Origin of the sequence: Bacillus sp. CCB-MMP212 (assembly GCF_022748145.1) — a bacterium.
GTDB lineage: Bacteria > Bacillota > Bacilli > Bacillales > Bacillaceae_G > Bacillus_A > Bacillus_A cereus.
Genome location: NZ_JALDQE010000011.1, coordinates 1 through 57,671 on the forward strand (window position 1 = coordinate 1; position 57,671 = coordinate 57,671).

Below are 57,671 nucleotides of genomic sequence, written 5' to 3' on the forward strand. Positions count from 1 at the left end.
CTCGGTAGCTCAGTCGGTAGAGCAGAGGACTGAAAATCCTCGTGTCGGCGGTTCGATTCCGTCCCGAGCCACCATTTATTTCAATAAAATACGCCGGCTTAGCTCAATTGGTAGAGCAACTGACTTGTAATCAGTAGGTTGGGGGTTCAAGTCCTCTAGCCGGCACCATGTAAGTTTCGGAGGGGTAGCGAAGTGGCTAAACGCGGCGGACTGTAAATCCGCTCCTTCGGGTTCGGCAGTTCGAATCTGCCCCCCTCCACCATTTACATAGGGGCATAGTTTAAAGGTAGAACTGAGGTCTCCAAAACCTCCAGTGTGGGTTCGATTCCTACTGCCCCTGCCAAATATATTTACACAACATGGCGGTTGTGGCGAAGTGGTTAACGCACCGGATTGTGGCTCCGGCATTCGTGGGTTCGATTCCCATCAGTCGCCCCATTTTTATTTTAAAAATTACAAATAATTTAATTGATACTTACATATAATTAAGTAAGAATTCGATGGGCTATAGCCAAGCGGTAAGGCAACGGACTTTGACTCCGTCATGCGCTGGTTCGAATCCAGCTAGCCCAGCCATTTTTGCGGAAGTAGTTCAGTGGTAGAATACAACCTTGCCAAGGTTGGGGTCGCGGGTTCGAATCCCGTCTTCCGCTCCAATAAAATTTAATATGGCGGCATAGCCAAGTGGTAAGGCAGAGGTCTGCAAAACCTTTATCACCGGTTCAAATCCGGTTGCCGCCTTTTCTTTTGTGCCGATGTGGCGGAATTGGCAGACGCGCACGACTCAAAATCGTGTTCCTTCGGGAGTGTCGGTTCGACCCCGACCATCGGTATCATGAACGTCGTAAAAAAACTCTATACAATTAGTATAGAGTTTTTTTGTTTTCTTTTCATTACATGACAAAATAAGCACAAAAAGTGTACGGTGAGTAAACTGCGAAACATTAAAAGGATAAAAACAAACATTCAATTTCATCCTTTTAATTGCGGTATTTAGAGAGAATTTCTCCACCCGGTGACATGAAGTTAAATCCGACACCACCAGTAGATATTAGTACATTATCAACGGTTAAGTTTATAATTTCTAAAAACTTCTTTTTAAACTCTTCTCTGTTGTACTTATACATTGTTGAGTGGCACGCCCACATTTGCGTTGAAGTACTTAACCAGTCCCCTAATTCCTTCAATTCAGGAAACGCCTCAAATTGGATTGGTTCATCTCATTTCATGAATCTTACTTGATAGATAGTTGGGTTTAACTTTTCTCCTATTCCTTTAAGAGTATGTGTGTTTTTTTCGTTTGAATGTGTCATAATTCTCCCTTCATCTTTTCTTTAAATTTTTTCCTATTTTTATTATACAACAGCAGAAAGTAATTATAGGGATATTATGGAAATAAGTATCAGCAATATAAAAAGACTCTAATAGAAATCTTAGAGTCTTTTTTGTTAAATTATATTATGTGATGCTAAAATTCGTAATAAACTTAGGAATTCATGTATAATATAACTTGTCGAAAGAACAAAATGATAGTGATTTATATTATGTCTGTAATATGAATCAAAAATGAACTTTTTATATTTCTTTTAAAAATGTGTTGAACACACATTATATTTCATATTAATATTTTTATGTAGATTTAAAACGAGAAAGAGAGTGGAAAGTATGGGCCGTAAATGGAACAATATTAAAGACAAAAAAGCATCAAAAGATGCAAATACAAGCCGTATATACGCGAAATTTGGACGTGAAATTTATGTGGCGGCAAAACAAGGCGAGCCAGATCCAGAATCAAACCAAGCGCTTAGAGTCGTATTAGAACGTGCGAAAACATACAATGTACCAAGAACAATTATTGATCGTGCAGTTGAAAAAGCAAAAGGCGGTTCAGAGGAAAATTATGACGAGCTTCGTTATGAAGGATTTGGACCAAATGGAGCTATGGTTATTGTAGATACACTTACAAATAACGTAAACCGTACTGCAGCAGATGTACGAGCTGCATTTAGCAAAAACAGTGGTAACATGGGTGTAAACGGTTCTGTAGCTTACATGTTTGATGCGACAGCTGTTATCGGCCTTGAAGGTAAAACATCAGATGAAGTTCTTGAAATTTTAATGGAAGCAGATGTAGATGCACGTGACATTCTAGAAGAAGAAGATGCTGTTATCGTGTATGCTGAACCAGATCAATTCCATTCAGTACAATCTGCACTTAAAGGTGCTGGTGTTGAAGAATTTACAGTTGCAGAATTAACAATGCTTGCACAAAGTGATGTTACACTTCCTGAAGATGCTCAAGTACAATTTGAGAAAATGGTGGATGCATTAGAAGATTTAGAAGATGTACAACAAGTTTACCACAACGTAGACTTAGGAGAGTAATACGATGAAAGCCCCTGTTCGCTTAACGAATAGGGGCTTTTTTTTTATGAAGTTAATTAAGGTGATGAATTATTAAAGGTATTTTGGTGTAGATAGGGAATATGCTTATAGGGATATATGAAATAACCATTATTTCTAGGAGGCTCAGTATGGAACATAAGACACCAAAGCATATAGTTGCCGTAGCAGGTTATTTAACAAATGAGAAAAATGAAGTGTTATTAACAAAGGTACACTGGCGAGCTGATACGTGGGAAATGCCAGGAGGACAGGTAGAAGAAGGAGAAGCACTCGATCAAGCTGTCTGTAGGGAAATAAAAGAGGAAACAGGGTTAACGGTGAAGCCTATCGGAATTACCGGGGTTTATTATAATGCCTCTATGCACATTCTAGCTGTTGTTTTTAAAGTAGCATATGTGAGTGGCGAAATAAAAATTCAACCTGAAGAAATACAAGAGGCTAAATTTGTTGATTTAAATGAAGAGAACATAGATGAGTATATAACGCGTCCTCATATGAAATCCAGAACGCTTGATGCAATGAGAGCAACACATTGTATTCCGTATGAAACGTGGGAAGTACAGCCATATAATTTAATAGGAAGATTGTAAAGAAAAGAGTAGCTGATTTGAGATACATTCAAATCACTACTCTTTTTTGTATACTGTTTAAGAAAAAGGTCAAAATAATAATAGTGTTAGTATTGATTTGCAGAACGTTTGTTCTGTATAATGTATATGTTATATACATTAAGATTACTAGATAGTCAAAAGTATATATATTTGTAGATGATATAATTAAAGTGTAAAGTGAAAATATAATAGCCTTAAGGCTTACTCTGTTATTGGTTATTCGTGATTGAATATAATCTATATTCAATATTTCAGATGAATAGTAGATAAAAAAGGTCTGTGATACAATACTTTTTTACCCCGCTATTTGCCGGGAACGTGATTGGTGAGGGTTGATTAAAGTTTCACTTTATACCTTACAATGATGTAAGGTACGTGTAAGAGAAATCGATGGGATATTTTTTTACAACAATGTATTCTTAAAGTAAGAGTTATATGCTGTGTGGAAAAGAGGTGTTCAAGATGAAAGAACGAGTATTATCTAGGGTGAACTATCATCAAAAAGTTGCATTAAATCCACTGACTAAACTTTTTTATAAAGCCATTATATTATTATTATTGTTAAGTTGTACGTTATTATTCATTGGAAATGTAATGATTGAGAAAAGTGACATTAGTAAATTACATGTACCGGCTAATTTAGAGGTGCCAGAATCATTAACACATGCATTTATTGCGACAGAAGATAAAAGATTTTATCATCATAACGGTTTAGATTATATAGCAATTATTAGGGCCTCTGTTGAGAATATAAAGGCTGGTGGTGTCGTGCAAGGAGGAAGCACGATTACACAGCAGCTATCTAAAAATGCTTTTTTAACGAATGAGCGTACATTTTCTCGTAAGTGGAAAGAGATTTTTTATACGAAAAAAATTGAACGCACATTTACGAAGGATGAAATTTTAAAATTATATGTAAGTAACATTTATTATGGTGAAGGAGCATGGGGAATTGAAAAAGCAGCAAACCTTTACTTCGGTAAAAAGGTGAACCAATTAACGTTGGCTGAAAGTGCAATGATGGCTGCTGTAGTAAAAGCACCTGCTTATTACTCACCTGCCCAAAATTATGATAAAGCAGTAGAGAGACGAAATGTCGTTTTGAGACTAATGGAGAAAGAAGGCTATATAAGCCATGATGAGTATGTTCAAGCAGTTAGTGAGAAATTAGTAATTCGTCATGATATAAAAATAGAGCAGTCGATGTTAAATAGTGCGCGTAAAAAAGCAGTAAGTTAAGAGAAGTTCCTAAAGAGGAGCTTCTTTTTTTGAATAAATTGTGACAAATTGTGACACAATATCGTCACAATTATTGTGTTTTTGTAATTTATGTGAGCGTGTTCATTGCGTGACGTATATAAGTGTTGATATTATGTGTATTGTGTACAATGCTGTATACAGAATATGAAATTAAAGAGGAATGTATATGAAATCAAATAAACTCATGGCTCTTGGTATAGTTTTTTCTATCGCAGTATTGATTGTAATTGGAACAATTGCGTATAGCATCATAAATGACAAAAAAGATAAAGGGAATGAGATGTTTGCTTATTCTACGCAACAATCTTTAGGGAAAGATGATGCTCCAGTTAAGGTAGTTGAATTTGGAGACTTTAAATGTCCTGCTTGTCGTACTTGGGATGTAACAGTATTACCTCGATTAAAAGAAGAGTATATTGATAAAGGCAAAGTGCAGTTATATTTTATTAACTTCCCATTTATCGGAAAAGACTCGGATTTAGGTGCAGCAGCTGGTGAAGCAATTTATAAACAAGATAAAGATTCATTCTGGATTTTCTATGATGAGATTTATCAAAATCAAAAGAAAGATACGGAAGAATGGATTACAGAAGATTTGCTTCTTAGCATTGTGAAAGAGAAACTTCCAAAAGTTGATGTAGAGCAATTTAAGAAAGATTTACACAGTAAAGAAATTACAGAAAAAGTACGTAAAGATTCAGATCGTGCTCAAAAATTAAAAGTTCAAGGTGCTCCTTCAGTATATGTAAACGGAAATCTTGCAAACCCTGATTTCGATAGTATGAAGAAGGCCATTGATAAAGAATTGAAAAAGTGATGAGGTCTCTCATCACTTTTTCGACTTTTTTCGATAAAATTCTTGCCTCTATTTTTTTAACATGCTATACTACTTTACATAAGTTATTCTAATATCTTATATGTAATTCATATTTGCGGGTGTAGTTTAGTGGTAAAACAAGAGCCTTCCAAGCTCTGGTCGAGAGTTCGATTCTCTTCACCCGCTCCAAATTTTATTAAATGTTTTTCTATAAATTGTGATCAACGCAGTGTTTCGTTTCCGAGATAAACGAGGCATTGCGTTTTTTAATGTTTGAAAAATATAATTACATGCGAAAATAGAAGTAAATAATAGTATTCCAAAAGTGAATTACTAACCAATAAAGTCGTTACATAAGGGATGATGGATTCATCTGAGGAGGCGATTAAGAGTGGATTTTGAACAATTAAAGCAAGATGTAATTGCGTATAGTAAAACAATTGGTATAGATAAAATAGGCTTTGCAAGTGCTTCTCCTTTTGAGGAATTAAAGCAGCGCTTAATCCAGCAACAACAATTAAATTATCAATCTGGATTTGAAGAGCCTGATATAGAGAAGAGAACGAATCCGCAACTTTTATTACCGGGTGCTAAATCAATTATTGCGATTGCTTTAGCATATCCTTCAAAATTAAAAAATGCACCATTAAGTAAGCGTGGAGAACGCCGTGGAATTTTTTGCCGTGCTTCTTGGGGACAAGATTATCATCTTGTTTTACGAGATCGTTTGCAAAAATTAGAAGCATATTTAATTGAAAAACTTCCAGATATAGAAGTGAAGTCCATGGTTGATACAGGTGAATTAAGTGATCGAGCTGTATCAGAGCGTGCAGGCATTGGCTGGAGTGGGAAAAACTGTGCTATTATTACACCTAAATTTGGTTCTTACGTATACTTAGGGGAAATGATTACAAATGTTCCATTCCCGCCAGATAAGCCGATAGAAGATCAATGCGGGGGCTGTACGAAATGTATCGATATTTGTCCTACAGGTGCTTTAATACAGGGGGGACAGTTAGATTCGAAGAAGTGCATTGCGTTTTTAACACAGACGAAAGGATTCCTACCTGAAGAATATCGCGATAAAATAGGAAATCGTATATATGGATGTGATACGTGTCAGACTGTTTGTCCGAAAAATAAAGGAATGGATTTTCATAATCATCCTGAGATGGAGCCGGATCCTGAGCTAGTTAAACCATTATTAACGCCACTTTTAACAATTAGTAATCGTGATTTTAAAGAGAAATATGGGATTATGTCAGGGTCATGGAGAGGGAAAAAGCCACTGCAAAGAAATGCGATTTTAGCATTAGCACATTTTAAAGAAGCATCGGCAATTCCTGATTTAATTGGTGTTATGAAAGATGACCCAAGACCGGTATTGCGTGGAACGGCAGCATGGGCACTTGGGAAAATTGGCGGAGATGGAGTAGGCGAAGCGATTGAGAAAGCGATGGAACGTGAGAAAGATGAAGAAGTGCTTCATGAAATGGATCGCGGGCTTGAATTGTTAGCACAGAAAAAAGAGTAGATAATATTTCCCTTTTTCATATTGTAATATGGGAGGGAAACGAAATGGCTGTAAAAATGAATATTGAAAAGCAAGTACAACAGTTTTTAGCATATATCACAGAGAAACGAACAGACATGGATGGTATTGCTGAGGATTTACTACAAATGGCACAGAGAAAGAAACAATTGTTTCAAAGGCGTAGTGCACATATAGTGAAAGCAACTGCGGATGTTTCTTTCATTAGGCAATTAAATAGTAATGACCATCAAGAAATTGATTATCAAATACATTTTAAATATTTAATTAAGCATAAAGAATTATTTTATATTGAAGAGGAACAATTAAAACGAAGAGTTTGTTTAAATAATAGTCGGATTATAAGCGATTATGATATTGAAGTGTCAGAAGAAATTAGAATGGGTGAGACATTAGAAAGGGAAATTACGAAAGAGAAGTACGGTTCTTATCAATATAATCGTTTAGAGGCAGTGAAATATGCAGAGCGTTGGTGGGATGACCGAAATCCTATGTATCGTAATTTCCCTGATAATTGTACGAATTTCATTTCTCAATGTCTTCATACTGGAGAAGTACCTATGAACGGATATCCTAATATTCGTAAAGGATGGTGGCAAAGGGAGAATCAGTGGAGTTGGAGCTGGGCTGTTGCACATTCTTTTTATTGGTATTTGTCAGGTGCTACAACAGGACTTCGAGCAGAGGCGGTAGAGAGGCCAGAAGAACTTATTCTTGGAGATGTTATTGCTTATGATTTCGAGGATGACGGAAGATGGAATCATACGACGATTGTAGTAGCAAAAGATGCAGATGGTATGCCGCTTGTAAATGCACATTCAGCGAATAGCCGTCGACGTTATTGGAACTATGAAGACTCTAGTAAATATACACCACAAATGAAATATAAATTCTTTCATATTATTAATGGGTAGAGATTTTTCGCTCAAGTGGTATAATACGTAGTAGACAAAAAACAGAGGTGAATATCGCGTGGGAGTACATGTTGTTTTATATCAGCCAGAAATTCCAGCAAATACAGGGAATATTGCTCGTACTTGTGCAGCAACTGGAACAGAATTACATTTGATTAGACCGCTTGGATTTTCAACGGATGATAAAATGTTAAAGCGTGCCGGATTAGATTATTGGCAGCACGTGAAAATTACGTATTATGATTCAATTGAAGAATTTTATGAAAAAAATAAAGATGGTGAATTCTTCTATTTAACGAAGTATGGCGAGAAAGCTCATACAGCGTTTGACTATAGCAAGCGCGAGAAGGATTACTATTTTGTATTTGGAAGAGAAACAAACGGCTTACCAGCTAATGTAATCGAAGAAAACTTTGATCATTGTTTACGTATTCCAATGACAGATAAAGTACGTTCATTAAATTTATCTAATACAGCAGCAATTTTAATTTATGAAGCATTCCGTCAACAAAATTACCCTGGATTAGATTTAGAAATCGTTTATTAAAAGTCGCCATATGGCGACTTTTTTTTATAAAATAAAAATAATATGTGATCATACGTTTAAAAGAGAGGACATAATCATATAGAATGGGATATATGATTAAAAATAGATAAGACGGGTTGAGATAAATATGAAGGAAGAATATAGTAATCAAAATACCTTTTTAAGTATGATAGATATGGATTTAATTAGACAAGGGTTATTACATGCTATTCAAGATTTAGTATTTATATTGAAAGTTATTGATGATGAAACGTTTAAATATATGTATGTGAATAAAATAGGAATGGATTATGCTAGGTTAAGCGAAGAGTGCTATGGAAAAACTTTTGCAGAAGTATTACCAAAAGATATAGCGGGGATATTGCAAAGGCAATATGAAAAAGTAGTGAGAGAAGCGAAAGCACACACTTTTTGTGATGTAGTCAAATTACCAAAAGGTGAGATACATTATGAATCTTCACTTAATCCTGTCTGCGATGAAGAAGGAATATGTCAATTTGTTATTTGTATTACAAGAGATATTACAGCTCAAATTGAGGAGAAGACAGAGATAGAGGAAAAACAAATGTTATTTAAGTCGTTACTGGAATATAATAATGACTCAATTATATCTATAGATTCTATAGGGAGAGTTACATATGCAAACCCGGCAACGTATGAAATATTTGGATACCGGTATGAGGAATTAAATAATAAATTTATTTTTGAATTCATTAATAAAGAATATGAAAAAGATTTTCAAATTATATTTAAGGGATCAATGCAAGGAAAAGCAAAACAAATTGTTTCAAAGAAATATATTCATAAAGAAGGGTACGAGCTATATATTTCTTTGAGAACTATCCCGATTATTGTGAACGGTGAAATTGTTGGAGTTTATATTGTTACGAGAGATGTTACAAGGCAAGTATTAAACGAAATGCGAACAGAATATTTAGCTTACTATGACCAGTTAACGGGATTAATGAATAGAATTTCATGTGCAAATAAGTTAAATACTTTTTTAAATGAGAGTATAAATTTTGCGCTTGTATTTATAGATTTAGATGAGTTTCATCGTATTAATGATACATTTGGTCATAAAGAGGGAGATAAAGTATTACAAAAAGTTACAGAATGTTTAAGCAATCTAAAAATAGAAGATATGCACTTATTTAGAGAACACGATGATCAATTTGTTATGTTAATAGAAAATATAACGAAAGAATGTGTAGAGGAAGTTGCAAAAAGCATACTGAAAAATATTAGTGAATATTTTGTAATCGAAGAAGAAGATGTATATTTAAGTGCGTCAATTGGAATTGTAATGGCTCCAGCAGATGGAGAAGATGAAAAAATACTATTTCAGAGGGTCGATGCTGCTTTAGAAAAAGCAAAAGAAAAAGGAAAAGGACATTATCATTTTTATTGTAGTGGATTAGACTGTGAGCGTGAACAAAGGTTTATAATAGAAAACCAGTTACATCGTGCTATAGAAAAAAACGAGTTTTTCTTATATTATCAGCCACAAATTAATATTGAAACGAAAAAAATAGCTAGTATGGAAGCTTTAATAAGGTGGGAGAATAAGGAATTAGGATTTGTTTCTCCAAACCAATTTATTCCGTTGGCAGAAAGAACAGGATTTATTATTAAGCTCGATGAATGGGTAGTAAATCAAGTGTGTCAGCAACTGCGCGAATGGTTAAATAAAGGATATGAAGTGGTCCCAATTGCAGTTAATATTTCAGCTAGACACTTTCGCTCTATTACATTAATAGAGATGATTACACGGGCTTTAAATAAGTACAATGTACCAGCTCATTTATTAGCGATAGAGGTTACAGAAGGAGCTCTTATACATAAAGATATATCGAAGAGAGTGTTACTACAATTAAAAGAACAAAATTTAAAGATTCATTTAGATGATTTTGGAACAGGCTATTCATCTTTAAGTTACTTAAAAACATATCCAATTGATACTTTAAAGATTGATCGTTCTTTTATGGAAGGTATACATATAGATGAACGTGATACGAATATTACAGCTGCAATTATCCATTTAGCTCATACCTTAGAATTGAATGTAATTGCAGAGGGAGTAGAAAAAAAGGAGCAAATACAGTTTTTGAAAGAAAAGAATGTGAAGCTTGTACAAGGTTATTATTATAGCCGACCACTATCCAAATATGATATGGAAAATATGTATTATAAATAATGCATAAAAAAATGATGTGCTAAAAGCACATCATTTTTTATGTGTACCTGGTTTGTCATTGTAACCGGATGTAAAAATAGCTGTAAGAAATGTGAGTGATACACCTAAAATTAATAATAATTTCATACTAATATCCTCCTTACTTTTTTCGGTTCACGAGTTTTATTTATTACCCAAAATGTATGTAAGGTTCTTAGAAGAAAAGAATTTATTTATAATGAATAGCAGTGTAAAAACGTTAATACCTATATTATACAGAATTTTCTTTGAATTTTGGAGAGAATTTTAGCGTGCTATTATATATTTCGTTTTGATTTAAAGAATGTTTAAGGACATCCTAGCATACCTTTTATAATAATCCGATTGAACAAGGAGATGGGGGAGGAGCTATAATGGATATTCTAAAAAAGATTGAACAGCATCGAGCAGCAGAAGAACGTTTACAATGGGAAGGTACGTTTGCGGAGTATTTGGAGCTTGTGAAAGAAAGACCATGGGTGGCTCAAACAGCACACTCTCGCATTTACAATATGATAAAAGATGCCGGAATTGAAGAAGTTGATGGTAGAAGAAAGTATAACTTCTTTAGTAATCAGCTCTTTGGATTAGAGGATGCTCTAGAACGTCTTGTAGAAGAATATTTTCATCCATCTGCAAAACGATTAGATGTTAGAAAAAGAATTTTATTATTAATGGGTCCTGTTAGTGGAGGGAAATCAACGTTAGTTACGATGTTGAAACGAGGATTAGAAACATATTCAAGAACAGATCGCGGAGCAATTTTTGCAATTAAAGGATGCCCAATGCATGAGGATCCACTGCATTTAATTCCACATCATTTACGAGATGATTTCTTTGATGAGTATGGAGTTAGAATTGAAGGGAATTTATCACCACTAAATGTCATGCGTTTAGAGCAAGAATACGGATCAAGAATTGAGGATGTAGTTGTAGAGCGTATTTTCTTCTCTGAAGATCGCCGTACAGGGATTGGTACATTTAGCCCGTCTGATCCAAAATCACAGGATATTGCAGATTTAACAGGTAGTCTGGACTTTTCTACGATTGCAGAATATGGTTCAGAATCAGATCCGCGTGCGTATCGATTTGATGGAGAATTAAATAAGGCAAACCGAGGAATGATGGAGTTCCAAGAGATGTTAAAATGCGATGAGAAGTTTTTATGGCACTTATTATCGCTTACGCAAGAAGGGAATTTCAAAGCGGGAAGATTTGCGCTTATTTCAGCAGATGAATTAATTGTAGCGCATACAAATGAAACAGAGTATCGCTCATTTATAGCAAATAAGAAAAATGAAGCATTGCACTCAAGAATTATTGTAATGCCAGTTCCTTATAATTTACGAGTAAGTGAAGAAGAACATATTTATGAAAAAATGATTCGTGAAAGTGATGTGTCGAATGTTCACATTGCACCACACACACTTCGCGTTGCAGCAATGTTCACTATTTTAACTCGTTTAAAAGATCCGAAGCGTCCGGATATTGATTTAATTAAAAAGATGCGTTTGTATGATGGAGAAACTGTAGAAGGTTATAATGCGATTGATGTAGAAGAATTACAACGCGAATATCAAGATGAAGGTATGAAGGGTATTGATCCTCGTTATGTCATTAACCGAATTTCGTCTACAATCATTCGAAAAGAGGTACCATCTATTAACGCTTTAGATGTACTGAGATCTTTAAAAGATGGGCTGGATCAGCATCCGTCGATTAGTAATGAAGACCGTGAACGTTATATGAATTTCATCTCATTAGCGAGAAAAGAATACGATGAAATTGCGAAGAAAGAAGTACAAAAAGCGTTTGTTTATTCATATGAAGAATCAGCTAAGACGCTTATGGATAATTACTTAGATAACGTCGAGGCGTACTGCAATAAATCGAAATTACGTGATCCGTTAACAGGGGAAGAAATGAGTCCAGATGAAAAATTAATGCGCTCAATTGAAGAGCAAATTGGAATTTCAGAAAATGCTAAGAAAGCATTCCGTGAAGAGATTTTAATTCGCATTTCTGCTTATGCCCGTAAAGGAAAACGCTTTGATTATAATTCACATGAACGTCTTCGTGAAGCGATTCAGAAAAAACTATTTGCTGATTTAAAAGATATAGTAAAAATTACAACATCAACGAAAACACCGGACGAAAATCAGCTTAAGAAAATCAATGATGTTGTTGCGCGTTTAATTGATGAGCATGGCTATAATTCTTCTTCAGCAAATGAATTACTACGCTATGTAGGTAGCTTGTTAAACCGATAGTTTGATAACAAAACGCTGTCTCTTGTATTTTGCGGGACAGCGTTTTATTATCCGTTCATATGTGTGTAAAGTGTCATACCTTGTCCAAATGTAATAAATTAAGATGCAATTTCATGAATTTATTGTCAATTATTTTTACAATATGCATATGATAGAGTAACCAACCATTCATACGAAAAAAGCCAACACAATACAATATGTTGCAAAGTAAAAATGTGTGCAACAATGCATTGTGTTTCTTTCTTATCAGTGGCTGAATATTTCTTTCTATTATGTGAGTGGCAAAATTTTGTTTAGGATGCTCGGGGTATTGTATGAAAAACGTTATAAATGTTTATGGGATGATTTTCTATGGGCAGTTACCTTTCAAATATTCTAGCTTGCACATTACAGAACAAAATTTGTAGCTTGCTGTTCATACAGGAAGACAATTACAGTAAGGAGGGAAAGGAATGGGCGAAGAAAATCAACCAAATTATACGATTTCACAGGAAAACTGGTCCCTCCATCGCAAAGGATATGACGACCAACAACGCCATCAAGAAAAAGTACAAGAGGCAATTAAGAATAATTTACCCGATCTTGTAACAGAAGAAAGTATAGTTATGTCTAATGGCAAGGATGTTGTAAAAATACCAATTCGTTCTCTAGATGAATATAAGATTAGATACAATTATGATAAAAATAAACATGTTGGGCAAGGAAATGGTGACAGCAAAGTTGGTGATGTCGTTGCGAGAGATGGATCAGGTGGTCAAAAACAAAAAGGGCCAGGAAAAGGGCAAGGAGCAGGAGATGCAGCTGGGGAAGATTACTATGAAGCTGAAGTCTCTATTTTAGAATTAGAGCAGGCGTTTTTCAGAGAGTTAGAGCTGCCTAATTTAAAGAGAAAAGAAATAGATGAAAACCGGATTGAACATGTTGAATTTAATGACATTAGAAAAACAGGATTGTGGGGAAATATCGATAAGAAACGAACAATGATATCTGCATATAAACGAAATGCGATGCGTGGTAAAGCATCTTTCCATCCAATTCATCAAGAAGATTTAAAGTTCCGCACTTGGAATGAAGTATTAAAGCCAGATTCAAAGGCTGTTGTGTTAGCGATGATGGATACGAGTGGATCGATGGGAATGTGGGAGAAGTATATGGCACGTAGCTTCTTTTTCTGGATGACAAGATTTTTACGCACAAAGTATGAAACAGTTGATATTGAATTTATTGCTCATCATACAGAAGCGAAAGTCGTTACAGAAGAAGAATTCTTTTCAAAAGGAGAAAGTGGTGGAACAATCTGCTCCTCCGTATACAAAAAAGCACTCGAGCTAATCGATAATAAATATTCACCAGATCGCTATAATATTTATCCATTCCATTTTTCGGATGGTGATAATTTAACATCAGATAATGCTAGATGTGTAAAGCTTGTGGAAGAATTAATGAAGAAGTGTAATATGTTTGGGTATGGGGAAGTGAACCAGTATAATCGCCATAGTACACTTATGTCAGCCTATAAAAATATTAAAGATGAAAACTTTAGATACTATATTTTAAAGCAAAAAGCAGACGTATTTCATGCGATGAAAAGCTTTTTTAGAGAAGAATCAGGTGAGAAAATGGCATAACCTCTTTTAAAGAGGTTCTTTTTTTGTAAACTTTTTATTTTCCCAGTTGACAATGATAATGAAAATCATTGTCATTTATTCGAGAAATGATTACATTTCGAATTATATATTTTGGAGGAGATGTAAAGTTGAAACAAAATAAAAGAAAACGTATAAATGCAATGGTTATAGCGGCGGCGTTATCACTTCCGTTTGCTGTTTATTCAACACCTTCTTTAGCGGCAGTGGCAATTGAGGCGAATAAAACTGGACATGTTTTAGAAGATGGTACATATGACGCTGTTATTAAGGCGTATAAAGATAAAACGAATGAAGAGTCTATGGCAGCTGTGTATATAAAAAACCCTACATTAACAATTGAGAATGGAAAGAAAATTGTAACAGCAACGTTAAGTGATAGTGATTTCTTTCAATACTTGAAAACAGAGGATATTCATACTCCAGGTGTGTTTCATGATGTGAAAGTAATATCAGAAGATAAAAAGAAAAATGGGACGAAAGTAATTCAGTTTGAAGTAGGGGAATTAGGAAAAAGGTATAATATGCGAATGCATATTTATATTCCAACAATGGCCTATGATAATAAGTACCAAGTACAGTTTGAAGTAAATACATTGAATTTAGAGAACAATGTTCCAGAAAAACAAAAGGAAAATAAAGAGGAGCAACAAGATGAAAACGGAAATGTAATATTAGATAAGCAATTACAAAAATATATTAATAAATATAACTTAAATAGAGATAATGTAGATGCGCCAATCACAAAGAAAGATTTATTACAAATTAAAACATTATCCATTTATTCAGGCAAAGGAATAACTGAAATAACTGGTTTAGAGTATATGACAAACTTAGAGAAGTTGACGTTACGAGAGTCTAATGTAAAAGACATATCAGCCATCTCGAAATTGAGAGGTTTGAAGTACGTTGATTTAACGTCTAATTCAATTGAAAGTATTCACCCAATTGAGCAGTTAGAGAATATTAATATGCTTTTTTTAAGAGATAATAAAATTTCTGATCTTACACCATTAAGTAAAATGAAAAAAATTAAAACATTAGATTTAATCGGTAATAACATTAAAGATATCCAACCATTATTTACATTATCAACTATGAAACAATTATACTTAGCAAATAATCAAATTAGTGATCTTACGGGAATTGATCGATTAAATAATGTGGAACTATTATGGATAGGGAACAATAAAATTAATAATGTTGAATCTATTAGTAAAATGAGTAATCTTATTGAACTAGAAATTTCTGATAGTGAAATAAAAGATATATCATCACTATCTCAATTAGGAAATTTACAAGTGCTGAATTTAGAAGAGAATTATATCTCTGATATATCGCCGTTGAGCACTTTAACAAATTTACATGAGATAAATCTTGGAGCAAATGAAATTTTTGACGTAAGGCCTGTTGAGGAATTAGGTAAGCGAATTTCAATTGACATTCAAAGACAAAAAATCTTTTTAAATGAAGCAAGTGTAGATGAAGAAATAAAAATCCCAGTATACAACCTTAAAGGAGAGCTACTTCAAAATATTAATCTACAAAGTGAGGGGGCTACTCTGAATAACGGATTTATAAAATGGAATAGTCCTGGAGAAAAAATATATGAATTTAAACTAGATACTAATTCTACTGAAAGTAAAATAAGATTTAATGGCACGGTTATACAGAATATAGTTGAAAAACAAAAAGAAAGTCAAAATGTAATTCTCGATAAAACTTTACAACAACATATTAATAAAGAGAATTTAGGTAGAGAGAATGTAAACGCTCCTATCACAAAAGAAGATTTATTACAGATTAAAAAATTAGAGATACTTAAAGAAAAAGGAAATGAGATAAAAGATATAACAGGTTTAGAATACATGACGAACTTAGAAAAACTCACTTTAGAAGGAGTAGGCCTGAAAAATATTGAGTTTATCTCAAACTTGAAACAATTGAATAATGTGAATGTATCTCATAATCAAATTGAAGATATAACACCACTATCTTCATTGGAAAATTTACAGTGGTTAAATCTTGCGGACAATCATATTAAAGATGTAACGGTTATTGGTTCCATGCTAAACTTATTTAGCTTAAATTTAGCTGGAAATGAGATTCGTGATGTAAGGCCGTTAATACAATTAGGTCAGTGGTTTACAATTGATGTTGGAAGACAAAATATCATTTTAAATGATGCAAAAATAAACGAAGAAATTCAAGTTCCTGTATATGATTTAGAAGGAGAAAGTATTGAAAATATTCAATTGGTAAGTGAGGGAGGGACGTTTAATAACGGAGTAATAAAATGGAGTACCCTAGGTGAAAAGGTGTATCAATTTGATTTAGATTCTGATGAAATTAGTATAAGATTTAACGGAACAGTTATACAGAATATAGTGGGAAAAGAAGATGAGCAAGAGCCAACAAAAGAAGAAGTAAAAGAGCCAACAAAAGAAGTTGAAGAGGTAAAAGAAGAAGTAAAAGAACCAACGAAAGAAGTTGAAGAAACGAAAGAAGAAGTAAAAGAACCGGTAAAAGAAGTTGAAGAAACAAAAGAAGAAGTAAAAGAACCGGTAAAAGAAGTTGAAGAAGCGAAAGAAGAAATAAAAGAGCCAATAAAAGAGGTTGAAGAAGCAAAAGAAGAAGTAAAAGAATCAACGAAAGAAATTGAAGAAGCGAAAGAAGAAATAAAAGAGCCAATAAAAGAGGTTGAAGAAGCAAAAGAAGAAGTAAAAGAACCAACGAAAGAAATTGAAGAAGCGAAAGAAGAAGTAAAAGAGCCAACGAAAGAAGTTGAAGAGGTAAAAGAATCAGCAACAGGATTGGATCAAGAGCCAAAAGAGAATAATCAAGTTGTTGAAAAAGAGGGAAGAAAAGCAGATACTTTAAATAAACAACATGCTAATAAGTCTGAGGAAGATAAGAAATTTTTACCATCAACAGGCGGTGAAGCTAACACATCGACTTTATTTTCTGGAATAACACTTGTTCTTTCCGCACTAAGTATGTTCGTATTTAGAAAGAGATTATTTAAGAAATAAATAACGTTTAATCTTATTATTATGTATAATTAATATTATTTTTTTTGAGAAGACATTATCATGGCAGTTTCATTAGAAACATGCATATGATGATGTCTTTTTGTATGAGAAATAGAGTGAAAAACCCATTCGTATGAAAATAATATTTCATATGAATGGGTTTTATTAATTTACTTTTTTCCTCAGTCATCACGGATTCAGAAGTAATTTGAGGTGCCAATTGTTACATAACTTTTTTTATTTTTTGAGATACTTCTTTCGTTTGCGAATTAACATCTTCTTTTCGCAGCTCTTTAAAGAGCGAAGTAACCATAAGAACGACTACGATAGAAAATGGTAGTGCTGCGATTATAGCTGCAATTTGTAGTGCATTTAATCCTCCAGCTTGTAATAAAAGAGCTGCAATGATCGCGATTGTTAATCCCCATATAAGTTTTAAACTATTTTTCGGTGATAAGCTTCCGTTACTCGTTTGCATGGAAACAACAAATGTTGCTGAATCAGCAGAAGTAACGAAAAATGTGGCTACTAAAATTAACCCGATAATCGTTAAAAATGTAGAGAATGGTAGATGTGAAATAACAGCAAATAATCCAATCTCTGTACCATTTTTTGCAATTTCATCAGCTATTCCAAGCGATTGGAACATTTCCATATGAATTGCGGTACCACCAAATACTGCAAACCAAAATGTACAGATAAGAGTTGGGACTAATACAACTCCAAAAATAAATTCTTTTATTGTACGCCCTTTAGAAATACGTGCGATAAATGTGCCGACGAATGGAGACCAAGAAATCCACCATCCCCAATAGAAAATAGTCCAGTTTTCAATCCAAGAAGAAGATTTTTCATTAAATGCTCCTAAATTTAATCCCATACTAGGCAAAGCTCCAATATAAGAACCGAGTGTAGATGTGAAATATTTCATAATAAATACGGTTGGCCCTAAAAGTAAGAAAGAGATGAGTAAAATACCTGCAAGAGAGAAATTCAAGTTACTCAAATATTTAATCCCACGATCTAAGCCAGTTTGTGCACTTGTTAAATATAAAACAGCGAAGATAGCTATAAGTACGAGCTGGGTAAGTAAAGTGTTATGAATGGAAGGGAATATATAGCTTAATCCTCCAGCAATTTGTTGAGCACCAATCCCAACAGATGGTACAATGCCAAACACTGTGGCTAAAACAGCTAAAATATCAACTGTTTTTCCGATACGAGAATTTTTCGATCGATTAAATAATGGAGTAACTGTAGCCCCGATAGTGCTACCTTTTTGTTTGCGGAATGTGAAATATGCAATTGTTAAAGCGACCATTGCGTATAGTGACCACGGAAAGAGTCCCCAGTGGAAAAATGAATATTGCATAGCGAGTTTGGCGCTTTCTTCTGTACCTGCTTTTCCTGTTAATGGATCTGTAAAATGTGAAATCGGTTCAGCGATTCCATAAAAGAGGAGTCCAATTCCCATTCCTGCCCCAAACAACATGGATAGCCAAGATGGATAATTATATTTTGGCTTTTCTCCATCTTTACCAAGACGAATAGAACCGTACTTAGAAAATGCTAAATAAGCAGCCAAAATAATCATTGTAGTCATAAGTAGAGAGTAAAACCACCCAAATTTATTGAGGATAAATGAGTTTAAAGAAGATGTAACACTTTGTAAATCGTAGCCTTGTATCCAACTTGCTGGGGTAATTCCCCATATAATGAATAATGTTGTTAGCAAGAAGGAGATATAAAATACACTGTTTTCTTTTTTTATCATAGAATCCCACCCTTATTTAATAAAGTTAACAATTATAATAATCATAACAATTAAGTTTTTAATTGTCAAAAAATTCCCTTTATGTAACATGAAAGGATGTAATTTGTTTTAGGGAGGTAAAGAGAAATGCGTTCACGATATGTACAAATTATAGGAAGAAATAATATGAAATATTGCATTTTATATTGTTACATCCAGATTTTATGTTAAATTCTTGAGTGGAATATTAAAATAGGGGGCAAGGATATGAACAAGAAATCAAAGATCAATAAAGTGATGCTTAGCATTAGTACAATGGCTTTATCGTTAGGGGCACTTCAAACTCATGCAGCAGCGGAAGAAAAAGTACCGTATAACGTGTTGAAAACGAAACCGGTTGGAATTGAAAAGTCGGTAGATGAAGTTGGACATATTTCAAAAGTTGATGAAACTTTATCATTTCAAGAACGTTTAAAAGTAGGAGATTTTTCACAGCGACCAGCATCTATTACGAAGAAAACTGCAGTAAAGCAAGTTAAAGAAAGCTATTCAATGGCTGATTTAAACAAAATGAATGATCAAAAATTAGTTGAAACGTTAGGCAGTATTAAGTGGCACCAAATTACAGACTTATTCCAGTTTAATGAAGATGCAAAGGCTTTTTATAAAGATAAAGGAAAAATGCAAGTCATTATAGATGAATTAGCTCATAGAGGTAGTTCATTTACGAAAGATGATTCAAAAGGAATTCAAACGTTTACTGAAGTGTTGCGTTCAGCTTTTTATCTTGCATTTTATAATAGTGAATTAAGCGACTTAAATGAAAGAAGCTTCCAGGATAAATGTTTACCTGCTTTAAAAGCAATCGCAAAAAATCCAAACTTTAAGCTTGGTACAGTTGAACAAGATACAGTCGTATCTGCATACGGTAAATTAATTAGTAATGCTTCAAGCGATGTTGAAACGGTTCAATACGCATCGAATATTTTAAAGCAATACAATGATAATTATACTACTTATGTAAATGATCGAATGAAGGGACAAGCAATATACGATATTATGCAAGGTATTGACTATGATATACAGTCGTACTTAACTGAGGCTCGTAAAGAAGCGAATGAAACGATGTGGTATGGAAAAGTAGATGGGTTTATTAATGAAATAAATCGTATTGCTCTTCTAAATGAAGTAACGCCAGAAAATAAATGGCTCGTTAATAATGGCATTTATTTTGCTAGCCGTTTAGGGAAATTTCATAGCAATCCGAATAAAGGATTAGAGGTTGTTACACAAGCAATGCATATGTACCCGCGCTTAAGTGAACCGTATTTTGTTGCAGTAGAACAAATTACAACAAATTATAATGGTAAAGATTATAGCGGGAATACAGTAGATTTAGAGAAAATACGTAAAGAAGGAAAAGAGCAATACTTACCAAAAACGTACACATTCGACGATGGATCAATTGTGTTCAAAACAGGAGATAAAGTATCAGAAGAAAAAATTAAGAGACTATATTGGGCTGCGAAGGAAGTAAAGGCACAGTATCACCGTGTAATTGGAAATGACAAAGCGTTAGAGCCAGGAAATGCGGATGATGTATTAACGATCGTAATTTATAATAGTCCAGATGAATATCAGTTAAATAGACAATTGTATGGATATGAAACAAACAACGGTGGAATTTATATTGAAGAGACAGGTACATTCTTTACATATGAGCGTACACCAGAGCAAAGTATTTATAGTTTAGAAGAGTTATTCCGTCATGAATTTACTCATTATCTGCAAGGGAGATATGAAGTTCCTGGTTTATTTGGAAGAGGAGATATGTATCAAAATGAAAGGCTAACTTGGTTCCAAGAAGGAAATGCAGAGTTTTTCGCAGGATCTACTCGTACGAATAACGTTGTACCAAGAAAGAGTATAATTAGCGGATTATCATCTGATCCTGCAAGCCGTTATACAGCAGAGCGTACACTATTTGCTAAATACGGTTCTTGGGATTTCTATAATTACTCGTTCGCATTGCAGTCTTACTTATATACGCATCAGTTTGAAACATTTGATAAAATTCAAGATTTGATTCGTGCGAATGACGTAAAAAATTATGATGCATATCGTGAAAATCTAAGTAAAGATCCTAAGTTAAATAAAGAGTATCAAGAGTATATGCAGCAGTTAATTGATAAGCAAGATACATACACTGTACCAAAAGTAGCTGATGATTATTTAGCTGAACATGCAACGAAGTCGTTAGCAGCGGTGAAGAAAGAAATTAGTGATACGTTGCCTATGAAAGATACAAAAATGACAAAACATAATTCTCAATTCTTTAATACATTTACATTAGAAGGTACGTATACAGGTAGTGTCACAAAAGGTGAATCAGAAGATTGGAAAGCGATGAGTAAAAGAGTAAATGAATCTTTAGAACAATTGGCGCAAAAAGAATGGAGTGGCTACAAAACTGTTACAGCATACTTCGTCAATTATCGTGTGAATAGCTCAAATGAATTTGAATATGATGTAGTCTTCCATGGAATCGCAAAAGATGATGGAGAAAATAAAGCTCCAACGGTTAATATAAATGGCCCTTATAGTGGTCTTGTAAAAGAGGGAATTCAATTTAAAAGTGATGGCTCAAACGATGAAGATGGAAAAATTGCTTCTTATTTATGGGAATTTGGAGATGGAAGCACAAGTGCAGAAGTGAATCCAGTACATGTATATGAAAGAGAAGGTTCTTATAAAGTATCGTTAAGAGTAAAAGATGATAAGGGAAAAGAGAGCAGAAGCGAAACAACTGTTACGATTAAAGATGGAAGTTTAACAGAATCAGAACCAAATAATCGTCCAGAGGAAGCAAATCGTATCGGGCTAAATAGTACTATAAAAGGTAGTCTTATTGGCGGGGACCACACTGATGTTTATACATTTAATGTAGCATCAGCGAAAGATATCGACATTTCTGTTTTAAATGAGTATGGAATTGGGATGACATGGGTACTTCACCATGAATCAGATATGCAAAATTATGCGGCTTACGGTCAAGCTAATGGGAATCATATAGAAGCAAAATTTAATGCAAAACCAGGTAAGTATTACTTGTATGTATATAAATATGATAATGGCGATGGAACATACGAATTGTCAGTAAAATAAGTGCTTTTCCAATGTATGTTTAACTTTACTTTTTGTGGAAAATAGTATATTATATAGATATATAATATATCGGTTATTTTCTAGGAGGAGCCTGTCACAATAGGTTTCTCCTGTTCTTTTTTAGAGGCCTGTCTTACAGGCTTTTATTTAAAAGGTAAATGACTGAAAATTAAGAACAATAATCTTTGAAAGAGGTGGGGCATACACATAACAAAAAAGGGATTGTTTAAGAGAGGGGGATAAGAAATGGCTTTGTTTGGTTATCCACTTGAAACAATTTATTTATATGGATTTATTATTGCTACTATACTCACTGTTATTTATATCTTCTTTGGAGATATATTTGAATCGATATTTAGTTTTGGGGGCGGATCTGTATCCGTTGTTACTTTATTACTTAGTTTTTTCGCCATGTTATGTGGACTTAGTTATATAGGAGAATATTTATTTTCCTTTAATAGCATTCTTATTTTCGGGGCTGCATGTGCTATATCCTTTATTGGTGTATTTATAATGAAAATATTAATTTTAAAGCCGATTGCAGAAGCAGAACAAAATACCGTACAACGTATGGATGAATTTATCGGTTGCAAAGGAGAAGTCATTACGACAATTCCTACAGAAGGATTTGGTGAAGTATTAATTTCATCCCAATTTGGAAGTAATGCAATCCCAGCTAAAACAGTTGGAAAAAAAGATATTTCGCAAGGAACAGAGGTTATTATCGAGGGAGTCCAAGATGGTGTTTTACTTGTACAAAACATCGCTTATTCTTTAAAGAAACCAAAATTATAAGGGGGAATTTACATGACGATTCCATTAATTATCGGTGGAGTTTTACTCGCAATTTTAATTCTACTCATTTTAGTATTTATTACGAAGTATCGTACGGTTGGTCCGGATGAAGCGTTAATTGTTACAGGGAACTGGCTTGGTGGAGGAAAGAATGTAGTTACCACTGATGATGGAAAGAAGATTAAGATTATTCGTGGGGGCGGTACTTTTGTAGTTCCAATTATGCAAAGAGCAGAGCCTTTAAGCTTATTAAACTATAAATTAGAAGTTGGTACACGTGATACGTATACGAAACAAGGTGTACCGATCACAGTAAACGGTGTTTCTATTATTAAAGTGGGATCAACAATTGAAGAAGTTTCCACGGCAGCTGAACAATATTTAGGAAAAGAAACAGAAGAGTTAAAAATAGAAGCAAAAGAAGTTTTAGAAGGGCATCTCCGTGCTATCTTATCTTCTATGACAGTAGAAGATGCGTATAGTAATAGAGAGCAATTTGCTCAAAAGGTACATGAAGTAGCTTCTACAGATTTAAAGAAGATGGGACTTCGCATTGTTTCCTTCACAATTAAAGAAATAATGGATAAAAACGGATACTTAGATGCGCTTGGTCAGCCACAAATTGCGACAGTTAAGCGTGATGCAACAATTGCGAACGCAGAGCGTGAAAAAGAGGCACGTATTGAAAAAGCACGTGCAGAAAAAGAAGCAAAAGAAGCAGAATATCAACGTGATGCACAGATCGCTGAAGCTGAAAAACATAAAGAATTAAAAGTACAGTCCTATAAGAGGGAACAAGAGCAAGCACGTGCAGATGCGGATCTTTCTTACGAATTACAACAAGCGAAAGCACAACAAGGTGTTACAGAAGAGCAAATGCGCGTTAAAATCATTGAGCGTGAGAAACAAATTGAATTAGAAGAAAAAGAGATTGCGCGTCGTGAAAAGCAATATGATGCAGAAGTTAAGAAAAAAGCCGATGCAGATCGCTATGCTGTTGAGCAATCAGCGGAAGCAGAAAAAGTAAAACAAATTAAAAAAGCCGATGCGGATCAATATAAGATTGAAGCAGAAGCGAGAGCACGTGCAGAAGAAGTACGTGTAGAAGGTTTAGCGAAGGCGGAAATTGAAAAAGCACAAGGTCAAGCGAAAGCGGAAGTACAAAAAGCACAAGGTACAGCAGAGGCAGATGTTATTAGATTAAAAGGTTTAGCAGAAGCAGAAGCAAAACAAAAAATCGCAGAAGCATTTGAATTATATGGTCAAGCGGCAATTATGGATATGGTTCTTAAAATGCTTCCAAGTTATGCGAAGGAACTTGCAAGTCCGCTTAGTAATATTGATAAAATCACAGTTGTCGATACAGGCGGCGGTGGTAAAAATAGCGGGGCCGGAAAAGTTGCGGGTTATGCGACTGATTTAATGGCAACGATGCAAGAAACGTTAAAAGCTTCTTCTGGCATTGACTTAAAAGAGCTATTAGAAGGATTTGCAGGAAAAGGAGCGGTACAACAATTATCAAGCGATAAACCTGTTGTATCTGTAGTAGAAGATGAGAAAAAAGAAGTAGATAAAGAATAGTAAGGTGGAAAGAACCTCTAGTAAGTGAAATACTAGAGGTTCTCCTATGAATTATAATATTTCGAATAATATACATTTTTATACATTGTTTTAATTATTTAATTTATATAGAATGAAAAAGATATGTATCAATTCTTTAGATGTATAAAAAGATAGAGAGTCTCATTGATACATTTAAATCGTATTATTTTTATAGAAAGATTAAATGTTAATTAATTACATTTAAAACGGTATGGAGGGGTAGAAGTATGTTTCAAGGGAAATTAAGGAGTAGTAGTTTAAAAACAAAGTTACTTGTATCATTTATTATTATTTTAATTCTTCCAAGTATTGTAATTGGTTGGACGTCTTATCAACAGGCGAAGACGAATTTTAATGAAACAATTTTAAACTCGGCGAAAGATAATATAAAAATTTTGGATAATGTAATTAATAAGGAATTGGATAGTAAAAAAATAGATGCAACTTATTTTACGAAATTATTTACACAATCAAGTTACCAAGCAGATCAAATTCAAAACATACAAAATAAACTAGAAGAATACAATAAACTGCATCCAGAAATGGAAGCAATCTATACAGGATCTAGTAATGGACAGTTCATTCAATCACCAGCTATTCAGATGCCAGATGGATATAATCCTACAGAAAGAGATTGGTATAAAGAGGCAGTGAAGAAAAGCGGAGAAGTAATTGTAACTGCTCCATATAAGTCAAAAACGACAGGAAATATTGTTATTACACTAGCAAAACAAAACGAGGATAAAAGTGGAGTTCTTGGGATTGACTTAATCATTAATGATATCGTTACTACTTCCAAGATGGTTAATATCGGTAAGGAAGGATATGTAGCGATATTTGATCAAGATAAAAATGTAGTAGCGCACCCGAAAATGAAGCCAGGAGAGAAATTAGAAGAGAAACTTAGTAAAGAATTGTATAAACAGGAAGCTGGGGATTTTCATTATTCATTAGATGGTGAAGATCGCAATATCACTTTTAAAACGAATAAGAAAACTGGATGGAAAATAGCAGGAATTATGCCTTCCAAAGAAATTATCGAAGCGGCTGAACCTATTTTCTATAAAACAATAACTGTTCTTGGAATTTCACTAATAATCGGTGGGATTGTAATTTACTTCATAATTGCGTCTATTATTAAACCGTTAAAACAACTTGTCATATCATCGAAGAAGATTAGTGAAGGTGATTTAACAGAATCAATTACAGTTCATTCTAAAGATGAAATTGGACAGCTAGGAGAAAGTTTTAACGAGATGGCTGCATCGTTACAAAGTGTCATTTCCAATATAAACACTTCAGCAAGTCATGTAGCGGCATCTTCAGAAGAATTAACAGCTAGTATGAAGCAGACAAGCGAAGCAACGGAACAAATTACACAGGCTATAGAGCAAGTATCAAGTGGTGCAGAAATACAAACGAAAGAAGTTGAAGAAGGAGCAACATTGTTAGAAGAAGTTACAGAAGGAATTCAGCGTGTTGCAGATAGTTCTTCATTAGTATCTACAGCCTCTATGTATACGAAGAAAAAAGCTGAAAATGGTGGGAAGTTAGTTGAACAAACTGTGAATCAAATGCAATTAATTCATGAGTCTGTTTCACAATCAGACAAAATCATTGGTTTGTTAGACGATAAGTCGAAACAAATTGGAGCAATCCTTGAAGTAATTCAACATATTGCAGAACAGACAAATTTATTAGCGTTAAATGCGGCAATTGAGGCTGCGAGAGCTGGAGAACAAGGAAGAGGATTTGCAATTGTAGCAGATGAAGTGCGAAAGCTAGCAGAACAATCAGGACAGTCTTCTACGGAAATTGGGAAACTAGTGAAAGAGATTCAATTTGATATAAAAGAAACAGTAAGCTCTATGAATCAAGTTGGAGCAGAAGTACAATCAGGACTTGTAGTTGCAAATGAAACGAAGCAAAGCTTTGTCGAAATATTGAAGTCTACAAATGATACAGTTGTACAAATTGATAGCATGGTAGATGTAGCAAAACAAATGACGGTAGATGCAAAACAAGTAAGTGCATCTATTAATGAAATTGCAGCTACGATTGAAGAAAATGCCGCAAGTGTTCAAAATATTGCTGGTTCCTCTGAGGAACAATTAGCTTCAGTAGATGAAATAAATGCAGCAGCAGTCCATTTATCACAAATGGCAGAAGAATTACAAGAAATGATTGGTAAGTTTAAAATATAATAATAATAATAAACTGTTAAGAAACGAAGTAGTACTTATGCTTCGTTTCTTTTTTTATGAAGATAAAAAAGAAAGAAATATATAGTAACCGTGTTATGATAATAAAAAACTGTATTTTCTTTAAATTCTATCTTTAATCATGTTAGGGGAATGGTTTTGAAATTTAAAAAATTAAAACTCCAACCGAGAATTACATTAACTATTAGTACACTTATTTTAGTGGTACTTCTGCTAACGAGTTATTTATTTTATTACATATTATCTGAAACGGTAGAAGAGCAAATTGGGAAACGGGCTTTGCATGTTGCGAAAACAGTTGCCGCGATACCAGAAATTCAGGAAGCTTTTCAAAAAGAAAATCCAGCTTCTATTATTCAGCCAATCGCAGAAAAAATTCGAATGGATACAGAGGCTGACTTCATTGTAGTTGGAAACAAAGAGGGGATTCGTTATGCGCATCCTGAGCGAGATAAAATAGGAGAAAAAATGGTTGGCGGAGATAATAAAGGCGTTTTACTAGAAGGAAAATCATATGTTTCGAAAGCAACTGGATCATTAGGCCCTTCATTACGCGGAAAAGTTCCAATCCGTAATCAGGAAAATGAAATCATTGGTGTGGTGTCTGTTGGATTTTCAATGGCTGATATTCATGGAGCGGTAGAAGTGTATGGAAAGCGTGTATTTTGGATTACAATAATAGGGCTATTAATTGGAGTAATCGGCTCTATATATTTAGCGGCAAGTATAAAAAGAATGATGTTCGGGATGGAACCAGAAGAAATTTCATCTTTATATGAAGAGCATAGTACAGTGATTCAATCTGTACGTGAAGGGATTATTGTAATCGATAAAAATGGCATGATTAGTTTAGTCAATCAAGCAGCTTATGATATTCTTTCGCTAGATAAACAACAAAATATTATTGGAGAATTTATTTTAAATGTAATTCCTAATTCAACGATACTAGATGTACTTCAAACTGGTGAAGAACAGTTTGATCGCCAATTAAATATAAAAGGACAGGCTGTTATTGCGAACCGTCTACCTATTAAAGTAAAGAATAAAGTAACTGGCGTTGTATCGAGCTTACGTTTGAAATCTGAAATGGATCAGTTAACAGCAGAATTATCTCAGACGAAGCAATATACAGAGGCATTACGAGCGCAAGCGCACGAATATAACAATTTATTGTATACGCTTTCAGGTCTTATTCAATTAGAATCATACGAAGATGCTTTAGAGCTTATTCATAAGGAAACAGCGGTATATCAAGATTTTGTTCAATTTATTATGAAGCGGATTCAAAATCCATGGTTAGGTGGAATTTTAATTGGATTTTATAATAGAGCACGAGAGTTGAAGATTGATTTTATGCTAGATAGAGAAAGTGGTTTAGAAAAATTAAGTCCACATATTGAGAGTAATTATGTCGTTTCTATTTTAGGAAATTTAATTACGAATGCATTTGAAGCAATTGAAAAAAATGAAGAGAATGATAAGAAAGTAAGGATGTTTGTAACTGATATTGGAGAAGAAATATTAATTGAAGTGGAAGATTCAGGGCAAGGGATTCATGATGAAATAATTATTAGCATATTCTATAAAGGCTTTTCGACGAAAGAAGGAGGAGAGCGAGGATATGGATTAGCAAAAGTGAAAGAGTTAGTAGAAGATTTAAATGGAAGTATTGCAATTGAAAAAGGGGATTTAGGTGGTGCGTTATTTATTATTGCACTACCGAAAGAGAGAGGCGAATAGTAATGGGTGAGGAGATTGAAGTATTAATTGTAGAAGATGATATTCGGATTGCTGACATTTATCGTCGTTTTACTGAGAAAATTGAGGGATTTAAAGTAATTGGAACGGCAACGACTGGAGAACAAGCGAAAGAATGGCTAGAGCTTGTGAAGCCACAGCTTGTTTTATTAGATGTGTACTTACCTGATATGCAAGGAACGGAACTTGTCACATATATTAGGCATCATTTGCACGATACAGATATTATTATGATTACAGCGGCATCGGAAACAGATGTAGTGAGGCACGCCCTGCGGGGCGGAGTAACAGATTATATCGTAAAGCCACTAATGTTTGACCGATTTAAAGCAAGTCTGGAAGGCTATCAAAAAAAGATTATACAGTTAAAGAAAAATAATCAATTATCTACGGAGCAAATTGAATATTTATGGTCTCAAAGAGGCGTGAAGGGAGATCAAATAGAATATGCCCCGAAAGGGATAGATCCTTTAACTTTAGCGAAAATAAAAAAGCATATGTTAACAGTTAATGAAGAAGGGATTACAGCAGAGGTGCTAAGTTCAATGGTAGGCGTAAGCCGATCAACTGCAAGGCGTTATTTAGAGTATTTGATATCTGGGAAGAAAGTCCACGCAGAGCTAATATATGGAAGTGTTGGGAGACCCGAGAGACGTTATTTTCTTGTTTCTTCATAATAAAAAACAGTAGAGGATTTTATTCCTTCTACTGTTTTTTTTGCATCTTATATTGGAATAATCCCAATTACAATTCCGGTAATTAACATAACCATTGTCGTTCCAACGGCCCACAATAAAGTGAAGCGTTGATGTTCACCGAAATCAACTTTTGCCATTCCGACCAATAAATAAGTGGAAGCGACAAGAGGACTTAATAAGTGAACGGGTTGCCCAAGTAAGGAAGCACGTCCCATTTCAGCTGCACTAATTCCGTAAGTAGCAGCAGCTTTCGTCAAAATAGGTAATACCCCGAAGTAAAATGCATCATTAGACATGAAAAATGTGAATGGCATACTGAGAAGTGCTGTAATAATTGGCAATTGTGGTCCAAGTGCATCTGGTATAAGAGTTACTACACTGTTAGCCATTGCATCTACCATTTTTGTTCCAGATAAAATACCAGTGAAAATACCGGCAGCAAATACGAGAGAAACAACTGCTAATACATTCCCAGCATGAGAAGCAATACGTTCTTTCTGTTGCTCTAAGTTTGGATAGTTAATCATAACAGCGATAGCAAAAGCGACTGTAAATAAAACAGGTAATGGCATAACTTCTAGTATGAGACAGACAAGTAATGCAGCGGTTAATAAAAAGTTAATCCATAGAAGTTTAGGGCGTTTATGCACTGCTGCTTCGACAGTTGCAGCTTGCTCATCCATTGTTTGCATTTGTTTTAAATACTGTACATCCATAATTCCTAAACGTTTTCTTTCTTTTTTTCCAAGATAGTAGGCAACGAAAACAACCCAAATTGCACCAGCAATCATTCCTGGAATAAGAGGTGTAAATAATTCGGAAGCCTCAAGTCCAAGTGCGCTCATAACACGAGCTGTGGGTCCACCCCAAGGTGTAAGATTTGTTACCCCCGCCCCTAACATAACAACTCCAGCTAATATGAGGGGGTTCATTCCAAGGCGCTTATATAGTGGATACATTGCGGAAACTGTAATCATGTATGTTGTTGTACCATCACCATCTAGAGAAACGATAATAGTCAATATAGCCGTTCCGACAACGATTTTTAAAGGATCTCCTTTTACAAATTTTAAAATCTTACTAATGACAGGATCAAATAAACCGCTATCAATCATAATCCCAAAATATAAAATAGCGAACATAAGCATAATACCAGTAGGTGCTAATTTTTGAATCCCCTCTAACATCATAGGCCCCATATTGGCATAGAATCCGCCAATTACTGCAAAAACACTCGGAATTAATATTAAGGCTACTAGTGCTGACATACGTTTCGTCATAATTAAAAACATAAAGACAAATACCATCGCAAATCCAAGTAGTGCTAACATGTAATTTCCCCCTCAAAAGAATGATTGCGCTTTCAAAATAGAATAAAAATTCAGAAAAAAGGTTTTTTATTTATAATAAAAGCATCTATTCAAATGGTAAATAATTTGAAAAATAACATCATTAGAAGCATAATTTTTATTTTGTTCATTTTGTTCACGGTAGTTAATTTGAATTTTTAAAAAGTAAGCCACTCCTCGTAAGAATGGTAGAATAAGATGAAAATAGTGAAGTGTGAAATAGGGAGTAGATGTTATATGAAAACGAGAATAGAAGAGATTTATAGCTCTTATGAAGGAAAAGTAGAGGAGATTTTTATTAATGAATCTTCTTACGTATATGAATGGGAAAAATTACTGATGATCCGAAAAAATGACGGTGAGCTAAAAAAAATTGCAGTCGGGATTAGTGGAAATATAAGATTGGTAAATGTAGAAGTTGGACAGGAAATTAGTGCGGATACATTATTAGTTAAATTAGAAGATGATTTATTAATTACAGGTTGTGAGTGATGAGAGATGTGTAGAAATAACTACACATCTTTTTTTGTTTCCTATATTACAAAAAGCACATTGTTTTTTCACAAATCTCACACAACCTTTTGGTATTCTTTTCGTGGAGTATACGGTTTCTAGGGAGGAATATTGATGAAAGTAAAATATGTCGTACTTGCTATATGTTTATGTTTCGTATTTACAGTAGTCGGGTGTGGGAAAAAGGAAACAGCAGCTGTTGCCATTGATGAGAAACATGATAAATGTGATATTTGCCAAATTGGGGTAACAGATAATCAATTTGCAACAGAAATTATTTTAGAAAATGGAAAAGCGTTAAAGTTTGATGATATCGGTTGTATGTATAAATGGATGGAGATCAACTCAGATGAAAAGACGAAAGAGAAATTTGTCCGAGATTATGATTCGAAAGATTGGATTTCGTTAGAAGACGCTACTTACGTATATGATAAAACAATAACGACACCGATGGCTTATAATGTCATTTCATTTAAAAATAAAAAAGATGCAGAGAGCTTTGTATCTAACTATAAGGGGAAAGTTCTTTCGTATAAAGAGCTAGCAGAGCATAAATGGGAAATGAATAAAGAGATGATGGGGAAACCGAAAGCAGGAAATCATGGTGGACATCATTAATAGAAAAAGACAACTATGTAGTTGTCTTTTTCTATTATTACTCAGGTGCAAATATAGAAAAGGTGTAAAATTTTTAGCAGAACGGTTACAATGGAATATAGTAACCTAAAGCAATCATTTATGTACTTTTTAGAAATGTATACAAATGCGGTAAAAACGTGCTAAACTAATTGCTTCATAATGTTAATGATGGGGCCATCAGGCGTATCATTTCAATAGGTTGAGAAACATAGTATAAGCTTAAGATAATCCGATTAAAGAAGGAATCTAAAGGGCTTATGGATAAATGTACTCAAGAAGAGTTATTGTATGTGATGGAGGAATGGTTAAGAAAACATTATCTTTCATAGGAGCTGTAGTTGTGAGAAAACAAAAAATTTTATTATGTATTTTATTAGGACTTTTAATGACGGTAGTGGCTTGCGATAAGCAAGAAGAACCAGAATCGAAACCGGTTCATGTGAAAAATGAAAAGAAAAAAGAGAAGCATAAAGAACAGGAAGAATCTAAAGAAGAGAAAAGTATAAATTTAATGGACAAACAGTTGTTACTTTCAGCTACTCTTGGAGACACAGAGACAGCTATGAAGTTGATTCAGGATGGAGCGAATATAAACGTAGAAGGTGACAACGGAGAAACGCCTGTCCTTGCAGCGACGTACCAAAATCATGTAGAGACAGTTAAAGCATTAATTGGTGCAGGTGCTAATATTGAAATTAAAGATGAGAAAAAAAGTAATCCACTTCTTTATGCAAGTAGAGAAGGATATACGGATATTGTAAAAGTATTAATTAATGCAGGAGTTAATACGAAAGAAACGACTAGGTCAGGTGGGACAGCACTTATTTCTGCATCTGAACGTGGCCATGTAGAGGTTGTTAAAGAATTATTAGAGCATACAGATATTGATGTGAATTATAAAAATGAACGTGGTGGAACAGCGCTATTAGAAGCAATTGTATTAGGAAATGGTAGTGAAAACCATAAGAAAGTAATTCAATTGCTTATTGATCACGGTGCAGATGTAAACATGGCTAACAAGGAACATCTGACGCCACTGCAATACGCTGAAAAAAGAGGTTTTAAAGATATTGTAAATATGTTGAGGTTAGCTGGAGCGAATGAAGTAGTACAGCCACAACAACCAGTAGAGTAAAAAACGAAAAATAATCCCATTTGGATAGACAGAATGAAGAAATCAGTTAGTATGATGGATTCAGTAATGTGTATTTAAATGGGATTTTTATTTTGAACATGAAAAATAGATTATGAATGGATGGTAAATGGAGTAAATAAGGAGGATAAAAATGAGGCTCTCAAAACTTGATTTAATAGTAATTCAGGCAGAGGTTTTATTTGTTCATAATCAAGTAGGAAAAATGAAATATGTAAATGAACAAGGAAATCCGAAAGCACCACGTTTTTTTCTTGGCAGAACTCGTGAAGGGAGTATAACGAGATATCATTGTAATGTGGATGATGAAACGGTAAGTAAGATTGAGAAGTTAATTCGAGAACCTTCAAAGCATATAGAGATAGCAAAGATTATTAATATATTAAATGAAGAAAGAACAGTGGAAAATATTTGGATGGGTCCTGCTTTCATGTTTCATAGTAATTTACATAAGCCGACTAGAACAATACAAATAACTGAGAAGAATAGAGAGCTTTTGCGAGAAAATTTTCCTAATCTAATAGAACAGATGGAATGGAGGAAACCTTATTTTGCAATTGTAAAAAATGAAAAGGTAGTTTCTGTTTGTTGCAGTGCCAGAAGTACGCCCGTAGCTGCTGAGGCAAGTGTGGAAACTTTAGCGGAATTTCAAGGGAATGGATATGGTACTGATGTTGTTACAGCCTGGGCCTTATCAATACAAGAGGAAAAGCGCATTCCACTTTATAGTACTGCTTGGGATAACTTTGCTTCGCAAGCAGTGGCAAGCAAACTAAAACTTATTAACTATGGAATTAATTTACATATTGATTGAATTTTAAGTATTGTTTCGTTCTATTTGTTTGTATTTAAATATATAGATTAATGTAAATGGTGATATGGTGAATATTAACATTCGGTTAACACCTAATTAACAATCTATCAAAACTGACTTAATAAATGCGTAATATAGTAAAGGTAACAAAATAACTAGGGTAGAGAACATTTGAGAACACCCACTTACATATAATGTGCCACTTTCTTAGGTGTGCTCTATTCCCTAGAGTTCAAATAAGGAGAAAGGCGTTCTATGTAAGTAGGTGTTTTTAGTTTGGATAAAAATAGAACAGTTAGGTGGAATGAATGTTTAAAGAACCTTATATTGCGATGATAAAGGATTGGAAAGGATACAAAGCATACAAAAAATTGCCGAAAACAGTTTTTCTTATGACTGGTTCAATGCTGGAATTACCAGAGCGTGTATATGAATTGCAGAAACATGGACATGATGTATTTCTTCATTGTGATTTTATACAAGGTTTAAATACGAATACAGAGGAAGCGCTTTTGTATATTCAAGATGTTATCGGGGCACAAGGTATTATTTCAACAAAGGGTTCGACAATTCGAAATGCTAATAAAATTGGATTGAAAACAATTCAACGTATTTTTATTGTAGATACTTTATCTCTTACTAAATCAATTGAAAATTGTAAAACGACTAGACCAAATGCAGTAGAGATTATGCCGGGGATTATGCCTTCTATAATTAAACAGCTAGTAGAGGAAATAGAGTTTCCTATTATTGCAGGCGGGTTGATTCAAACGCGAGAAGATGCGGAAATTGCAATTCGTGCAGGAGCAAGTGCGATTTCAACAAGTCATTATGAAGTATGGATACATGAAGAAAAAAGGAGTGCAACTTTGTGATTGAATTGAAAAATGTTTCAAAGGTATATAAAAATGCAGAAGAGACAGCGGTTAAAGGCGTATCGGTTCATATTAAGAAGGGCGAATTTTTTGTTTTAGTTGGACCTTCGGGATGCGGGAAAAGCACATTATTACGAATGATCGCTGGCTTAGAAGAGATTTCTTCGGGAGATTTAATTATTAATGAACGTGTTGCAAATGATCTAGAGCCGAAAGACCGTAATCTATCAATGGTATTTCAAAATTATGCATTATATCCACACTTATCTGTAGAAGAAAATATTTTATTTGGACTTAAGGTAAGAAAAGTACAAAAAGAAGAGCGACAAAAGCGACTAATGGAAGCTATTGAAATGGTAGGACTGAAAGAGTATGTGAAAATGAAACCAGGTCAATTATCAGGCGGACAAAGACAGCGTGTTGCGCTTGCTAGGGCGATCGTGAGTCAAGCACCAATCTGTTTAATGGATGAACCACTTTCGAATTTAGATGCGAAATTACGTGCGCAAATGAGAATTGAAATTAGAGAAATTCAGCAGCGATTAGGAATTACGATGATTTACGTTACCCACGATCAAATAGAAGCGATGACTATGGGAGATCGTATCATGGTTTTAAATAAAGGAAGTATACAGCAAGTTGGAACACCACTTGACATATATAACGAACCAGCAAACGAATTTGTTGCAAGCTTTATAGGTTCTCCTTCTATGAATATAAATGATGGAGAAGTGGATAAAGAAAAAGGTGTATTACATATAGGGAAATTGCAAATTCCATTATCTATTGGACAGTTAAAGCAATTACCAGAAGGAATAATTCGTATAGGCATGCGTCCTGAGCATATTGCATTGTCTGAGGAAGGACAAGAAGTGACGCTGCAATCTGTAGAAGTATTAGGGAATGAATCTATATTAAACTTTGCGGTAAATGGAACAACTTGGAGTGCGAAAGTCATCGGACAGTTACTCTTGAACAAAGGTGACAAAGTAAAATTATTATTCTCACAAGAAAAGTTATGCTTCTTTAACGAAAACACGAATGAACGCTTAAAAGTGGTAGCTGAAGAAGAGTTGAAAGTGGTGGCGAAATAATGATCGAAGTAAGTAAGTTACCAGTTCAAACAAAGGTGTCAAAAAAGAAAAAAATATGGGGGAGAACGAAAGATTTAAGAATAGGATTATTGTTTTTGGCGCCATCTATTTTGCTATTTTCGATTTTTCTGTTCTATCCATTGTTTAGGACGATTTATTATAGTTTTTATTTAACCGATATACATGGAGAAGCTAATCTTTTCGTTGGCTTAGAAAATTATCAATATTTATTCTCTGATCCAGCCTTCTACAAAAGTATAAAATCAACTTTATTATTTGTTTTATATACAGTTCCTACGAGTATTATATCTGCTTTGTTTCTTGCATTGATTGCAAATGGAAAGGTAAGAGGTATTGGGTTATTCCGAGTTCTGTTTTCTTCGACGATGGGAATATCAGTAGCTGCTAGTGCAGTGATTTGGCTATTTTTATTTCATCCAAGTGTAGGATTATTTAATAATATATTAGCCTCTATGAACCTTCCTGCAATCGCATGGTTAACGAGTCCGGACTGGGCACTATTCTCTGTATCAGTTACAACAGTTTGGGTGAATACAGGTTTTGCATTTTTAGTTATATTAGGTGGTTTACAAAATATTGATACGTCTTTATATGAGAGTGCATCTATAGATGGTGCTAGTTATTTATATAAGCTTCGCCGTGTTACATTACCGATGTTATCACCAACTTTATTCTTTATTGTAACAGTAACATTAATTAGTGCGTTCCAAAGCTTTGGACAAATTGATATTTTAACGCACGGTGGACCAAATGATGCAACGAATTTAATTGTGTACTCGATTTACAAAGAGGCGTTTGTGAATCATCAATTTGGAACAGCAAGCGCACAAGCGATGTTATTATTTGTTTTCATTTTCATTGCTACATTACTTCAATTTAAGTTTGCTGAGAGAAAGGTGCATTATAAATGATTGTTAAACAGTGGAAGCAAAATTTCCTATTATACATGCTGCTCATAATTAGTGCAGTAATGGTATTTTTTCCTGTACTGTATGCGTTTTTAATAAGCTTTATGACACCAGACGATATTCAAATGAGAAGGTTATTTCCAACTCAATTTACTTTTGATAATTTCATTAATATTTTTCAAAAAGTACCACTTTTTACATACTTATATAACAGTTTAATTGTATCGACAGTCGTTATGATTGGACAACTTATCGTATCAAGCTTAGCGGCGTATGCTTTTGTTTTTCTTCAATTTAAAGGGAGAAACTTAATTTTCTTCCTGTTTATTTCAACGATGCTTATTCCGTGGGAAGCAACGATGGTACCTAACTTTTTAACGATTCAAAACTTTGGCTGGATCAATAGTTTCGCTGGGATGACAGTGCCGTTTTTTGCAACAGCTTTCGGTATTTTCTTACTACGTCAACATTTTATGACACTTCCGAATGAATTGAAAGAAGCTGCTTTTATTGAAGGAATTGGAAATGTAAGGTTTTTATTCAGCGTTGTAATTCCGTATTGTAAAACGAGTTTTATTACGCTTGGAGTATATAGCTTTTTAACAACATGGAATATGTATTTATGGCCACTTTTAGTGACCACTGATGAAAAAGTAAGAACAGTGCAAATTGGTGTGAAGCAGCTTCAGTCACAAGAAGTTGCAACTGATTGGGGAAGCGTAATGGCCGGTGTTACGGTTATCGTTATTCCAACATTGATTTTACTATTTTTAGGACAAAAACAATTACAACAAGGATTAACAAAAGGTGCAATTAAATAACTAAGAGAAGGTGAGCTTAAAATGAGTTTAGTAAAAAAAGGTGCTGCTCTATTAATGGCAGCAACAATGGCATTATCTAGTGCCGCTTGTTCAAATAGTAAAACAGAGGGAAAACCTGAAGCGCAGGCAAAAGTAGCACCAGTTGAAAAAAATGGTGATAAAACTGTAATTCGCTTCTGGCATGCGATGGGTGGAAAAACACAAGGGGTACTAGATGGTCTTGTTGCAGACTATAATAAGTCACAAAATAAATACGAGATAAAGGCAGAGTTCCAAGGAACATATGAAGAGTCTTTAACAAAATTTAGAACGATGTCTGCAACGAAAGAAGCGCCAGCGCTTGTTCAATCGAGTGAAATTACAACGAAATATATGATTGATAGCAAAAAAATCACACCAATTGATAGCTGGATAAAAAAAGATAAGTACGATACGTCAAAATTAGAAAAAGCAATTACAAATTATTATTCAGTTGATGGAAAAATGTATTCTATGCCATTTAATTCATCTACACCAGTATTAATTTATAATAAAGATGCTTTTGCAAAGGCGGGCTTAGATCCAGAGAAAGCTCCGAAAACATATGCGGAATTACAAGAAGCGGCGAAAAAGTTAACGATTAAAGAAGGCGGAAATGTAAAACAATATGGATTCTCCATGCTTAACTACGGTTGGTTCTTTGAAGAATTGTTAGCGACACAAGGTGCTTTATATGTAGATAACGAAAACGGCCGTAAAGATGCTGCAAAGAAGGCGGTATTTAACGGTAAAGAAGGACAGAAAGTATTTGGAATGTTAGATGATTTAAATAAAGCTGGCGCACTGGGAAAGTATGGAGCAAGTTGGGATGATATTCGTGCTGCGTTCCAGTCTGGACAAGTTGCTATGTATTTAGATTCTTCAGCAGGTGTTCGTGATTTAATTGATGCATCTAAGTTTAATGTAGGTGTTTCATATATTCCATATCCAGAGGATTCGAAACAAAATGGTGTTGTCATTGGAGGCGCATCATTATGGATGACGAATATGGTTTCAGAAGAAACGCAACAAGGTGCTTGGGACTTTATGAAATATTTAACGAAGCCAGACGTACAAGCAAAATGGCATACGGCAACAGGTTATTTCTCAATTAATCCAGATGCATATAATGAGCCATTAGTAAAAGAGCAATATGAAAAATATCCACAGTTAAAAGTAACAGTAGATCAACTGCAAGCGACAAAGCAATCTCCAGCAACACAAGGGGCTTTAATTAGTGTATTCTCAGAATCACGAGATGCAGTTGTAAAAGCATTAGAAGCAATGTATGACGGGAAGAATAGTAAAGAAGCGTTAGATGAAGCTGCCAAAGCAACAGATAGAGCAATTAGCATTTCAGCTCGTACGAGTCAAAAATAAGAGAAAGCCGTATCCTTAAAAGGGATACGGCTTTCTCTATAGGGAGATAAGGGATCAAAGAAGTGATGAAGTCTTATCTCTTTTATATGAGTAAAGGGTCTAGAGTGAATGTTGTCCTTTTCATTATTTATTTAACTCCATTGCGACTTGTTTACCATTTACGAAAACCTCTACTACCGCTACTATAACTTCCATTACTTTTTTCATCTCTCATCTCTCCTTGTTTTTGTTTCATTTCTTACTCTCAGTATAAGGAAATACAGTAATTACAACTATCGAATTGGATGACAAGAGACTTACATTGTTGTAAGGATAATAGTTTAGTTTGTAATAAAGTGAAACTGTAATCAGTGGGGGGGGGTTACTGCTCGTTAATGCGGGATAAATTTGATTCAAGATTAAGATTCGGAATTTTCCGTTGTTTTGAACTATAATTAGAAAGAGGGGGGATAATATGAAAAGAATTCTTGTTATTAGTGATATTCATGGAGAGATAGAAAAGTTCGAACAGTTATTGGAAGAAGCTCAATATGATGCGAAACAGGATCAATTGATCTTACTGGGAGATTATGTAGATCGTGGTCCAAATGCGCGTGCTGTAATTGAAAAGGTAAGAGAATTGAAAGAAGAGGGAGCACTCATTTTAAAAGGAAATCATGAAGATATGATGATTAAGGCGTTAACGACAAATGAGGAACGTTCATGGAACCATTGGGTAAAAAGAAATGGTGGAGATAAGACATTATATAGCTATGGATTTGTAGAAGAGGATATTGCGGTTAATGAGAAAGACTTCCAAAAACCGATGTTACAATCTCGTGTATTAGAGGAACATATAAAGTTTATTCAAGAATTAGATCATTATATTGAAACAGAAGAGTATATATTTGTACATGCTGGGGTTGAACCGATGAAACGAATTTCTGAATCTGAACCATATACGTTAATGTGGATCCGTAATGAATTTCATAATGGATATAGTGGTGAAAAGGTTGTTGTATTTGGGCATACGGAAACAAAAATGCTTCATGGTAGTGAGGATTGCGGAGTGTATTTTGGTAGTAATCGTATTATTGGAATTGATGGCGGGGCTGTGTATGGCGGTCAGCTAAATTGTTTGGAGTTGCCGAGTAAAAAGGTATATGTAATAAAAAATTGAAAGAGATAAGAGGAATCTTATTTCTTTCAATTTTTTATTAAGGTAAATTTAAGACAAAGCTTTTATAATAAAACTTCAAAATTTTATATAAAGCAAAACTTCAGAAGAAAATAGTTGAAAATGAAATTACGTAATGTAACTACATTCTTTTGCTATGAAGAGAAGAAATGTAATAATAAATAGAAGTGAACTATATGATGGAAGGTGAGAGCATGCGCTTACTTGTAGTAGAAGATAATGCCTCGTTATTAGAGTCTATCGTACAAATTTTGCGTGATGAATTTGAAGTAGATACGGCAATAAATGGAGAAGATGGATTGTTTTTAGCGCTTCAAAATATATATGATGCAATTTTGCTGGATGTGATGATGCCAGGGATGGACGGATTTGAAGTAATTCAAAAAATACGTGATGAAAAGATTGAAACACCAGTCCTGTTTTTGACAGCGAGAGATTCTTTAGAAGATCGGGTGAAGGGATTGGATTTTGGTGGAGATGACTATATCGTTAAGCCATTTCAGGCCCCTGAATTAAAAGCGAGAATTCGCGCTTTACTACGCAGAAGTGGTAGTTTAACAACGCAGCAAACGATTCGCTATAAAGGGATTGAATTGTTCGGAAAAGATAAAGATGTTCAAGTAGATGGACAAAGTATTAAGTTGACATTGAAACAATATGAGCTACTAGAGTATCTTATTCAAAATAGCGAGAAGATTTTAATGCGTGAACAAATTTTTGATCGTGTTTGGGGATTTGATTCAGATACGACAGTAGCGATTGTGGAAGTGTATGTGCATCATTTGCGTAAAAAATTAGAGCCATTCGGTTATCAGAAAGATATTCAAACCGTTCGAGGTATTGGATATATATTAAAAGAACAATGAAAAAGGGAAGTATGTTTCAAAAGACACGCATTCGTTTGACTATAGTGAATTCATTAGTATTTATCCTATTAATAGGTATATTAGGTAGTATTATTTATTCGTACACATATAAGCGTATTTATAATGAAGTGGATCAATCTATAAAAATGCTGGCTCAGTATAGAGAAAAATTAGATGTTAAAATACCACCAAGAAAACGCATGGAGAATATCCAAATTGGAGATCCGCGAATAGTTAGAATAACTTGGAATGGAAAAACAGTGAAAATAGAGGGAGATAACCGTAAACTTTGTTCTATTTTTGAAGAGAATTTGGAGAAGTTTTCTCCAAAAAAATTAGAGGATTTACAAGATATTAAAGTACAAGAACGATATTTTAGATCATTTTCGCTTCAAAAAGATGGAGAAATAGTTCAAATCGTGCGAGATATAACAGCGGAAGAAAGAATGTTAAATACTTTATTTTTAATCCTCGTTATAGGTTGCAGCATAGGAAGCCTCTGTGCGATAGGTATCGGTTTTTTCCTAGCTGGTAGAGCACTCGTACCTATTCAAAATTCATGGGAGAAACAGCAGCAATTCGTTTCTGATGCATCACATGAACTAAGGACACCACTTGCAGTTATTCAATCAAAAACGGATGTTTTATTCCAGTCACCATCGGCTACGATAGAAGAAAAAGCGATGGATATTTCTACAATTTCAAAAGAATGTAGGCGGTTATCGAAACTCGTTAGTAATTTATTATTGCTAGCACGTTCTGATTCTAATCAAATTGAGATGGATAAGAAAACATTTGAACTTGATAAATTGTTAGAAGAAATAGTAGCTCCATATAAAGAGATTGCTTCTTATCAAGAAAAAGAAATGATGCTAAAAGTAGAACGTGGTGTATCTTTTATGGGGGATAGAGAGCGGATTCATCAAATGATGGTCATACTGTTAGATAATGCGATGAAGTATACAAACGAAGGTGGGCATATTCAAATCGATTGCACGCAAACGAGTAGTTCAATTCGTATACAGGTGAAAGATGACGGGATAGGAGTGAAAGAAGAAGATATTCCGAAATTATTTGATCGTTTTTATCAAGGGGATAAAGCAAGAAGTACGTCAGAAGGAGCTGGATTAGGTCTTTCAATTGCAAATTGGATTGTAGAAAAGCATTATGGAAAAATATCAGTAGAGAGCAAATGGGGAGATGGAACTTGCTTTGAAGTGATTTTCCCTAAAAATCAAAAAATATAAGTAAGAAGACGATCTTGTTTTTACAAGGTCGTCTTTTTTTAAGGGAAAGTTAAGAAACTATTTATATTATGTATGGCATAAAGAAAGTTCGTTACATGAAGAAGAGACTAGGTGTATGTGAGTGGATTTTATCAATCATAATGTTATTTTAAGCAGCGATGAGATGTATGTATAGTATTAAAAAAACTAGGGGAATGATGGGAAAGAAAGTATAAGAGGGAGGAATTGATTTTGAAAAAGAAAATGATGACGGTATTCATTATTGGAGTAATGAGTTTCAGTATCTTAGAGGGTGCCTCTCCTTCCGAAACACAAAAAGGAAAGACAGATTACACGCAGCGCAGTAAAGAACAATTGAACAATGGAAAGATACATGCAGTGCATACAGAAGAAAAAGCAGAGAAATTAGGTATTGAAACGGAAGGAAAAGAACAAATTACACTAGAAAAAGAAATTCATGAAACAGAAGTAGGAAGGGAAGCAGAGCAGTTAGGTATTTCGATTGAAGGAAAAGATGTTGGGACGCTGTCAGAAGAAATCTATGAAACAAAAGTAAAGCAAGAAGCGTTAAAGCTAGGTATATCTACAGAGAATACATCAATTGTCGATTTAATTACTCAAATTAATGCGATTAAAATTAAAGATGAAGCAGATAAATTAGGTATTTCGACAGATGAAAAAGAAATTGAAGATATTGCGGAAGAAATCTATGGAACGAAAGTACGGGAAGAAGCAGGGAAGTTAGGCATCTCTCAAAAAGGAAAAGAAATTGAAGAGTTAGCACAAGAAGTGTACGAACAAAAAGTACAGGAAGAAGCGAAAAAATATCATATTGATTTGTACGGTAAATATTTATATCAAGTATTAAGAGAAATTAATGAACAAAAGGTGCTACAAATGGCAGATGAGCTCAATATGAATAAAATGAATATGAATATTCAAGAGTTAGCGGAAAAGATAAAAAAAGATCAGCCTGAAAAAGGAAAAGAACTAAATTTTGTACCGATGATACGAACGGATGCTGACGCATTTTATTCTTATTTAACGAATTAATAAGGGCGTGAAAGCGATAAGAAAATTGAAGTGGTATATATGTACAGCTTTACTAGGTGCAGCAATATGGAGTGTATATACAAATGGAATTCCAAAGTATGTAGAGAAGTTAACACTCTCAAATATACAAAGAGGAAAAGAAACGGAGTTTAGTAATAACGATGAAAAAGTCATCTTATCAAATGTTCCATTAATTCAGCAGTTACCAGAATTGGATAGAGGCTGTGAAGTGACAAGCTTAGCGATGATGTTACAATACGCTGGTGTTTCAGTGGATAAGATGACATTAGCAAATGAAATAAAAAAAGTTGATTTTATAGACGATGGTGTGCGCGGGAATCCAAATGAAGGATTTGTAGGTAATATTTATACATTCTCTGAATCAGGATACGGTGTATATCATGGGCCACTTTTTCAGTTAGCGGAAAAATATTTACCTAATAAAGCTGTAGACTTAACAGGGAAGAATATAGAAGAAATTTATAAGAGTGTAAAAGCAGGGAAACCTGTAGTCATGATCACGAATGCAACATTTGCACCATTAGATGAAGATGAATTTACTACATGGGAAACAAATAGTGGAGATGTTTCTATTACGTATAATGAACATTGTGTTGTACTTATTGGATATGATCAGGAATCTGTATATATTCGAGATCCACTTGAGGATAGCTTAGATGTAAAAGTACCGAGAGAAACCTTTGAACAGGCATGGGTACAAATGGGAAGTCAGGCAATTAGTTATGTAAAGAGCGCCAAATAAATTAGGACGAAGAGTTTTAGTAATATGACTATAAGGCGAAGGGTAAAGATTTGAGGATTATAAGAGAAGTTTTGTAGAGTAGAAGCTGTTAAGAAATGAGAGAACTTTAGTATATATAATGCTAAAGTTCTCTTATTTTTATGATTAAAATACGTATAAGGAGTGAATATGCAAAAATGCATAATTGACGAAAAATTTACATGTTATCATTATATATTGTTTTATACATGTTAATTGTATAAAATGACACAAGTATCCACATTACATAAAGGAGGCTTATTATGCAAAAAATATTTAACTGGGTTAAATGTATGAGTATCAATAAAAAATTAATCATTTCATTTTTTATTATTTTAACTATACCAGGAATTATTATCGGTGGTGTTTCATATCAAACTGCCAAAACAAATTTTGAACATCAAATGACAGATAAAGCAAAGGAGAATATTTCGATTTTAAATACTGTTATTTCTCAAAATATAGAAGAGAAATTTGTTGATGCGACGTACTTTGCAGACATCTTAACAGAGGATACATATCCAAATGGACAAGAAGAAATAGTAAGAACGAAGTTAGCACAATATATAAAGCTTCATCCAGAAGTAGAAGGTATTTATATTGGAACAGAGACGGGAAAGTTTATAAGAGAACCATTTATTCAAATGGCTGATGGGTATAATCCAACAGATAGATCTTGGTATAAAGAAGCACATGAAAATAAAGGGAAAGTAATTGTTACTGCGCCATATCAGTCAGCATCTACAAAAAATATGGTAGTGACGATTGCGAAAGAAGTAAAAGATGGTAAAGGTGTTATAGGAATTAATTTAAACTTAGATAACATCTTAAAAATTTCCAAAATGATTAACATTGGTGAAAAAGGTTATGCAGTTATTTTAGATCAAAATAAGCAAATTGTTAGTCATCCATCTAGAAAACCAGGTGCAAAAGTTACTGATCCTTGGATTAAACCAATTTATGAAGATAAACAAGGAAATGTGTCTTATACAGAACAAGATGATAAAAAGAATTTAATCTTTGCAACAAATGAGAAAACGGGCTGGAAAGTAGTTGGCGTTATGTTCGATGAAGAAATTACCCAAGCTGCCAGTCCAGTGTTTTATAAGACTTTGATTGTCATTGCTATTGCTATTGCATTTGGTAGTGTATTAATTTATTTCATTACAAAGTCTATTACAAGGCCATTACGAAAAATAGCTGAATCGGCATATAAAATTAGTAAGGGAGATTTAACAGAGAAAATTACAATCCATTCCAAGGATGACATAGGAAAATTAGGGAATTCATTTAATGAAATGTCTACGTCTTTACAAGATGTTATTACCCAAATTAGCTTTTCAGCAGAACATGTTGCAGCATCGGCAGAAGAGTTAACAGCAAGCGTACAGCAAGCAAATGATGCGACAGACCAAATTACAATTGCAATGGAACAAGTATCAGGTGGGGCCGAATCACAAAGTCAAGGTGTTGAAGAAGGTGCGGCTACATTGCAACAAGTAAATACAGCAATTCAAGATGTAACTGGAAGCGCAGAGTCAATTTCTATTTCCTCATTACATGCGCGAGAAAGAGCTGAAGAGGGAGAAGATTTAGTTGAACAAACCGCAAAACAAATGCAGTCTATTTCTAGATCGGTATCCGAGTCAGATGCTATTATTAAACTTCTTGATGAGAAATCAAAGCAGGTAGGAGCTATTTCTGAAGCAATTCAAAATATCGCTACTCAAACAAACTTGTTAGCTTTGAATGCGGCTATTGAAGCAGCAAGAGCAGGTGAACAGGGACGAGGATTTGCTATTGTAGCAGATGAGGTTAGAAAATTAGCAGAGCAATCAGGAGAGTCATCTGGAGAGATTGCAAATTTAATCGCAGAAATTAAGGCGGATATTGAACATACTGTTAAGGCAATGGATAATGTGAATGGAGAAGTTCAACAAGGCCTTGATGTTGTAACAAAAACGAAAGTAAGTTTTACGGAAATTTTAAGTTCTACTACACATATTGTTTCTCAAGTTAATCAAATGGTAGAAACAACGAAGAGAATTGCTGGAGATGCAAATGAAGTGACAAATGCTATTGATGAAATTGCAGCTGCTGCAGAAGAAAATACAGCTAGTATGCAAAGTGTTGCAGCTTCAACAGAAGAACAGGTTAATTCCATGGAAGAAATTAGTTCAGCTTCGCAAAACTTAGCTGAGATGGCCGAAGAACTACAAGCGATGACTAGTAAATTTAAAGTATAATAATAGCAGATAAGTAAGGTGAAAATAATATCACCTTACTTATTTTTCTATTCAGCAATTAGGGGAGTCATTAACGGGATGAACAAAAGAAAAAGACTATGGAATTTGTGGAAAACGATTACATTGTTAGTTTGTACAGTTGTAATTTTTTCTTTACTTGTGACAGATATATTAATTAGTCATAATGTAGAACGGACGACGGAGGATAGCCAAGCAGAGAAAGCAAAAACAATTGCACACATTGTGGCGAATGATTCGATTGTAATCGATGGCTTGGTTGGAAAAGCAGATACCTCTGCAATCCAAACGTATACAAATAGGATATTAAAAAACACAGGTGTTCAATTTATTGTAGTTATGGACATGGATGGAATAAGAAAATCTCATCCAGATCCTCAAAAAATAGGTCATCATTTTATTGGCGGGGATGAAGGGCCTGTATTGAAAGGAAAAGAACATGTATCGTTAGCAGAAGGAACTTTAGGTATTTCCATGCGAGTGTTTGTACCAATATTTTCTGAAACAGGTGAACAACTTGGAGCAGTGGCTGTTGGTATTTCAGCAGATAATGTAAAAGAGAGAGTTAAGGAAAGTAGACATATCATTTATATTGGTGTCGGAGTTGGTGTATTAGTCGGAATTATAGGAGCAATATTGCTAGCTAGACATATAAAGAAAAGCTTATTCGGTCTTGAGCCGCACAGGATAGCAAAAATTCTTGAAGAAAGAAATACGATGCTACAATCTGTAAAGGAAGGTATTATTGCTGTAGATAGAGAGGCTAGAGTAACGTTAATTAATAATGAAGCGAAACGTCTATTTAAAAAAAGCGGACTTGAAGAAGATTTTATCGGTAAAGATGTTGAGTTGTATATGCCAAATTCACGTATAAAAGAAGTATTGCAAACGGGAGAAGTACAATTAAACGAAGAACAAAATATTTACGGAATTACGATTGTGACGAATCGAGTTCCTTTATATGTAAAAGGAGAAATAGTTGGTGCAATTGCAACATTTCGTGATAAAACAGAGATTAGAAAACTAGCAGAGGAACTAACTGGTATTAGACTATATGCAGAAGCATTACGGGCACAATCTCATGAGTTTATGAATAAGATGCATGTCGTATTAGGGCTTACACATATGAAACAGTATGAAGAATTACAGAAGTATATAAGCGGCATGGTATCAGAGCATCAATATGAAATTGGTGGAGTTATGAAAAGAATAAAAAGTCCAGTATTTGCTGGTTTTTTACTCGGTAAGCTCAGCTATGCTAGAGAGAAAAATATAAAATTAATTATAAGTGAAGATTCTTATATGCCGGAAATAGATGATGAAAGTATTATCCATGAACTTATTACGATTGTTGGAAATTTAATTGATAATGCATTAGAGGCAGTTACGAATTGTGAACAGAAACAAGTTGAAGTTAAGATACAACACGGGGATATATTAATTATTACAGTGCAAGATACGGGAAAAGGTATACAAGAAAAAGAAATAGAGGAATTATTTACGAAAGGTTATTCCACAAAGGGAGATAACCGCGGTTATGGTTTGTATCTTGTAAAAGAAAGTATACAGCGAATAAATGGGGAAATTCATATGCATTCATTAGTAGGAAAGGGAACAACGATAACAATTGAAATACCTAAAGGTAGGGATGAGAGGCAAATATGATTAAAGTTTTAATTGTAGAAGATGACCCGATGGTAGCGATGTTAAATACGCATTATTTAGAGCAAGTAGGAGGGTTTGAACTTGTTCAAGCAGTTAACTCGGTAAAGTCGGCGATAGAAATATTAGAGAAATCACGAGTAGATTTAGTATTACTTGATATTTTTATGCCTGAAGAGACTGGTTTTGAGCTTTTAATGTATATTCGGAATCAAGAAAAAGAAATCGATATTATAATGATTTCAGCTGTACATGATATGGGAAGTATTAAAAAAGCATTACAATATGGTGTAGTAGATTATTTAATTAAACCATTTACATTTGAACGATTTAAAGAGGCATTAACTATATATCGAGAAAAACTTACTTTCATGAAAGAACAACAAAAAATTAGTCAATCGGAATTAGATTCGTTAATTTTACAAAAAGAAAAAAGGGAGCCTACTGTTACGAAAGAGCTTCCGAAAGGGTTAACGAAGCAAACGTTGCAATTAATTTGGCAGAAGATCGAGTCGCTGAATGGAAGAGTGTTTACAACAGATGAAATGGCACAATTAGTTGGAATTTCAAGAGTTTCTATTCGAAAATATGTAATATTTTTGACTGACATTGGGGTGTTAGAAAACGAAATGATGTACCAACATGTGGGAAGACCTGTAAGTAAATTAAGATGTGTTGATCAAAAGAAAATAGAGTTTTACGTATAAGCGACTTAATATAAGTCGCTTATACTTTTTTTAATTACAAAATCAATTACAAAACTTACAAAAACTATTTTTACTATTGAAAGCGTTTTAATATTGTTATTAAGAAAACGAGGGGGTGCCATATGGGAATTCAAAAGAATGTGGAAGCGGTATCATTTTCTGGAGGAAATGAAGTACAAAGAGAATCTTTCGCTTCTAAAATTATGAATGTAAAAATCGGTGTTATACCTTTACCGTTATATGTAGTATTGGCTGCTATTATTTATGGGGCATCTGTATATAATAAATTGCCAGCAGATATGATTGGTGGATTTGCAGTTATTATGATCATGGGGATTTTCTTAGGCGATATTGGGATGAGAATTCCAATTTTAAAAAATATCGGCGGTCCAGCAATACTTTCGTTATTTATTCCATCATTACTTGTATTTTTTAACTGGATGAATCCAGCTTCAATGGAAGCTGCGACTATGTTAATGAAAAAATCGAACTTTTTATATTTATATATTTCTTGTTTAGTAGTCGGAAGTATTTTAGGAATGAACCGTAAAGTGTTAGTACAAGGTTTCGTTCGCATGTTTATTCCTTTAGTAGTAGGGACGTTAGCTTCTGTAGCAGTAGGGTTATTGGTCGGTTCATTATTTGGATTTGAAATGAAGCACACATTCTTCTTTATCATCGTACCAATTGTGAGTGGTGGTATCGGGGAAGGGATTTTACCATTGTCGCTAGCGTATAGTGATATTTTAAATGAATCATCAGCAACGTTTGTATCACAGCTTATTCCAGCAGCTATTATTGGAAATATGTTCGCAATTGTAAGTGCAGGGTATATGAAGCGTTTAGGTGAGAAGAAACCGGGGCTTAGTGGTAACGGTGTATTAGTGAAAACAGACAATCAAGCAGAATTATTAAAAGAACAAAATACAGAGAAGCCAATTGACTTCTCATTAATGGGAGCAGGTTTATTAATTGCGTGTACGTTCTTCATCTTCGGAGGATTTGCTTCTAAGTTCATCGGTATTCCTGGGGCAATCATTATGATTTTTTCAGCAGCACTTGTGAAATACTTTAAATTAATGCCAGCAAAAATGGAGCAAGGAGCATTCCATTTATATAAATTTATTTCGAAGAATTTAACTTGGCCTTTAATGGTTGGATTAGGATTGCTATATATTCCATTAAAAGACGTAGCAGCAGTTCTTTCAGTAGGATATGTTGTTGTGTGCGCATCGGTTGTTCTTACAATGGTAGCATCAGGTTTTCTTGTAGGGAAAGTGATGAAGATGTATCCAGTTGAATCGGCGATTGTAACTGGATGTCATAGCGGTTTAGGCGGAACTGGAGATGTTGCTATTTTATCAGCTTCAAATCGTATGGAATTAATGCCGTTCGCGCAAATTTCAACTCGTTTAGGCGGGGCGGCAATGGTTGTAACGGCGACAATATTATTAAAAATGTTTTCATGATCAAACAAGCTAGCTATATTCATATAGCTAGCTTGTCAAATTAAGGGGAGATTATAAGTATGTTAGCAAATCAAATTAATGAAAGATCATTGTTATTGCATAAAGAATTAGTAGGGAAAATTGAAATTACAAGTAAAGTAGAAGTAAATACAGCGGATGATTTAAGCCTGACGTATACACCAGGTGTAGCGGAGTCTTGTAAAGCAATTGCGGCAGATGAAGAAACAGTGTATGACTATACAGCACGTGGCAATATGGTAGCAGTTGTCTCAGATGGAACAGCGGTACTTGGTCTAGGAAACATTGGACCGAAAGCGGCTATGCCTGTTATGGAAGGAAAAAGTATTTTATTTAAGAAATTTGCGAATGTAGATGCTTTCCCATTATGTTTAGGGACGACGGATGTGGATGAAATCGTTACCCTTGTAAAAAATTTAGAGCCTACATTTGCAGGGATCAATTTAGAGGATATTGCAGCACCGCGTTGTTTTGAAATTGAAAAACGACTAAAAGAAGAAACGAATATTCCTGTATTCCATGATGATCAACATGGAACAGCTATTGTCGTTTTAGCAGCTGTTATTAATGCATTAAAAGTTGTTAGCAAACAAATGGATAATGTGAAAATCGTTATTAACGGTGCGGGTTCGGCAGGAATTGCAATTGGAAAATTATTATTAAAGGCTGGTGCAAATCACATTACGCTAGTTAGCCTAGAAGGTATTGTTTGTGAAGGTGAAACATGGATGAACGAAGCACAAATTGAAGTTTCAAAAAAGACAAATCGTGAACATGTGCGTGGAACGTTAAAAGAAGCGATTCACCAAGCTGATATTTTTATTGGCGTATCTGCTCCTAACGTATTAACGAAAGAACTTGTACAGACGATGAATGAGAAAGCAATTGTGTTTGCAATGGCGAATCCAATTCCAGAAATCTTCCCTGAGGATGCGTTAGAGGCTGGTGCAGCTGTAGTAGGAACTGGGCGCTCGGATTATGCGAATCAAGTAAATAATGTATTGGCGTTTCCCGGAATATTCCGCGGTGCGTTAGATGTGCGCGCAACTGATATTACAGAAGAGATGAAATTAGCGGCAGCATATGGGATCGCTAACATCATTACTGATGAAGAACGTAATGCGAATTATGTAATCCCGAATCCATTAGATAAAAGAGTTGTTCCAAGTGTTGCAGAAGCAGTAGCGAAAGCAGCTATTGATTCGGGCGTGGCGCAAATTACGAAAATACCAAGTTATTAATAGTTAAAAGCAGTGCCTAAAAGGCACTGCTTTTTTGAGATAAGAAATCAAAATAATGAAGAAGTGTAGAATTATTTATGTTTCTTCACTATTTATTTAATTCCATTGCAACTTGTTTACCATTCACTAAAACCTCAGTTACTGCTACGATTACTTCTATCATTTTTTTCATCTCTCATCTCTCCTCGTTTCATTTCTTACTTTAAGTATAAGAGAAGAGAGATAATTCAACTATCGAAGTACATGACATAGAAATTACATTATTGTAAGAAAGTGGTTTATCTTTGTCGCTTTACTCGGCAGTGATTACAAACTGATCATAATATTTTTCATTCACATATATATTTAATAACCATAATCCAGATGAAGGTAGTGACATAGTGAGAGGGAGTTCGTTTGTAGTAGAATCGATTGTATTTGAAGTAGTCCAAGTTTGTTTGGAAGTTTCTTTTTGAAAGAGTACTTGTGTCGGAGTTACAGATCCTTGTTTTAGCGCAATAATAGACAATTTTCCAGTTGGTATTTCAGAATCTAGAAAGTGCCACATTATTTCATTTTGTTCATTTGCGATAATAGGACTATCAGCCATTGCGACTTTACCTTCGATGCCTTTTAAAGGCATTTTTCCTTCTACGAAAGAAGGTGTTTCTTCCCAATTTACATCTTTTAAAACACTAAGGTGAAAGAAGGAAGGTGCGTTCACTTGAGTGGATGACGTTGCTATTACGTCTTTTTTTTGTTCTTTTGAATCCGGTTGCGTTTGTGTGCATCCAGTGATGAGGAAGGAGAGAAGTAGCATAGTTCCGATTTTTTTCATGGTGCCACACTCCTAGTTTTTATTGTTAGTGTAATTGTATTTGCTAGAAGGCGGGACAATTCCTTTAAAGTATAAAAAGAGGTCGTAAGTTTTGTACGACCTCTTTTGACATTTTTTATCCCGTAAAAGCCCGATTGGTGTAGGTTAATAATCAGTGGGAGATAGCCCCACTAATTAAAGTTTCACTTTATACTTGTTCAGTTGTATAGGTTGGTTCGGTTTCTTTTTGAGGCATCGTCAAAAAAATAACGGACAGAACGATACATACGCCGCCTAATAATTGATATGTTCCAAAAGATTCATTTAGCCAAGTAATTGAAACGATGGCAGCTACAAGGGGTTCAATGCTAGATAAAATGCTTGTTTCTGTTGCTGCTAAATATTTAAGACTACCGATATATAGAAGGAAAGAAAGGGTACCACTAATAATGATAAGAATAAGCATAGAAAAAGTTTTTAGTGTAAGGGTTTGTGAAAAGTGATTCCACCCGAATGAACGATTATAAATAAGTAGTGCAATTCCTCCGATTAACATCCCCCAACCAATTACTACAGTTGTCCCGCATTCTTTAATGAGAGAAGCCGGATGAAGGGTATAAAATGCAAATCCAATTGCTGTTAATAGTCCAAAAATAATAGCTTCTTTAGATAAAACAACATTTTCAATTGAGCCATTTGTAATAATAAAGTATGTTCCTATTAGCGCGGCTATAATTGCGAATAGTTGCATGGAAGCAGGGAATTTTCTTTGTTCAAATGCAACATACATGGTTATAAGAACAGGACCTAGAAATTGAAATAGTGTTGCTGTGACCGCGTTACTAATATGAACTGTTTCGATAAAGGCGTATTGCGCACCAAGCATGCCGAGAATAGAAAAAATAATAAGTTGTATAGAATATCTAGGGTGTTTCCAAATTTGAAATATGTTTTGTTTCTTTATAAGTAAGAAAGACAAAATAAATATTCCTGCAAGCAACAATCGAATTGTTAAAAAATCAATTGAGGATACATTAGTATGTTGAAATAGCCACTGAATCATTGGACCAGATAATCCCCATAATGTAGCCCCTGTAATAATCATAATGAGTCCGATACGTCTACCATTGTTCATTATCATGTTTCTCCTCTCCGGTATTTGATTTTTTATGTGTGACATGATAAAAGGAATTATATATAAAATCTGGTACTGTAAAAAGTATCAGATTTTAGTTTTATTAAGGGGTCAGATATTATGTTAGAATTAACGCCTAATTTAAATATGAATAGTAAAAAGGCATTGTATGTGCAATTGTATGAGTATATAAAAAAAGAGATTAAAGATGGATCGATTGTCCCTTTTACGAAATTACCGGCTAAGCGAAAGTTAGCGATACATTTACAAGTAAGTAAAAATACAGTAGAGGCAGCGTACGAACAATTACTTGCAGAAGGTTATATTGAGTCGATATCGAGAAAAGGTTATTTTGTATGCAAGATTGAGCAAATGGTTCATGTAGAGGATAGCGGAGAGAGAATAGAAGAAGTACTGTTTCAGGAGAAGAGTTATAAATTTGACTTTACACAAACAGGAATTGATACGAATGCATTTCCATTTAATATGTATCGGAAAATTGTAAATGAAGTATGGCAGCCGCATAATAATGAACTTCTCTTTCTAGGACACCCTCAAGGGGAAGCGAGCTTAAGAGAAGAGATTACGAATTATTTGTATGAATCTAGAGGGGTACGTTGTTCAGCTAGTCAAATTGTATTAGGAGCGGGAACACAAATATTAGTGAAACTATTGTTTCAATTGTTAAAGGGAAGCAATTATGCAGTTGAAAACCCAGGGTATCATAGGAAGATGGTTGTTTTTGAACAGGGAGAAGGAAGGGTCCAAATGTTATCTTTAGATAGAGATGGAATTTGTATTGCAGATTTAGAAAATAGCGATGCAAATGTTGTATTTGTAACGCCCTCTCATCAATTCCCATATGGAATGATTATGCCTATTACGAGAAGGACGCAGCTTTTACAATGGGCGAAGAAAGAAGAGAGCAGGTATATTATTGAAGATGATTATGATAGTGAATTTCGCTATTCTGGAAAGCCTATACCGGCGCTGCAAGGGTTAGATACAGAGGGGAAAGTTATTTATATGGGGACGCTATCTAAAGCATTATTGCCATCGCTACGGATGAGCTATATGGTGTTGCCGAAGAAATTAATTAAAAAGTATCAACAGCAATATTTATTTTATACACAAAGTGTTTCAAGAATAGATCAAGAAGTGATTAGAAGATTTTTAAATGAAGGATATTGGGAAAAACATATTCATAAAATGCGTGTCGTCTACCGAAAGAAGAGAGATCGACTTGTTTTTGAAATAGAGAAGTATTTCTCTAATCGTGTTGAAGTGATAGGAGAAGATTCGGGATTACACATTTTATTAAAAGTGTATAATGGAATGCGGGAAGAAGAATTAATTCAAGAAGCTGCGAAACATAGTATCAAAATATATCCTGTGTCTACGTACTATAAAGACGATACTGCACCTGAAAATGTAGTTTTACTTGGGTTTGCGATACTATCAGAGGAAGAAATTGCGAAAGCGATTCAATTATTACAAACGGCATGGTTTACAAGAAAGTAAAAAACATCCTCCAAACATGAGGATGTTTTTTATTATTTATTTTCATCTAAGAATAAGACCATATGCTCTTCGTCCCAATATTGTCCGTTATATTTTAATGAACGTTCTTGTACACCGAATGTTTTAAAACCTAATGATTCATAAAGTTTTTTCGCTCCATCGTTGCCAACAACAACATCAAGCATAACTTGTTCTACTTCTAAAGATTTAGCAAGCTCAAGACATTCTTTAATAAGTGCTTTTCCTGCTCCAAGTCCGCGCGCTTTTGGAGATACATATACAGAACCGATTTTAGCTTTATGTTCTTGTTTTACATATGGTTTCGTTTCCAGTGTTGCAACCCCGATTAATTTTCCATCTTTAAATGCACCTAGCGTATAGTTTTCATCTTGTGCTAATTTTTGTGCTTTATATTCAATCGCACACTCTTTATTAATAATATCTTCATAAGAAGAGCTGAATGCTTCAGGGTTTTGCTTTAATCCTTCTACGCGAAGTTCTAAGTAAATTTCTGCTTCGTCTTTTGTTAATACATGGATATCCAATTATATCACCCTCCAAATCTTTGCAAATGTACCTTTATTTTATATTGAAATAAGAATAATTTCAAAAGCTTAGCTTATATGAGCTGTTTTTATGAACAAAATAACACCAGTAGTGTTTACTACTACTGGTGTTTTCACACGCATATTATTCAAAAGGTAGCTCGATTATAAAGTTTGTTCCCGCTCCTAATTGGCTTGTTACTAGAATAGAACCGTTATGCAATTCTACAATTTCCTTTGCAACAGCTAGCCCGATGCCTTTTCCGCCTGTAGCTCGTGTTCTAGATTTATCGACACGATAAAAACGGTCAAATATATGCGGGATATCTTCTTCAGGAATGCCTTCACCTTCATCTTGTACACTTATTGTAAAAGAATCTGTTTTTGTAAGTACACGTATCGTAATGGCTGTGTTTTCTGGCGAATGTTGATAAGCGTTGTGTAATAAATTTAACATAACTTGTTCCATACGTCTTTCGTCTATACAAACTTCTAAATCATCTTTGCAATATACATGAAGCTGCATTTGCTTATTTGTTAATGTTGTTTTTGTTTTTTCTACCATTCGTTCTAAAAATGGCTGGAGAAGTACTTTTTGTTTTTTTATAACAAATTGGTGTTGTTCTAATTGTACAAGCATAAATAAATCTTGGACGAGATCGGTTACACTATCCGTTTCATCCTCAATGATTTGTAAGTATTCTTCTCGCTCCTCTTTTGTTAAAGAGTCTCTCTTTGCTACCTTTGCATAACCTTTCATATAGGTCAATGGAGTTAATAGTTCATGAGCGACACTAGCGAGAAATTCATTGCGCTCTTTTTTCATATACGTAAGTTCACTCGATAAATCTTCAATTGTTTTTGCTAAACTACCGAGTTCATCATTTCGTTTAATACCTAATTGAATTGGCTTGTTTAATTTTGACATTTTTTCTGTCGCTCTTTTCATTTTTACAAGTGGTTCTGTAATAACGCGTGAAAAAACAAAGACAGAAATTGTTGTTAAAATAATTGTTAAAACGCTAATGATAAGAAATTGGTTCATGAGTTTAAGCAACATATTTTCTAGGAAAGATGTTTTTAATAACATATATAGCTTTCCTTGAAACTTTGTTGTGTTAAGTGGGCTTACTGTTGTGATGAACTTTGATTTTTTCCAGTTCCTTTCAACGACTAAGCCGCCGTCTGGGACAGTTTCTGTTTTACAAGTAAGTTGTTTTTGCATATCTTTTGTTACGGGTTCTGAGGTGGAAATAATTTTGCCGTTATGGTCAGTAATAATGATAGCTATATCGGAGTTAGAAATTGATTCCGATTCAACTAAGTGTGCAGCCTCATTCGTAATATCGAACTCAGGGTACACAGGACGTTTAGGATTTTTATTATGTTCAGCGTGTTTCATTTCTTTATAATATTCATCCCGTCTCTCGCGGCTTTTAATTTTTTTACTATAGCGATTACCTTTCTCTAAAAGAGCATCTGTTTCCTCTACAATACGCATTTTTGAAAGGCTTTTATAAAAAGATACGAAAGCAATTGTTTCAATACATAAAGCTAATATTAAAAAGTATGTCCCAATTTTAAGGGAAAGTTTACTCATTTTTTCACCATACCTTATTCATAATAAAGAGTCAGTGGTATACGATTTCCCACTGACCGAAGTAATTATTCACTTTTCCATTTATATCCGACTTTATAGACCGTTTCTAGGTAATCTTCAATCGGAAATCCTTTTTTGCGTAGTTTATCACGGATATTACGAATGTGTGAGTCAATTGTTCTATATTCGATATCTGTTTCATAGCCCCAAATTTTTTCGATTAAATCATCTCGGCTATAAGCGCGGTTTGTATTTTGCAAAAATAGCCCGAGTAACGAAAATTCGATAGGGGTTAGCGAGATTTTTTCATCATAAACTGTGACAGTATGTTTCGTTTTATCCCACTCAATACCATTGAAACTAACAAAGCCATCTTTTTTTGTACGGCGTAATATAGCCTCGATTCGCGCGACTAATACATGCTCATCAAATGGTTTTGTAATATAATCATCTGCGCCCATCGTGAGGCCTTTCACCATATCGTAGTTTTGGTTGCGAGCTGTTAACATAATGATAGGAACGTTGGAAATTTGACGAATTTGATAGCAAGTATCCCATCCATCCATATTTGGCATCATAACATCTAATAAAATAATATCGAATTCTTTTTGTTCGATTAATTTTAGCGCTTCAAGGCCAGAGGTAGCTTTCATACAAAAATAGCCGCGAGGGCTTAAGAACAGATCTAATAATCGTAACATACGTTCTTCATCGTCTACTAATAAAATTTTTACCATAATC

44 protein-coding genes, 9 tRNA genes and 3 pseudogenes are annotated in these 57,671 nt (G+C 34.3%); 48 read left to right on the forward strand and 8 right to left on the reverse strand.

Translation table 11 applies throughout. The annotated features are described in order from the left end of the window. The first annotated feature begins 92 nt into the window (after nucleotides 1–92). The 8 genes from MRP26_RS24150 (at nucleotide 93) to MRP26_RS24185 (ending at nucleotide 833) form a co-directional block, all read left to right on the forward strand. Nucleotides 93–168: transfer RNA gene (locus tag MRP26_RS24150), tRNA-Thr, on the forward strand. Nucleotides 169–178: 10 nt separating this feature from the next. After that, a tRNA-Tyr gene (locus tag MRP26_RS24155) sits at nucleotides 179–262 on the forward strand. A 7-nt stretch (nucleotides 263–269) separates the two neighbouring features. Beyond that, a tRNA-Trp gene (locus MRP26_RS24160) sits at nucleotides 270–343 on the forward strand. A gap of 19 nt (nucleotides 344–362) precedes the next feature. Next, nucleotides 363–438 (forward strand) — tRNA-His (locus MRP26_RS24165). A 63-nt stretch (nucleotides 439–501) separates the two neighbouring features. Next, nucleotides 502–576 (forward strand) — tRNA-Gln (locus MRP26_RS24170). A 5-nt stretch (nucleotides 577–581) separates the two neighbouring features. After that, nucleotides 582–656, forward strand: a tRNA-Gly gene (locus MRP26_RS24175). A 14-nt stretch (nucleotides 657–670) separates the two neighbouring features. After that, nucleotides 671–741 (forward strand) — tRNA-Cys (locus MRP26_RS24180). A 10-nt stretch (nucleotides 742–751) separates the two neighbouring features. After that, nucleotides 752–833: transfer RNA gene (locus tag MRP26_RS24185), tRNA-Leu, on the forward strand. A 160-nt stretch (nucleotides 834–993) separates the two neighbouring features. Here MRP26_RS24185 and MRP26_RS24190 read toward each other — a convergent pair. Next, nucleotides 994–1,313 (reverse strand): annotated as a pseudogene (locus MRP26_RS24190) (DUF3884 family protein). Nucleotides 1,314–1,665: 352 nt separating this feature from the next. On the opposite strand from MRP26_RS24190, the gene MRP26_RS24195 reads away from it, so the two are divergent. The 12 genes from MRP26_RS24195 to MRP26_RS24250 all read left to right on the forward strand — a co-directional run bounded on the left by MRP26_RS24195 (nucleotide 1,666) and on the right by MRP26_RS24250 (nucleotide 17,270). After that, nucleotides 1,666–2,385: a YebC/PmpR family DNA-binding transcriptional regulator gene (locus tag MRP26_RS24195; RefSeq protein ID WP_000532949.1), complete on the forward strand. Its 720-nt coding sequence runs from the start codon at nucleotides 1,666–1,668 to the stop codon at nucleotides 2,383–2,385. Nucleotides 2,386–2,534: 149 nt separating this feature from the next. Continuing rightward, nucleotides 2,535–2,996, forward strand: coding sequence for an NUDIX hydrolase (locus MRP26_RS24200; RefSeq protein WP_000400463.1), 462 nt, complete (start codon nucleotides 2,535–2,537; stop codon nucleotides 2,994–2,996). 483 nt (nucleotides 2,997–3,479) lie between these two features. Continuing rightward, complete coding sequence (locus MRP26_RS24205; RefSeq protein ID WP_197241409.1) at nucleotides 3,480–4,256, forward strand: transglycosylase domain-containing protein; 777 nt, start codon at nucleotides 3,480–3,482, stop codon at nucleotides 4,254–4,256. A 187-nt stretch (nucleotides 4,257–4,443) separates the two neighbouring features. Then, nucleotides 4,444–5,094 carry a DsbA family protein gene (locus MRP26_RS24210; protein ID WP_000841308.1) on the forward strand — a complete coding sequence of 217 codons (651 nt, stop codon included), beginning with the start codon at nucleotides 4,444–4,446 and terminating at the stop codon, nucleotides 5,092–5,094. Nucleotides 5,095–5,209: 115 nt separating this feature from the next. Further along, nucleotides 5,210–5,283 (forward strand) — tRNA-Gly (locus MRP26_RS24215). 202 nt (nucleotides 5,284–5,485) lie between these two features. After that, on the forward strand, nucleotides 5,486–6,628 hold the full coding sequence (queG, locus tag MRP26_RS24220) for a tRNA epoxyqueuosine(34) reductase QueG (protein WP_242807017.1): 1,143 nt from the start codon (nucleotides 5,486–5,488) through the stop codon (nucleotides 6,626–6,628). Between the two features lie 44 nt (nucleotides 6,629–6,672). Then, on the forward strand, nucleotides 6,673–7,560 hold the full coding sequence (locus tag MRP26_RS24225; RefSeq protein ID WP_053565312.1) for an amidase domain-containing protein: 888 nt from the start codon (nucleotides 6,673–6,675) through the stop codon (nucleotides 7,558–7,560). Between the two features lie 58 nt (nucleotides 7,561–7,618). After that, nucleotides 7,619–8,107: a tRNA (uridine(34)/cytosine(34)/5-carboxymethylaminomethyluridine(34)-2'-O)-methyltransferase TrmL gene (gene trmL, locus MRP26_RS24230; RefSeq protein ID WP_000538147.1), complete on the forward strand. Its 489-nt coding sequence runs from the start codon at nucleotides 7,619–7,621 to the stop codon at nucleotides 8,105–8,107. 127 nt (nucleotides 8,108–8,234) lie between these two features. Continuing rightward, nucleotides 8,235–10,304 (forward strand): sensor domain-containing protein, encoded by a 2,070-nt coding sequence (locus MRP26_RS24235; RefSeq protein WP_098126484.1) that lies wholly within the window; start codon nucleotides 8,235–8,237, stop codon nucleotides 10,302–10,304. 392 nt (nucleotides 10,305–10,696) lie between these two features. Further along, on the forward strand, nucleotides 10,697–12,592 hold the full coding sequence (locus tag MRP26_RS24240; RefSeq protein WP_000353273.1) for a PrkA family serine protein kinase: 1,896 nt from the start codon (nucleotides 10,697–10,699) through the stop codon (nucleotides 12,590–12,592). Between the two features lie 452 nt (nucleotides 12,593–13,044). Next, the gene (gene yhbH, locus MRP26_RS24245) at nucleotides 13,045–14,220 is read left to right on the forward strand and encodes a sporulation protein YhbH (RefSeq protein WP_000503516.1); all 1,176 of its coding nucleotides are present in this window, start codon (nucleotides 13,045–13,047) and stop codon (nucleotides 14,218–14,220) included. Nucleotides 14,221–14,348: 128 nt separating this feature from the next. Further along, entirely contained in the window at nucleotides 14,349–17,270 is a 2,922-nt protein-coding gene (locus MRP26_RS24250; protein WP_242807019.1) for a leucine-rich repeat domain-containing protein, read from the forward strand. 223 nt (nucleotides 17,271–17,493) lie between these two features. On the opposite strand, the gene opuD is transcribed toward MRP26_RS24250, so the two are convergent. Next, nucleotides 17,494–19,044: a glycine betaine transporter OpuD gene (gene opuD / locus MRP26_RS24255; protein WP_053565299.1), complete on the reverse strand. Its 1,551-nt coding sequence runs from the start codon at nucleotides 19,042–19,044 to the stop codon at nucleotides 17,494–17,496. 246 nt (nucleotides 19,045–19,290) lie between these two features. Between opuD and colA the strand changes: the two genes are divergently transcribed. The 7 genes and pseudogenes from colA (at nucleotide 19,291) to MRP26_RS24285 (ending at nucleotide 29,242) form a co-directional block, all read left to right on the forward strand. Further along, complete coding sequence (gene colA / locus MRP26_RS24260; protein WP_242807021.1) at nucleotides 19,291–22,188, forward strand: collagenase ColA; 2,898 nt, start codon at nucleotides 19,291–19,293, stop codon at nucleotides 22,186–22,188. A 246-nt stretch (nucleotides 22,189–22,434) separates the two neighbouring features. Next, nucleotides 22,435–22,983 (forward strand): NfeD family protein, encoded by a 549-nt coding sequence (locus MRP26_RS24265; protein ID WP_053565297.1) that lies wholly within the window; start codon nucleotides 22,435–22,437, stop codon nucleotides 22,981–22,983. A gap of 12 nt (nucleotides 22,984–22,995) precedes the next feature. Next, a complete protein-coding gene (locus MRP26_RS24270) occupies nucleotides 22,996–24,564 on the forward strand; it encodes a flotillin family protein (RefSeq protein WP_000154998.1) in 1,569 nt (522 codons plus the stop codon). Between the two features lie 248 nt (nucleotides 24,565–24,812). Next, a pseudogene (locus MRP26_RS31125) lies at nucleotides 24,813–25,847 on the forward strand (HAMP domain-containing protein); the annotation flags it as partial. An 81-nt stretch (nucleotides 25,848–25,928) separates the two neighbouring features. Next, nucleotides 25,929–26,789, forward strand: coding sequence for a methyl-accepting chemotaxis protein (locus MRP26_RS31130; protein ID WP_369812832.1), 861 nt, complete (start codon nucleotides 25,929–25,931; stop codon nucleotides 26,787–26,789). Between the two features lie 150 nt (nucleotides 26,790–26,939). Beyond that, on the forward strand, nucleotides 26,940–28,547 hold the full coding sequence (locus MRP26_RS24280) for an ATP-binding protein (protein ID WP_242807023.1): 1,608 nt from the start codon (nucleotides 26,940–26,942) through the stop codon (nucleotides 28,545–28,547). A gap of 2 nt (nucleotides 28,548–28,549) precedes the next feature. Continuing rightward, nucleotides 28,550–29,242 (forward strand): response regulator, encoded by a 693-nt coding sequence (locus MRP26_RS24285; RefSeq protein ID WP_242807025.1) that lies wholly within the window; start codon nucleotides 28,550–28,552, stop codon nucleotides 29,240–29,242. A 47-nt stretch (nucleotides 29,243–29,289) separates the two neighbouring features. Here the strand turns inward: MRP26_RS24285 and MRP26_RS24290 are convergent, their stop codons facing one another. Next, nucleotides 29,290–30,594: a CitMHS family transporter gene (locus tag MRP26_RS24290; protein ID WP_197241424.1), complete on the reverse strand. Its 1,305-nt coding sequence runs from the start codon at nucleotides 30,592–30,594 to the stop codon at nucleotides 29,290–29,292. Between the two features lie 255 nt (nucleotides 30,595–30,849). On the opposite strand from MRP26_RS24290, the gene MRP26_RS24295 reads away from it, so the two are divergent. The 20 genes and pseudogenes from MRP26_RS24295 (at nucleotide 30,850) to MRP26_RS24385 (ending at nucleotide 51,333) form a co-directional block, all read left to right on the forward strand. Next, the gene (locus MRP26_RS24295) at nucleotides 30,850–31,104 is read left to right on the forward strand and encodes a hypothetical protein (RefSeq protein ID WP_000857376.1); all 255 of its coding nucleotides are present in this window, start codon (nucleotides 30,850–30,852) and stop codon (nucleotides 31,102–31,104) included. A gap of 135 nt (nucleotides 31,105–31,239) precedes the next feature. Then, complete coding sequence (locus tag MRP26_RS24300) at nucleotides 31,240–31,743, forward strand: nitrous oxide reductase accessory protein NosL (protein ID WP_000865665.1); 504 nt, start codon at nucleotides 31,240–31,242, stop codon at nucleotides 31,741–31,743. Nucleotides 31,744–32,029: 286 nt separating this feature from the next. After that, on the forward strand, nucleotides 32,030–32,899 hold the full coding sequence (locus MRP26_RS24305; RefSeq protein WP_000287335.1) for an ankyrin repeat domain-containing protein: 870 nt from the start codon (nucleotides 32,030–32,032) through the stop codon (nucleotides 32,897–32,899). A gap of 151 nt (nucleotides 32,900–33,050) precedes the next feature. After that, nucleotides 33,051–33,731, forward strand: a complete 681-nt coding sequence (locus MRP26_RS24310; protein WP_242807027.1) for a GNAT family N-acetyltransferase — start codon at nucleotides 33,051–33,053, stop codon at nucleotides 33,729–33,731. A gap of 308 nt (nucleotides 33,732–34,039) precedes the next feature. Beyond that, nucleotides 34,040–34,606 (forward strand): glycerol-3-phosphate responsive antiterminator, encoded by a 567-nt coding sequence (locus MRP26_RS24315; protein ID WP_064531964.1) that lies wholly within the window; start codon nucleotides 34,040–34,042, stop codon nucleotides 34,604–34,606. Then, nucleotides 34,603–35,700, forward strand: a complete 1,098-nt coding sequence (locus tag MRP26_RS24320) for an ABC transporter ATP-binding protein (protein WP_000571382.1) — start codon at nucleotides 34,603–34,605, stop codon at nucleotides 35,698–35,700. Before MRP26_RS24315 ends, MRP26_RS24320 begins: the two co-directional genes overlap by 4 nt. After that, nucleotides 35,700–36,632 (forward strand): carbohydrate ABC transporter permease, encoded by a 933-nt coding sequence (locus MRP26_RS24325; RefSeq protein WP_197241425.1) that lies wholly within the window; start codon nucleotides 35,700–35,702, stop codon nucleotides 36,630–36,632. Before MRP26_RS24320 ends, MRP26_RS24325 begins: the two co-directional genes overlap by 1 nt. Next, entirely contained in the window at nucleotides 36,629–37,450 is an 822-nt protein-coding gene (locus MRP26_RS24330; protein WP_000635948.1) for a carbohydrate ABC transporter permease, read from the forward strand. Before MRP26_RS24325 ends, MRP26_RS24330 begins: the two co-directional genes overlap by 4 nt. Nucleotides 37,451–37,471: 21 nt before the next feature. Beyond that, complete coding sequence (locus MRP26_RS24335; RefSeq protein WP_197241426.1) at nucleotides 37,472–38,848, forward strand: ABC transporter substrate-binding protein; 1,377 nt, start codon at nucleotides 37,472–37,474, stop codon at nucleotides 38,846–38,848. A gap of 454 nt (nucleotides 38,849–39,302) precedes the next feature. After that, nucleotides 39,303–40,007 carry a metallophosphoesterase family protein gene (locus MRP26_RS24340; RefSeq protein WP_053565287.1) on the forward strand — a complete coding sequence of 235 codons (705 nt, stop codon included), beginning with the start codon at nucleotides 39,303–39,305 and terminating at the stop codon, nucleotides 40,005–40,007. A 212-nt stretch (nucleotides 40,008–40,219) separates the two neighbouring features. Continuing rightward, complete coding sequence (locus MRP26_RS24345) at nucleotides 40,220–40,891, forward strand: response regulator transcription factor (protein ID WP_053565530.1); 672 nt, start codon at nucleotides 40,220–40,222, stop codon at nucleotides 40,889–40,891. After that, a complete protein-coding gene (locus tag MRP26_RS24350; protein WP_082188062.1) occupies nucleotides 40,888–42,138 on the forward strand; it encodes a sensor histidine kinase in 1,251 nt (416 codons plus the stop codon). Before MRP26_RS24345 ends, MRP26_RS24350 begins: the two co-directional genes overlap by 4 nt. A gap of 231 nt (nucleotides 42,139–42,369) precedes the next feature. Then, the gene (locus MRP26_RS24355; protein ID WP_053565286.1) at nucleotides 42,370–43,191 is read left to right on the forward strand and encodes a hypothetical protein; all 822 of its coding nucleotides are present in this window, start codon (nucleotides 42,370–42,372) and stop codon (nucleotides 43,189–43,191) included. Nucleotides 43,192–43,198: 7 nt separating this feature from the next. Further along, a complete protein-coding gene (locus MRP26_RS24360; RefSeq protein ID WP_053565285.1) occupies nucleotides 43,199–43,954 on the forward strand; it encodes a C39 family peptidase in 756 nt (251 codons plus the stop codon). A gap of 422 nt (nucleotides 43,955–44,376) precedes the next feature. Beyond that, a pseudogene (locus MRP26_RS31135) lies at nucleotides 44,377–45,279 on the forward strand (HAMP domain-containing protein); the annotation flags it as partial. Between the two features lie 120 nt (nucleotides 45,280–45,399). Next, nucleotides 45,400–46,218: a methyl-accepting chemotaxis protein gene (locus tag MRP26_RS31140; RefSeq protein WP_432804035.1), complete on the forward strand. Its 819-nt coding sequence runs from the start codon at nucleotides 45,400–45,402 to the stop codon at nucleotides 46,216–46,218. A gap of 78 nt (nucleotides 46,219–46,296) precedes the next feature. Next, entirely contained in the window at nucleotides 46,297–47,901 is a 1,605-nt protein-coding gene (locus tag MRP26_RS24370) for a sensor histidine kinase (RefSeq protein ID WP_197241427.1), read from the forward strand. Further along, nucleotides 47,898–48,605 carry a response regulator gene (locus MRP26_RS24375; RefSeq protein WP_053565282.1) on the forward strand — a complete coding sequence of 236 codons (708 nt, stop codon included), beginning with the start codon at nucleotides 47,898–47,900 and terminating at the stop codon, nucleotides 48,603–48,605. The genes MRP26_RS24370 and MRP26_RS24375 overlap by 4 nt, the downstream gene beginning before the upstream one ends. A 122-nt stretch (nucleotides 48,606–48,727) precedes the next feature. Continuing rightward, nucleotides 48,728–50,074, forward strand: a complete 1,347-nt coding sequence (locus MRP26_RS24380; RefSeq protein WP_242807029.1) for a 2-hydroxycarboxylate transporter family protein — start codon at nucleotides 48,728–48,730, stop codon at nucleotides 50,072–50,074. A gap of 59 nt (nucleotides 50,075–50,133) precedes the next feature. Further along, on the forward strand, nucleotides 50,134–51,333 hold the full coding sequence (locus MRP26_RS24385; protein WP_197241428.1) for an NAD(P)-dependent malic enzyme: 1,200 nt from the start codon (nucleotides 50,134–50,136) through the stop codon (nucleotides 51,331–51,333). Between the two features lie 292 nt (nucleotides 51,334–51,625). Here MRP26_RS24385 and MRP26_RS24390 read toward each other — a convergent pair whose 3' ends face one another. Both MRP26_RS24390 and MRP26_RS24395 read right to left on the reverse strand, forming a co-directional pair. Beyond that, the gene (locus MRP26_RS24390) at nucleotides 51,626–52,150 is read right to left on the reverse strand and encodes a DUF4871 domain-containing protein (protein WP_000719692.1); all 525 of its coding nucleotides are present in this window, start codon (nucleotides 52,148–52,150) and stop codon (nucleotides 51,626–51,628) included. 187 nt (nucleotides 52,151–52,337) lie between these two features. Beyond that, nucleotides 52,338–53,264, reverse strand: a complete 927-nt coding sequence (locus tag MRP26_RS24395; RefSeq protein WP_001059057.1) for a DMT family transporter — start codon at nucleotides 53,262–53,264, stop codon at nucleotides 52,338–52,340. A gap of 120 nt (nucleotides 53,265–53,384) precedes the next feature. Between MRP26_RS24395 and pdxR the strand changes: the two genes are divergently transcribed. Next, on the forward strand, nucleotides 53,385–54,785 hold the full coding sequence (gene pdxR / locus MRP26_RS24400; RefSeq protein WP_098679340.1) for a MocR-like pyridoxine biosynthesis transcription factor PdxR: 1,401 nt from the start codon (nucleotides 53,385–53,387) through the stop codon (nucleotides 54,783–54,785). 32 nt (nucleotides 54,786–54,817) lie between these two features. On the opposite strand, the gene MRP26_RS24405 is transcribed toward pdxR, so the two are convergent. The 3 genes from MRP26_RS24405 to MRP26_RS24415 form a co-directional block, all read right to left on the reverse strand. Further along, a complete protein-coding gene (locus tag MRP26_RS24405) occupies nucleotides 54,818–55,330 on the reverse strand; it encodes a GNAT family N-acetyltransferase (RefSeq protein ID WP_000351212.1) in 513 nt (170 codons plus the stop codon). Between the two features lie 145 nt (nucleotides 55,331–55,475). After that, nucleotides 55,476–56,930, reverse strand: coding sequence for a HAMP domain-containing sensor histidine kinase (locus tag MRP26_RS24410; protein WP_000041023.1), 1,455 nt, complete (start codon nucleotides 56,928–56,930; stop codon nucleotides 55,476–55,478). A gap of 65 nt (nucleotides 56,931–56,995) precedes the next feature. Further along, a complete protein-coding gene (locus MRP26_RS24415) occupies nucleotides 56,996–57,667 on the reverse strand; it encodes a response regulator transcription factor (RefSeq protein WP_000238956.1) in 672 nt (223 codons plus the stop codon). Nucleotides 57,668–57,671: the final 4 nt, after the last annotated feature.

Excerpts from the sequence above, each read along its gene's own strand:
- MRP26_RS24195 (WP_000532949.1), top strand. The coding sequence starts at position 1,666 with ATGGGCCGTAAATGGAACAATATTAAAGACAAAAAAGCATCAAAAGAT.
- MRP26_RS24200 (WP_000400463.1), top strand. The coding sequence starts at position 2,535 with ATGGAACATAAGACACCAAAGCATATAGTTGCCGTAGCAGGTTATTTA.
- MRP26_RS24205 (WP_197241409.1), top strand. The coding sequence starts at position 3,480 with ATGAAAGAACGAGTATTATCTAGGGTGAACTATCATCAAAAAGTTGCA.
- MRP26_RS24210 (WP_000841308.1), top strand. The coding sequence starts at position 4,444 with ATGAAATCAAATAAACTCATGGCTCTTGGTATAGTTTTTTCTATCGCA.
- MRP26_RS24225 (WP_053565312.1), top strand. The coding sequence starts at position 6,673 with ATGGCTGTAAAAATGAATATTGAAAAGCAAGTACAACAGTTTTTAGCA.
- MRP26_RS24235 (WP_098126484.1), top strand. The coding sequence starts at position 8,235 with ATGAAGGAAGAATATAGTAATCAAAATACCTTTTTAAGTATGATAGAT.
- MRP26_RS24240 (WP_000353273.1), top strand. The coding sequence starts at position 10,697 with ATGGATATTCTAAAAAAGATTGAACAGCATCGAGCAGCAGAAGAACGT.
- yhbH (WP_000503516.1), top strand. The coding sequence starts at position 13,045 with ATGGGCGAAGAAAATCAACCAAATTATACGATTTCACAGGAAAACTGG.
- opuD (WP_053565299.1), bottom strand. The coding sequence starts at position 19,044 with ATGATAAAAAAAGAAAACAGTGTATTTTATATCTCCTTCTTGCTAACA.
- colA (WP_242807021.1), top strand. The coding sequence starts at position 19,291 with ATGAACAAGAAATCAAAGATCAATAAAGTGATGCTTAGCATTAGTACA.
- MRP26_RS24265 (WP_053565297.1), top strand. The coding sequence starts at position 22,435 with ATGGCTTTGTTTGGTTATCCACTTGAAACAATTTATTTATATGGATTT.
- MRP26_RS24270 (WP_000154998.1), top strand. The coding sequence starts at position 22,996 with ATGACGATTCCATTAATTATCGGTGGAGTTTTACTCGCAATTTTAATT.
- MRP26_RS31130 (WP_369812832.1), top strand. The coding sequence starts at position 25,929 with ATGAAGCAGACAAGCGAAGCAACGGAACAAATTACACAGGCTATAGAG.
- MRP26_RS24280 (WP_242807023.1), top strand. The coding sequence starts at position 26,940 with ATGGTTTTGAAATTTAAAAAATTAAAACTCCAACCGAGAATTACATTA.
- MRP26_RS24285 (WP_242807025.1), top strand. The coding sequence starts at position 28,550 with ATGGGTGAGGAGATTGAAGTATTAATTGTAGAAGATGATATTCGGATT.
- MRP26_RS24290 (WP_197241424.1), bottom strand. The coding sequence starts at position 30,594 with ATGTTAGCACTACTTGGATTTGCGATGGTATTTGTCTTTATGTTTTTA.
- MRP26_RS24295 (WP_000857376.1), top strand. The coding sequence starts at position 30,850 with ATGAAAACGAGAATAGAAGAGATTTATAGCTCTTATGAAGGAAAAGTA.
- MRP26_RS24300 (WP_000865665.1), top strand. The coding sequence starts at position 31,240 with ATGAAAGTAAAATATGTCGTACTTGCTATATGTTTATGTTTCGTATTT.
- MRP26_RS24305 (WP_000287335.1), top strand. The coding sequence starts at position 32,030 with ATGTACTCAAGAAGAGTTATTGTATGTGATGGAGGAATGGTTAAGAAA.
- MRP26_RS24310 (WP_242807027.1), top strand. The coding sequence starts at position 33,051 with ATGAGGCTCTCAAAACTTGATTTAATAGTAATTCAGGCAGAGGTTTTA.
- MRP26_RS24315 (WP_064531964.1), top strand. The coding sequence starts at position 34,040 with ATGTTTAAAGAACCTTATATTGCGATGATAAAGGATTGGAAAGGATAC.
- MRP26_RS24325 (WP_197241425.1), top strand. The coding sequence starts at position 35,700 with ATGATCGAAGTAAGTAAGTTACCAGTTCAAACAAAGGTGTCAAAAAAG.
- MRP26_RS24330 (WP_000635948.1), top strand. The coding sequence starts at position 36,629 with ATGATTGTTAAACAGTGGAAGCAAAATTTCCTATTATACATGCTGCTC.
- MRP26_RS24335 (WP_197241426.1), top strand. The coding sequence starts at position 37,472 with ATGAGTTTAGTAAAAAAAGGTGCTGCTCTATTAATGGCAGCAACAATG.
- MRP26_RS24340 (WP_053565287.1), top strand. The coding sequence starts at position 39,303 with ATGAAAAGAATTCTTGTTATTAGTGATATTCATGGAGAGATAGAAAAG.
- MRP26_RS24345 (WP_053565530.1), top strand. The coding sequence starts at position 40,220 with ATGCGCTTACTTGTAGTAGAAGATAATGCCTCGTTATTAGAGTCTATC.
- MRP26_RS24350 (WP_082188062.1), top strand. The coding sequence starts at position 40,888 with ATGAAAAAGGGAAGTATGTTTCAAAAGACACGCATTCGTTTGACTATA.
- MRP26_RS31140 (WP_432804035.1), top strand. The coding sequence starts at position 45,400 with ATGGAACAAGTATCAGGTGGGGCCGAATCACAAAGTCAAGGTGTTGAA.
- MRP26_RS24370 (WP_197241427.1), top strand. The coding sequence starts at position 46,297 with ATGAACAAAAGAAAAAGACTATGGAATTTGTGGAAAACGATTACATTG.
- MRP26_RS24375 (WP_053565282.1), top strand. The coding sequence starts at position 47,898 with ATGATTAAAGTTTTAATTGTAGAAGATGACCCGATGGTAGCGATGTTA.
- MRP26_RS24380 (WP_242807029.1), top strand. The coding sequence starts at position 48,728 with ATGGGAATTCAAAAGAATGTGGAAGCGGTATCATTTTCTGGAGGAAAT.
- MRP26_RS24385 (WP_197241428.1), top strand. The coding sequence starts at position 50,134 with ATGTTAGCAAATCAAATTAATGAAAGATCATTGTTATTGCATAAAGAA.
- MRP26_RS24390 (WP_000719692.1), bottom strand. The coding sequence starts at position 52,150 with ATGAAAAAAATCGGAACTATGCTACTTCTCTCCTTCCTCATCACTGGA.
- MRP26_RS24395 (WP_001059057.1), bottom strand. The coding sequence starts at position 53,264 with ATGAACAATGGTAGACGTATCGGACTCATTATGATTATTACAGGGGCT.
- pdxR (WP_098679340.1), top strand. The coding sequence starts at position 53,385 with ATGTTAGAATTAACGCCTAATTTAAATATGAATAGTAAAAAGGCATTG.
- MRP26_RS24410 (WP_000041023.1), bottom strand. The coding sequence starts at position 56,930 with ATGAGTAAACTTTCCCTTAAAATTGGGACATACTTTTTAATATTAGCT.
- MRP26_RS24415 (WP_000238956.1), bottom strand. The coding sequence starts at position 57,667 with ATGGTAAAAATTTTATTAGTAGACGATGAAGAACGTATGTTACGATTA.